Annotated in this window: 51 protein-coding genes, 2 tRNA genes and 1 pseudogene (1 of these 54 running past the window's edge); 43 read left to right on the forward strand and 11 right to left on the reverse strand. The window is 45.2% G+C overall.

The features are described from left to right. Nucleotides 1-45: 45 nt before the first annotated feature. From L3V32_RS00005 to L3V32_RS00025, 5 genes are all read left to right on the forward strand, one after another. Nucleotides 46-122 (forward strand) — tRNA-Asp (locus tag L3V32_RS00005). A gap of 35 nt (nt 123-157) precedes the next feature. Continuing rightward, nucleotides 158-234 (forward strand) — tRNA-Trp (locus tag L3V32_RS00010). A 335-nt stretch (nt 235-569) separates the two neighbouring features. After that, entirely contained in the window at nt 570-902 is a 333-nt protein-coding gene (locus L3V32_RS00015; protein ID WP_005391613.1) for a DUF1904 domain-containing protein, read from the forward strand. A 12-nt stretch (nt 903-914) separates the two neighbouring features. Beyond that, entirely contained in the window at nt 915-1,751 is an 837-nt protein-coding gene (mepA, locus tag L3V32_RS00020) for a penicillin-insensitive murein endopeptidase (protein WP_237283612.1), read from the forward strand. Between the two features lie 322 nt (nt 1,752-2,073). Next, on the forward strand, nt 2,074-2,382 hold the full coding sequence (locus tag L3V32_RS00025; RefSeq protein WP_005391608.1) for a hypothetical protein: 309 nt from the start codon (nt 2,074-2,076) through the stop codon (nt 2,380-2,382). Between the two features lie 42 nt (nt 2,383-2,424). Here L3V32_RS00025 and L3V32_RS00030 read toward each other — a convergent pair whose 3' ends face one another. The 3 genes from L3V32_RS00030 to rdgC all read right to left on the reverse strand — a co-directional run bounded on the left by L3V32_RS00030 (nt 2,425) and on the right by rdgC (nt 5,162). Beyond that, the gene (locus tag L3V32_RS00030; RefSeq protein WP_065646335.1) at nt 2,425-2,679 is read right to left on the reverse strand and encodes a YfhL family 4Fe-4S dicluster ferredoxin; all 255 of its coding nucleotides are present in this window, start codon (nt 2,677-2,679) and stop codon (nt 2,425-2,427) included. A 2-nt stretch (nt 2,680-2,681) separates the two neighbouring features. Continuing rightward, nucleotides 2,682-4,082, reverse strand: a complete 1,401-nt coding sequence (gene yegQ / locus L3V32_RS00035; protein ID WP_237283613.1) for a tRNA 5-hydroxyuridine modification protein YegQ — start codon at nt 4,080-4,082, stop codon at nt 2,682-2,684. Nucleotides 4,083-4,247: 165 nt separating this feature from the next. Next, nucleotides 4,248-5,162: a recombination-associated protein RdgC gene (gene rdgC, locus L3V32_RS00040; RefSeq protein WP_237283614.1), complete on the reverse strand. Its 915-nt coding sequence runs from the start codon at nt 5,160-5,162 to the stop codon at nt 4,248-4,250. A 224-nt stretch (nt 5,163-5,386) separates the two neighbouring features. Between rdgC and phoB the strand changes: the two genes are divergently transcribed. From phoB to L3V32_RS00055, 3 genes are read left to right on the forward strand one after another with little or no spacing between them, the layout of a single operon-like run. Continuing rightward, the gene (phoB, locus tag L3V32_RS00045) at nt 5,387-6,076 is read left to right on the forward strand and encodes a phosphate regulon transcriptional regulator PhoB (protein ID WP_005381752.1); all 690 of its coding nucleotides are present in this window, start codon (nt 5,387-5,389) and stop codon (nt 6,074-6,076) included. Nucleotides 6,077-6,116: 40 nt separating this feature from the next. Beyond that, nucleotides 6,117-7,415 carry a phosphate regulon sensor histidine kinase PhoR gene (gene phoR / locus L3V32_RS00050; RefSeq protein ID WP_006741902.1) on the forward strand — a complete coding sequence of 433 codons (1,299 nt, stop codon included), beginning with the start codon at nt 6,117-6,119 and terminating at the stop codon, nt 7,413-7,415. Then, nucleotides 7,415-8,374, forward strand: a complete 960-nt coding sequence (locus L3V32_RS00055) for a PstS family phosphate ABC transporter substrate-binding protein (protein ID WP_176320218.1) — start codon at nt 7,415-7,417, stop codon at nt 8,372-8,374. Before phoR ends, L3V32_RS00055 begins: the two co-directional genes overlap by 1 nt. Nucleotides 8,375-8,408: 34 nt before the next feature. Here the strand turns inward: L3V32_RS00055 and ppx are convergent, their stop codons facing one another. After that, the gene (gene ppx / locus L3V32_RS00060) at nt 8,409-9,914 is read right to left on the reverse strand and encodes an exopolyphosphatase (RefSeq protein WP_134647822.1); all 1,506 of its coding nucleotides are present in this window, start codon (nt 9,912-9,914) and stop codon (nt 8,409-8,411) included. Further along, on the reverse strand, nt 9,898-11,988 hold the full coding sequence (ppk1, locus tag L3V32_RS00065; RefSeq protein WP_237283615.1) for a polyphosphate kinase 1: 2,091 nt from the start codon (nt 11,986-11,988) through the stop codon (nt 9,898-9,900). The genes ppx and ppk1 overlap by 17 nt, the downstream gene beginning before the upstream one ends. A gap of 207 nt (nt 11,989-12,195) precedes the next feature. Between ppk1 and L3V32_RS00070 the strand changes: the two genes are divergently transcribed. From L3V32_RS00070 to phoU, 4 genes and pseudogenes are all read left to right on the forward strand, one after another. After that, nucleotides 12,196-14,400: an ABC transporter permease subunit gene (locus tag L3V32_RS00070; protein WP_237283616.1), complete on the forward strand. Its 2,205-nt coding sequence runs from the start codon at nt 12,196-12,198 to the stop codon at nt 14,398-14,400. Nucleotides 14,401-15,135: 735 nt separating this feature from the next. Next, nucleotides 15,136-16,104: pseudogene (pstA, locus tag L3V32_RS26305) on the forward strand (phosphate ABC transporter permease PstA); the annotation flags it as partial. Nucleotides 16,105-16,106: 2 nt separating this feature from the next. After that, nucleotides 16,107-16,925 (forward strand): phosphate ABC transporter ATP-binding protein PstB, encoded by an 819-nt coding sequence (gene pstB / locus L3V32_RS00080; RefSeq protein WP_005381745.1) that lies wholly within the window; start codon nt 16,107-16,109, stop codon nt 16,923-16,925. A 30-nt stretch (nt 16,926-16,955) separates the two neighbouring features. Then, nucleotides 16,956-17,654, forward strand: coding sequence for a phosphate signaling complex protein PhoU (gene phoU, locus L3V32_RS00085; protein WP_005381744.1), 699 nt, complete (start codon nt 16,956-16,958; stop codon nt 17,652-17,654). Nucleotides 17,655-17,716: 62 nt separating this feature from the next. Here the strand turns inward: phoU and ppk2 are convergent, their stop codons facing one another. The 3 genes from ppk2 to L3V32_RS00100 form a co-directional block, all read right to left on the reverse strand. Further along, nucleotides 17,717-18,493 carry a polyphosphate kinase 2 gene (gene ppk2, locus L3V32_RS00090; protein WP_047010197.1) on the reverse strand — a complete coding sequence of 259 codons (777 nt, stop codon included), beginning with the start codon at nt 18,491-18,493 and terminating at the stop codon, nt 17,717-17,719. Nucleotides 18,494-18,563: 70 nt separating this feature from the next. Beyond that, nucleotides 18,564-19,307, reverse strand: a complete 744-nt coding sequence (locus L3V32_RS00095; protein ID WP_109170053.1) for a copper homeostasis protein CutC — start codon at nt 19,305-19,307, stop codon at nt 18,564-18,566. A 283-nt stretch (nt 19,308-19,590) separates the two neighbouring features. Next, nucleotides 19,591-20,202: a peroxiredoxin C gene (locus tag L3V32_RS00100; RefSeq protein WP_005381738.1), complete on the reverse strand. Its 612-nt coding sequence runs from the start codon at nt 20,200-20,202 to the stop codon at nt 19,591-19,593. Between the two features lie 199 nt (nt 20,203-20,401). Between L3V32_RS00100 and L3V32_RS00105 the strand changes: the two genes are divergently transcribed. From L3V32_RS00105 to aceA, 3 genes are all read left to right on the forward strand, one after another. Beyond that, nucleotides 20,402-21,307: a hydrogen peroxide-inducible genes activator gene (locus L3V32_RS00105; RefSeq protein ID WP_005383681.1), complete on the forward strand. Its 906-nt coding sequence runs from the start codon at nt 20,402-20,404 to the stop codon at nt 21,305-21,307. Between the two features lie 606 nt (nt 21,308-21,913). After that, complete coding sequence (aceB, locus tag L3V32_RS00110) at nt 21,914-23,542, forward strand: malate synthase A (RefSeq protein WP_237283618.1); 1,629 nt, start codon at nt 21,914-21,916, stop codon at nt 23,540-23,542. Between the two features lie 120 nt (nt 23,543-23,662). Next, the gene (aceA, locus tag L3V32_RS00115; RefSeq protein ID WP_053808703.1) at nt 23,663-24,976 is read left to right on the forward strand and encodes an isocitrate lyase; all 1,314 of its coding nucleotides are present in this window, start codon (nt 23,663-23,665) and stop codon (nt 24,974-24,976) included. Between the two features lie 124 nt (nt 24,977-25,100). On the opposite strand, the gene L3V32_RS00120 is transcribed toward aceA, so the two are convergent. Next, nucleotides 25,101-25,550 carry a CBS domain-containing protein gene (locus L3V32_RS00120; protein WP_005391583.1) on the reverse strand — a complete coding sequence of 150 codons (450 nt, stop codon included), beginning with the start codon at nt 25,548-25,550 and terminating at the stop codon, nt 25,101-25,103. A 323-nt stretch (nt 25,551-25,873) separates the two neighbouring features. Between L3V32_RS00120 and L3V32_RS00125 the strand changes: the two genes are divergently transcribed. From L3V32_RS00125 to secF, 6 genes are all read left to right on the forward strand, one after another. Beyond that, nucleotides 25,874-27,040, forward strand: a complete 1,167-nt coding sequence (locus L3V32_RS00125) for a trypsin-like serine protease (RefSeq protein WP_139059873.1) — start codon at nt 25,874-25,876, stop codon at nt 27,038-27,040. A gap of 270 nt (nt 27,041-27,310) precedes the next feature. Continuing rightward, entirely contained in the window at nt 27,311-28,363 is a 1,053-nt protein-coding gene (gene queA, locus L3V32_RS00130) for a tRNA preQ1(34) S-adenosylmethionine ribosyltransferase-isomerase QueA (RefSeq protein ID WP_237283619.1), read from the forward strand. A gap of 150 nt (nt 28,364-28,513) precedes the next feature. Beyond that, nucleotides 28,514-29,662: a tRNA guanosine(34) transglycosylase Tgt gene (gene tgt / locus L3V32_RS00135; RefSeq protein ID WP_005391577.1), complete on the forward strand. Its 1,149-nt coding sequence runs from the start codon at nt 28,514-28,516 to the stop codon at nt 29,660-29,662. Between the two features lie 166 nt (nt 29,663-29,828). Next, nucleotides 29,829-30,158, forward strand: coding sequence for a preprotein translocase subunit YajC (gene yajC, locus L3V32_RS00140; protein WP_005381725.1), 330 nt, complete (start codon nt 29,829-29,831; stop codon nt 30,156-30,158). Nucleotides 30,159-30,179: 21 nt separating this feature from the next. Further along, a complete protein-coding gene (gene secD, locus L3V32_RS00145; RefSeq protein ID WP_006741889.1) occupies nt 30,180-32,036 on the forward strand; it encodes a protein translocase subunit SecD in 1,857 nt (618 codons plus the stop codon). Nucleotides 32,037-32,050: 14 nt separating this feature from the next. After that, complete coding sequence (secF, locus tag L3V32_RS00150) at nt 32,051-32,998, forward strand: protein translocase subunit SecF (protein ID WP_005391572.1); 948 nt, start codon at nt 32,051-32,053, stop codon at nt 32,996-32,998. Between the two features lie 196 nt (nt 32,999-33,194). Here secF and suhB read toward each other — a convergent pair whose 3' ends face one another. After that, nucleotides 33,195-33,998, reverse strand: coding sequence for an inositol-1-monophosphatase (gene suhB / locus L3V32_RS00155; RefSeq protein ID WP_237283620.1), 804 nt, complete (start codon nt 33,996-33,998; stop codon nt 33,195-33,197). Nucleotides 33,999-34,229: 231 nt separating this feature from the next. Here suhB and trmJ point away from each other — a divergent pair, with 231 nt between their 5' ends. The 20 genes from trmJ to L3V32_RS00255 all read left to right on the forward strand — a co-directional run bounded on the left by trmJ (nt 34,230) and on the right by L3V32_RS00255 (nt 53,015). Further along, on the forward strand, nt 34,230-34,949 hold the full coding sequence (gene trmJ, locus L3V32_RS00160; protein ID WP_237283621.1) for a tRNA (cytosine(32)/uridine(32)-2'-O)-methyltransferase TrmJ: 720 nt from the start codon (nt 34,230-34,232) through the stop codon (nt 34,947-34,949). Between the two features lie 125 nt (nt 34,950-35,074). Beyond that, a complete protein-coding gene (iscR, locus tag L3V32_RS00165; protein WP_005381720.1) occupies nt 35,075-35,581 on the forward strand; it encodes a Fe-S cluster assembly transcriptional regulator IscR in 507 nt (168 codons plus the stop codon). Nucleotides 35,582-35,609: 28 nt separating this feature from the next. After that, nucleotides 35,610-36,824 (forward strand): IscS subfamily cysteine desulfurase, encoded by a 1,215-nt coding sequence (locus L3V32_RS00170; protein WP_005391556.1) that lies wholly within the window; start codon nt 35,610-35,612, stop codon nt 36,822-36,824. A gap of 38 nt (nt 36,825-36,862) precedes the next feature. Continuing rightward, nucleotides 36,863-37,246 (forward strand): Fe-S cluster assembly scaffold IscU, encoded by a 384-nt coding sequence (gene iscU / locus L3V32_RS00175; protein ID WP_005381718.1) that lies wholly within the window; start codon nt 36,863-36,865, stop codon nt 37,244-37,246. Nucleotides 37,247-37,316: 70 nt separating this feature from the next. Then, nucleotides 37,317-37,640: an iron-sulfur cluster assembly protein IscA gene (gene iscA / locus L3V32_RS00180; RefSeq protein WP_005391554.1), complete on the forward strand. Its 324-nt coding sequence runs from the start codon at nt 37,317-37,319 to the stop codon at nt 37,638-37,640. Nucleotides 37,641-37,695: 55 nt separating this feature from the next. Next, entirely contained in the window at nt 37,696-38,211 is a 516-nt protein-coding gene (hscB, locus tag L3V32_RS00185) for a co-chaperone HscB (protein ID WP_012842113.1), read from the forward strand. Nucleotides 38,212-38,232: 21 nt separating this feature from the next. Next, nucleotides 38,233-40,086: a Fe-S protein assembly chaperone HscA gene (gene hscA / locus L3V32_RS00190; protein WP_237283622.1), complete on the forward strand. Its 1,854-nt coding sequence runs from the start codon at nt 38,233-38,235 to the stop codon at nt 40,084-40,086. 13 nt (nt 40,087-40,099) lie between these two features. Then, the gene (fdx, locus tag L3V32_RS00195; protein ID WP_005391548.1) at nt 40,100-40,438 is read left to right on the forward strand and encodes an ISC system 2Fe-2S type ferredoxin; all 339 of its coding nucleotides are present in this window, start codon (nt 40,100-40,102) and stop codon (nt 40,436-40,438) included. 44 nt (nt 40,439-40,482) lie between these two features. After that, nucleotides 40,483-40,677 carry a Fe-S cluster assembly protein IscX gene (gene iscX / locus L3V32_RS00200; RefSeq protein ID WP_005391546.1) on the forward strand — a complete coding sequence of 65 codons (195 nt, stop codon included), beginning with the start codon at nt 40,483-40,485 and terminating at the stop codon, nt 40,675-40,677. A gap of 161 nt (nt 40,678-40,838) precedes the next feature. Then, on the forward strand, nt 40,839-42,137 hold the full coding sequence (gene pepB, locus L3V32_RS00205; protein ID WP_005391544.1) for an aminopeptidase PepB: 1,299 nt from the start codon (nt 40,839-40,841) through the stop codon (nt 42,135-42,137). Between the two features lie 94 nt (nt 42,138-42,231). Then, nucleotides 42,232-42,657 (forward strand): nucleoside-diphosphate kinase, encoded by a 426-nt coding sequence (ndk, locus tag L3V32_RS00210; RefSeq protein ID WP_005391542.1) that lies wholly within the window; start codon nt 42,232-42,234, stop codon nt 42,655-42,657. 377 nt (nt 42,658-43,034) lie between these two features. Next, nucleotides 43,035-44,162 carry a bifunctional tRNA (adenosine(37)-C2)-methyltransferase TrmG/ribosomal RNA large subunit methyltransferase RlmN gene (locus L3V32_RS00215; RefSeq protein ID WP_005391540.1) on the forward strand — a complete coding sequence of 376 codons (1,128 nt, stop codon included), beginning with the start codon at nt 43,035-43,037 and terminating at the stop codon, nt 44,160-44,162. Nucleotides 44,163-44,597: 435 nt separating this feature from the next. Continuing rightward, the gene (gene rodZ / locus L3V32_RS00220; RefSeq protein ID WP_145474397.1) at nt 44,598-45,548 is read left to right on the forward strand and encodes a cytoskeleton protein RodZ; all 951 of its coding nucleotides are present in this window, start codon (nt 44,598-44,600) and stop codon (nt 45,546-45,548) included. 6 nt (nt 45,549-45,554) lie between these two features. Next, nucleotides 45,555-46,673: a flavodoxin-dependent (E)-4-hydroxy-3-methylbut-2-enyl-diphosphate synthase gene (gene ispG / locus L3V32_RS00225; RefSeq protein WP_005391537.1), complete on the forward strand. Its 1,119-nt coding sequence runs from the start codon at nt 45,555-45,557 to the stop codon at nt 46,671-46,673. Between the two features lie 26 nt (nt 46,674-46,699). Beyond that, nucleotides 46,700-47,968: a histidine--tRNA ligase gene (gene hisS, locus L3V32_RS00230; RefSeq protein WP_046874336.1), complete on the forward strand. Its 1,269-nt coding sequence runs from the start codon at nt 46,700-46,702 to the stop codon at nt 47,966-47,968. Nucleotides 47,969-48,094: 126 nt separating this feature from the next. After that, entirely contained in the window at nt 48,095-48,709 is a 615-nt protein-coding gene (locus L3V32_RS00235) for a YfgM family protein (RefSeq protein WP_005391529.1), read from the forward strand. 12 nt (nt 48,710-48,721) lie between these two features. Further along, entirely contained in the window at nt 48,722-49,882 is a 1,161-nt protein-coding gene (bamB, locus tag L3V32_RS00240) for an outer membrane protein assembly factor BamB (RefSeq protein WP_006741881.1), read from the forward strand. A gap of 167 nt (nt 49,883-50,049) precedes the next feature. Next, nucleotides 50,050-51,546 (forward strand): ribosome biogenesis GTPase Der, encoded by a 1,497-nt coding sequence (gene der, locus L3V32_RS00245; protein WP_005391527.1) that lies wholly within the window; start codon nt 50,050-50,052, stop codon nt 51,544-51,546. A gap of 59 nt (nt 51,547-51,605) precedes the next feature. Continuing rightward, on the forward strand, nt 51,606-52,481 hold the full coding sequence (locus L3V32_RS00250; RefSeq protein WP_134647842.1) for an alanyl-tRNA editing protein: 876 nt from the start codon (nt 51,606-51,608) through the stop codon (nt 52,479-52,481). Between the two features lie 309 nt (nt 52,482-52,790). After that, the gene (locus tag L3V32_RS00255) at nt 52,791-53,015 is read left to right on the forward strand and encodes a zinc ribbon domain-containing protein (RefSeq protein WP_047010185.1); all 225 of its coding nucleotides are present in this window, start codon (nt 52,791-52,793) and stop codon (nt 53,013-53,015) included. Nucleotides 53,016-53,028: 13 nt separating this feature from the next. Here the strand turns inward: L3V32_RS00255 and xseA are convergent, their stop codons facing one another. Continuing rightward, nucleotides 53,029-54,360, reverse strand: coding sequence for an exodeoxyribonuclease VII large subunit (xseA, locus tag L3V32_RS00260; RefSeq protein ID WP_237283623.1), 1,332 nt, complete (start codon nt 54,358-54,360; stop codon nt 53,029-53,031). A gap of 231 nt (nt 54,361-54,591) precedes the next feature. Here xseA and guaB point away from each other — a divergent pair, with 231 nt between their 5' ends. Both guaB and guaA read left to right on the forward strand, forming a co-directional pair. After that, nucleotides 54,592-56,058, forward strand: a complete 1,467-nt coding sequence (gene guaB / locus L3V32_RS00265) for an IMP dehydrogenase (protein ID WP_005391524.1) — start codon at nt 54,592-54,594, stop codon at nt 56,056-56,058. Nucleotides 56,059-56,157: 99 nt separating this feature from the next. Then, nucleotides 56,158-57,671: the 5' portion of a glutamine-hydrolyzing GMP synthase gene (gene guaA / locus L3V32_RS00270; RefSeq protein WP_237283624.1), read on the forward strand. 40 nt of this gene lie beyond the right edge of the window; the window shows 1,514 of its 1,554 coding nt (coding positions 1-1,514); its start codon is at nt 56,158-56,160; its stop codon lies off the right edge, out of view.

Consider the following 57,671-nt stretch of genomic DNA (forward strand, 5'->3'; position numbering starts at 1 on the left):
TTAAATTTTGGACACTTGCTGATTACAAGCGAGTGATACCACTGCGGAGTGGTAGTTCAGTTGGTTAGAATACCGGCCTGTCACGCCGGGGGTCGCGGGTTCGAGTCCCGTCCACTCCGCCACTTATTTGAGAGTCGTCTCATTAAACACGAACTGCAGGGGTGTAGCTCCAATTGGCAGAGCAGCGGATTCCAAATCCGCGTGTTGGGAGTTCGAATCTCTCCACCCCTGCCATATATCAAGGCTCTGACTTAGGTCGGAGCCTTTTTCGTTTCTAACGAATAGTTGTCGATATCTGATACATATTGATCTTAAGAACATATTACATCGGTGACTTAAGCCATTCTATTTCCCTTGCAATAGATTGCGTCACTAAGCTTCGGTGTATCGTTTTCCCCCTTCTTACCTCTGTTCATACTCCCATTATTCTTCGTTAGTGAGCTAGTTGATTTACTACTTGATCTATATGACGTGTATAGAAAAAGTTAGTGGTTACATTGGCTTGGATGATTACTGACTTGGTTCCTGTTATTATCATGAGTTAATGCTAATAATTAGGAAGTAAGTTTATGCCACATTTTCGATTCCGTGCTGTAGAGCCGCAAGCTGTTCAGGCACTATCAAAGCCTCTGACGGATGAACTTCAGCCTCTGATGGACTGTCCGCGTGAGGATTTTACTTTTGAGTACATCTACACTACGTTTTTCAATGAGGGCGAGGTGAGTGCTGCATATCCTTTTGTCGAAGTGCTTTGGTTTGACCGTGGGCAGGAAGTACAAGATAAAGTTGCTAAGCTTATTACACAGCAAGTTCGTGGTATTGCTGGTGCAGATATTGATGTTGCAGTTATCTTTTCAGCTTTATCCCCTAAAGCTTATTACGATAATGGCGAACACTACTAAAGGCTAAAAGCTATGAAGCTGAGTTTCATTGTATCTTTGGGTTTATGTTTCTCAGCTTCTGTATACTCTACTCCTTGGGAGTCTGTTGCTAACCCTACCCTAAACTCTTCTTCCTCTATTGGTAGTTATGCCAACGGTTGTTTGGATGGCGCATTACCTTTGCCTCTTGATGGCGTTGGTTATCAAGTTTTACGTAGTAAAACGAAACGCTACTATGGGCACCCTAAAACGATAGAATTTATTGAAAACCTAGCGCTTCAAGCTCATCAAAATCTCAACACAACGCTGCTTATAGGTGATCTGTCTTTACCACGAGGAGGAAGGTTTTCTTCTGGCCATTCTAGTCACCAAACTGGGTTAGATATTGATATCTGGTTAAGACTCGCTGACCAACCGCTTTCTTATAACGAATTACAACTCCCTAAGCCAATGAGTGTGGTGGACTTAAAAGGCTATTCCATACTTAACCATCGCTGGGAAGATAGGCACTTTAGGCTGATTCGATATGCTGCACAGAGTGAGGATGTTGCACGAATTTTTGTACATCCTGTCATTAAGGAGCAGCTTTGCTCGCAAGAAGAAGGCAAAGAACGTTCTTGGTTACGTAAAGTTCGCCCTTGGTGGGGGCATCATTACCACTTCCACGTCAGGTTATCTTGTCCTGAGTCGAGTGGCTATTGTGTTGAACAAGCTCTGCCTCCCGCTGGTGATGGTTGTGGGGTAGAGCTTGCTAGTTGGGGACCGAAAGTTAAGCCTATCGATAAGCCTCCGTCTGCGAAAGTTATTGCTAAGCCCAAGCGAAAAAAAGCGATTCCACCGCAATGCCAATCACTTATCTCTACTAACTAGAGTGACTCTACAGGTTTATATTCCCTTACGTATCTCTTTTATGAAACTGGAGAAACATTATACTTTTGTCTACAGTGAATAATACCAATACAAAAACTAACCTAATTAGTTTTGGTGACATAATATAGAAATCTAAATTAAACAAAGAGTTGTAGTATAGATAAGTCGTAACTTCTCTGTTTAGAAAGATCTTTCGTCACGATACTTTGGTTTCTTAGCAATATGTCTGTCAGTTGGCTAGCGAAGCAATAACAAGGCAGACAAGTGTGTGAGGCGGGAATGGATACTTCTCCTGCTAGAAGAGTAAATCAAGGATAAAACCATGACTATGATTTGTGCAAAAGAATTTGCAGAGTGGTTAAGACACAGATTTAGCAGTGAAACGAAAGGGGTCTTATTGACTCGGGTTGATGTAAACCACCTGACAGGACGTCAGCGTCTTGATCCCGGATTTGTTAATGATGTGCATTACGAGCTGATGCAATATGGAATGGCTTTCGTTACGGACACGAGCCGAGAAAACTTTTATCTTGTGCCGGTTTCCCAAGCTGAAAATTGGCGAGATCGGTTAGAGTCTCATTTTGAAAAAGAGTTGTTTTGTAATATCTATCCTATTGAAAAGTCGGGTTAAAAAAAGGTTCAACTTTGTCTCCAAAGTTGAACCTACTTGTTCTTATGCTAACCCTTGAATAATCACGAATTTCTCCAGTAACTGCTCTTCTGTTTCTATATGCTCTGGGTCTGTGATGATGCATTTTGTAATCGGACACACTGACTGACAGGTCGGCTTTTCGTAATGTCCCTTACACTCTGTACATAGAGCTGGGTCAATCTCGAAAATGCTTTCTCCCATGCTGATTGCCCCGTTGGGGCATTCGGGATCGCACATGTCGCAGTTGATGCATTTGTCAGTAATGAGCAAGGCCATGATTACTTACCAGTCGGGTTACGGGTGTCCTGCCCTGAGTTTAAGTTACGCATCAATAGACCGTATTCTAAATCTAGATCTGCTGGTACTGGAATGAAGACGAAGTGACCATTCCCTTTGGCATCCTCAATAGACTCTGACTTACGGTTTTCCATCGCTTCTAGCGTGAAAACAACATTACCTTTTGGCGTCATTAGCTCAAGACTATCACCGACAAGGAATTTATTTTTCACTTCTACTTCAGCCATATCGCCACGACGTTTACCTGTGAACTCACCGACAAACTGTTGAGCATCAGAGACTGAGTAGCCGTAATCGTAATTCTGGTAGGTGTCGTGAGTATGACGACGTAGGAAGCCTTCGGTATAGCCACGGTGAGCTAGGCTCTCTAGTGTGCCCATTAGGCTTTCATCAAATGGTCGGCCTGCTACAGCGTCATCAATCGCTTTACGGTAAACCTGTGCAGTACGAGCACAGTAATAGAATGATTTAGTACGACCTTCGATTTTCAGCGAGTGCACACCCATCTTAGTTAAGCGCTCAACATGCTGTACCGCACGTAGGTCTTTTGAGTTCATGATGTAAGTGCCGTGCTCATCTTCGTACGCTGCCATTTTTTCTTCTGGACGGTGCGCTTCAGAAAGTAGAACGACTTCATCCGTTGGTTTACCACGACCAATTGTGGTTTCAGGGCGTTCGTCTTGTACTTCGACAGGCTGTGCTTCAGATGGGTCAAATTTCTCTACGATATCACCAGCGTCGTTTTCTTTGCCTTCTTCCACTTTGTATTCCCAACGGCACGCGTTAGTGCAAGTGCCTTGGTTAGGATCACGTTTGTTGATGTAACCAGAAAGTAGGCAACGACCAGAATAAGCCATGCATAATGCACCGTGAACGAATACTTCAAGTTCAGTTTCAGGACAATGCTCACGAATTTCTTCGATTTCTTCTAAAGATAGTTCGCGAGAAACGATCACACGTTCCACGCCATTCGCTGCCCAGAACTTAACAGTCGCCCAGTTTACAGCGTTTGCTTGTACAGAAAGGTGAATTGGCATTTCTGGGAAAGCTTCACGAACCATCATGATTAGGCCTGGATCTGACATGATCAATGCATCAGGACCCATATCTACGATTGGCTTAAGATCGCGGATGAACGTTTTTAGCTTCGAGTTGTGTGGTTGAATGTTACATACCACATAAAGCTTTTTGCCCAGAGCATGCGCTTCATCGATACCGATTTTTAGGTTTTCGTGGTTAAACTCATTGTTACGTACGCGAAGGCTGTAGCGAGGTTGGCCAGCGTAAACTGCATCTGCGCCGTAGGCGAATGCGTAACGCATGTTTTTCAGGCTTCCCGCAGGAGACAGTAGCTCAGGTACGAATGCTTTCTCAGTTGTCATTGCTCAATTCTCTTTTATCTGATCACAAGTCAGGCCAATTCCACCTAATGGAAATGGGGCACAAATTTTACGTCAAAATGTGAACTGTGACTAGGATAATTGTGCTTCAGACAGAAAAACACCCTCAAAAAAAGTGAGGGCGTTATGGTTAACCTTTATACAATATTAAGCGTTGGGATTTGGTAAGCCGCCTAGCGCATCGTATAGGTTGGGTAGGAAAGCACTGAACTCCCCACACATCAGAGAGAAGTCTGCATCAAATCGAGCTGCTTGATCTTCACGTGGAATATCGTCATTTTGATCTTTCAATTCATCAGAGAATTTTAGACGCTTAATACCCGCATCTTCTGTCATGATGAATTCAATACGATCTTGCCAATTAAGTGCAAGCTTCGTTACGACTTTATCTGCTGCGATGTGGTTGCGGATTTCATCTGTGGTCAGCTCTTGCTTCTTACAACGAATCACGCCACCTTCTTCAAGCACGGATTTTAGCTCAGCTTCGTCCATCATGGTGATACCTTGAGGTGTGTCGCCCGTTTTCACCCACTCGGTTAGCGTTGTTTCAATCGCTACTTCTGGAATGGCAGGAACAACAGGTAAACTACCCATGGTTTTACGAAGTAGTGCTAATACGTCTTCCGCTTTTTTGTAGCTGCTTGCGTCAACAAGGATGAACCCTTCTTTTGGCATGATGAGCACGTGAGTGTGGCTGCTGCGGCTAAATGCGCGAGGCAGTAAATCCATTACGATGTCATCTTTCAGGTTGTCTTTCTCTTTCTTCTTCAGAGGACGACCTTCTTGCGCTTCCATTGCTTCTACTTTTGCATTCAATGACTCTTTGATCACTGAGGCAGGTAGCATTTTCTCTTCTTTCTTGGCGCAAATCAGAATGCGGTTTTCTGACACGTGAGTCATCATGTCGCCATGTCTACCCATTGCACTGACCCAGCCAAATTTCTGTTTATCTTGACTGCCACATGGGATGAATCGGAATTCAGACAGTTGAGTTTCTAGTTGTTCGGCGTTGAAAGTAACCTCGCGGTTAACGCGGTATACCAGACAGTTTTTAAACCACATAAATCTTCTCTAGGCTTGATGACAAGGGACTAATCATAGGGAATTTTTGTGCTGATGTCTTAATAGAAATGAAAAATATCCGAATGAACCTCAAAAGAAAGTTATATGAAAATTTGTTTTCAAAGGTCACAAAAGTGTCATAATTGGTAGTGATAATGCTTATGCATAGAGGGGCGCTTTGTCTCTTAAATTCATTAGCTCAACGAACATAAGGTTACTCAATTATGTCTAGAAGGATTCTGGTTGTTGAAGACGAAGCTCCTATTCGCGAAATGCTGTGCTTCGTACTTGAGCAGAAAGGTTACCAAGCGGTAGAAGCGGAAGATTACGATACTGCAGTAACCAAACTGGCTGAACCCTTCCCTGATTTAGTTTTACTGGATTGGATGTTACCAGGCGGCAGCGGCATTAACTTCATCAAGCATATGAAGCGAGAGGAATTAACGCGCAACATTCCAGTTGTGATGCTTACCGCTCGTGGTGAAGAAGAAGATAAAGTGCGCGGTTTAGAAGTCGGTGCGGATGACTACATTACTAAGCCATTCTCTCCTAAAGAGTTGGTTGCCCGCTTAAAAGCGGTGATTCGTCGCGTAACCCCGACCGCATTGGAAGACGTAATTGATGTGCAGGGATTGAAGCTTGATCCTGTATCACACCGTGTCACGGCTAATGATGCACCATTAGATATGGGCCCAACAGAGTTTAAAATGTTGCATTTTTTCATGACGCATCAAGAGCGTGTGTACAGCCGTGAGCAGCTATTAAACAATGTTTGGGGTACTAACGTGTATGTTGAAGATCGTACGGTCGATGTTCATATTCGCCGCCTGCGTAAAGCATTGGAAGCCGCAGGTCATGATAAGCTGATCCAAACTGTTCGTGGTGCTGGATACCGCTTCTCGACAAAGGCATAAATTAACACGCAGCTTATCGGTACCATTTCTGGAGTTATGAGTGGTTGAAAGATTAACGTGGAAAAAGCTGGCCTGGGAGCTGGCTTTTTTTTACACCCCATGGGTGATAGTAGGTTGGATATTCGGTTATATGCCGTGGTTGCTTTTGGCAGCTACGGCATTGCAGCTTGTGTGGCATTTGCATAACCAAGTACGTTTATCTTCTTGGTTATGGGATGAAAAGCGCCTGACGCCACCGTCTGGTAGCGGTAACTGGGAATCTTTGTTCAATGGCTTGTATCGCTTACAGCAGCGCCAACGCCGTAAACGCAAAGAGCTTACTAATCTCATTCGCCGATTCAGAAATGGTGCGGAATCGTTACCCGATGCCGTCGTGGTGTTCCGTGCTGAAGGCAATATCGTTTGGTGTAACAAACTGGCTCAACACTTATTGGGTTTCCATTGGCCGGAAGACTCTGGTCAACCTATCTCCAACCTCATTCGCACACCTGATTTTATCAAGTACCTCAACAAGAAAGACTTCTCTGAGCCATTAGAAATGCGTTCACCACTCAATGTCGAACGCATGCTAGAACTACGTATCGTACCGTATACCGAAGGTGAACATTTGATGGTGGTGCGTGATGTTAGCCAGTTAAAACAACTTGAGGGAATGCGCCGCAACTTCTTTGCTAACGTTTCTCATGAATTGCGTACACCAATGACGGTTCTACAAGGTTATTTGGAGATGACAGAAGATCCTGACATGGTTGTGGGCCCAATGTGGAGCAAAGCGCATGGTGTTATGACGGAGCAGCTCAACCGCATGAACAGTTTGGTGAACCAACTACTGACGCTATCTAAAATTGAAGCGGCACCTATGCATGAGCTTGAAGATGTCGTGAATGTACCTGCGATGCTAGAAGTACTAGAAAAAGAGGCGGTCAGCCTTAGTGGGGACAACCAACATAAATTGAAATTTGATGTTGATGCTAGCCTACGCGTACTGGGCGATGATGACCAGTTACGTAGTGCTATCTCTAACCTCGTTTATAATGCTGTCAAATACACACCGCCTGGCGCGAACATTAATGTTCGTTGGTTCCAGACATCTCAAGGCGCATGCTTAGAGGTGGAGGATAGTGGTGATGGTATAGAGCCTCAGCACCTCCATCGACTTACTGAGCGTTTTTATCGTGTCGATAAAGCAAGATCACGCGATACCGGAGGGAGTGGGTTAGGGTTGGCTATTGTGAAACATGCGCTGAGCCACCATGATGCTCATTTGGAAATTCACAGTGAAGTGGGCGTGGGCAGTAAGTTTTCTTTTGTATTGCCTGAACGTTTGGTGGTGAAATAATGGCATTAAGAGTCGCAAAAGTGTTCAGTCTACTGGCTCTCGCTTGTTCCGGTATGGCTGTCGCTCAAGATAAACCATTGCCGAATTATCATAAAACGACTGGGATTGTCGGGAATTTGCTCTCTGTCGGCTCCGATACACTTGCGGGCATGACAACACTTTGGGTTGAAGAGTTTAAATCCATTTACCCGAATATTAATGCGCAAGTCCAAGCGTCTGGATCTTCTACTGCCCCCCCAGCATTGACCGAACAAACAGCTCAGTTTGGTCCCATGAGCCGCCCTATGCGTTTAAGAGAGGTTGAAGCGTTTGAACGTGAACATGGCTACAAGCCAACGGCGCTCAGGGTGGCCATCGATGCAATCGGTATTTTTGTTCATCAAGACAATCCAATTCAAGGACTTAACTTTAGTCAATTAGATGCTTTGTTTTCTGCCACGCTACGCTGTGGTGAAAGTCAATTCGTCACAAACTGGCAGCAACTCGGTCTTGAATCACAGTGGGCAAAGCGAAACGTGCAGTTGTTTGGTCGTAACTCCGTTTCTGGAACTTATGGTTACTTCAAAAGCAATGCCTTGTGTGGCGGCGACTTTAAAACCCGAGTTAACGAGCAGCCAGGCTCCGCGTCAGTTGTGCAAGCTGTAGCGTCAACCATCAGTGGAATCGGTTATTCCGGTGTTGGTTATCGAGTAGCAGGCGTACGCTTAGTTCCGGTGGCAAAAACGGGGAATGACTACGTGACGCCAACGCGAGAACATATTGTTAGTGGTAAGTACCCACTATCACGTTACTTATATGTGTATGTGAATAAGCACCCGGATTACCCATTAACACCAATAGAGGCCGAGTTTATTCGCTTTATTTTCTCCGCTCAGGGGCAAGCGTTGGTTGAGAAAGATGGTTATGTGCCCATTACAGCAGATTTTGCAGAAGAAGAATTAAAAAAAGTCGGCCTGTAAGCCGACTTTTTGTTTAGGTATGAACAGCACGAGATCAGAAAGTGAGTGTCCACTTCGCGCTGCTCCATCGTTCTTGTTCTTCCTGTAAATCAGCATGAAGCAATTTGTTGCTTTCTAGCCATGCTTCATCTGTGCACGCGAGAGTCCATTCATCATTTTTGATGGATAAAGTGATGTCAGGCAATGGATCTTCGTTACGCTGTCCATTTAATACGATAGAAAGTCGTAATATTTTGATGAGGCTTATCACGTCACTTTGTTTGTAGAGGTTGAAATCTGGCAGTTCTTGCAGTTTAAGTGCTTTGCGTTGGAAGCGGGCTAATGTTGCGAGCACTAATTGCTGTTCACGGTTGAAGCCTTGTAGAGTGGAATGCAACAGAATATAGAAAGAGTGACGATGGAAGCTACGTAAGTTGATACTTAATCCGACTTCATGAAGCAATGCTGCCCATTCTAGTAAGTCAAATAACTCACTCTTTTTCTTAATGCCTAGTTCAGAGCGCACCTGACATAACATCTCACGTGCATGGCCTTTAACACGAGCAGCATGCTCTAAGTCAACCCGGTGTTTGTTGGCTAAATTTTCAGTTGTGCGCATACGTATATCGGAGCGCGCAAAACGCTCTTCCATTTCGTACAACAGACCTTCGCGCAGAGCACCATCGGAGAAAAACATCTGCTCAATGCGGAGTGCTTTGAAAATTGCGGACAAAATCGCCACGCCTGCCGCGAATACGGGCTTACGTTCTTCTGTTAAACCTGTCAGTTCAATCTCTTCAATTGAATCAAAATTACACAGAGTTTCAATAAGCGTGTCCAGTCTCTTCGCGGTGATCAGGCCATCTTCAAAACCTAATCCTACTAGCACTTCTTGAATCGCTTTGATGGTTCCTGATGAGCCGAGAGCGATATCCCAGCCTTTTTTACGGTATGCTGAAGCGATGGACTCGAGTTTTTGCTCGGCGGCTAACATCGCTTTATTAAAGTTTTTCCCAGACAGTTTGCCGTTTTTAAAATATTGCTCTGTAAAGCTGACGCATCCCATCTGTTTACTGTTGAGAAGCTCAGGTTCAAACTCTTGTCCAATGATCATTTCGGTACTGCCGCCGCCAATATCAACGACCAACTTGGAGTTTGACTCTACTTGAGTGTGAGCGACACCTAAGTAAATCAAGCGGGCTTCTTCTTCCCCTGGGATGATTTCTATTGGGAAGGGCATCACTTCTTTCGCACGCTCAATGAATAGATGAGCATTTTTAGCGCGTCTTAGTGTGTGTGTCGCGGCGATACGCACATTCGACTCATCAAGCCCTTGCAGTCTCTCAGCGAACATGGCTAAGCACTCTAACGCACGTTCCATCGCGGAATGACTTAAGTTCAATTCACTGTCGAGTCCTGATGCTAAGCGAACACGCTGTTTATGACGGCTAACCAGTTGTAAGTCACTGCCTACAACCTTGGCCACCACCATGTGGAAACTGTTTGAGCCGAGGTCTATCGCGGCAATGTAGCGAGTATCTTGTTCAAGTATTTGAGGCATCTGAATTTTGTTTTCTAGTTTGCTTTTCTATATTTTTAAGATAGTCATAGATAGCGATTTGAGAACGAACTTTTTTGCGATTACCTCGTGGTACATAAGCGTTGCTCATTTCCTTATCTATAAAACGAGCCTTTACTGTATCGGTAAAATGGATATTCGTTATATCAATAATTCTCTGTTTCAAACGTGGATCACGGACTGGCGCCGCCACCTCAATGCGGTGATCGATATTTCTTGTCATCCAGTCAGCAGAAGAGATATAGACTTGCGGATCGCCATCGTTATGGGTAATCACCACGCGTGGGTGTTCCAAAAAGCGGTCAACAATACTGATGATGCGAATATTGTCGCTGATCCCCTCAATGCCCGGTACTAATGAGCACATGCCGCGAATGATCATATTTATTTTCACTCCCGCCGTACTTGCTCCATATAGCTTATTGACGATGCCCTTATCGACTAGGTTATTGACCTTGATCGTAAGAGCGGCTTTCTTTCCTTGCTTGGCATTCGCAATTTCATTATCAATTAAGCGGTAGATTTGGGTTCGAGAATTACGTGGAGATACCATGAGGTGGTTGAACTTCACTGGGCGGTATGGATTCTCAATATAACCGAAGACATTACGAACTTCGTTAGTGATTTCTTGATCTGCGGTAAGGAGAGAGAAGTCGGTATAAATTCGTGCCGTCTTCTCATGGAAGTTGCCTGTGCCGATGTGCGCGTAGCGAATAATTTCTTCACCTTCACGGCGACTGATCATCAGTAGCTTTGAGTGAATCTTAAGGCCAGGCGCTCCGAAGATGACGTGCACACCAGCTTCGGTCAACACTTTTGACCATTCGATATTGGCTTCTTCATCAAAGCGAGCCTGCAGCTCCACGACCACTGTGACATTTTTGCCGTTGTGCACCGCATCAATTAATGAGTTCATCAAGCGAGAATCTTTCGCGACACGGTAAATGTTAATCTTGATACTAAGCACTTTCGGATCGAAGGAGGCTTGGCGTACCAACTCACTAATGTGGTCAAAAGTGTGGTAGGGGTAATAGAGTAGAATATCTTTCGCTTTAATCGCATCAAAGCTGTTAGCGTAACCTTCGAAATCGGCGCATTTCATTGGCGGAAGCGGTTTATTTTCAAGGTACTCTCGCCCAACATTTGGAAACGCAATGAAGTCTTTAAAATTGTGATAGCGGCCGCCGGGAATAAGGTTATCGTAATTAGAGATATTGAGCTTGTTACAAAGAAACTCTAGCATTTGGGGCGGCATATCACGTTCGTAGACGAAGCGAACGGGCTTTGCTGTCAGTCGCTGATTGACACCCTCTGACATTTGTTCAAGCAAGCTGTACTCGATTTCATTGCGTAAATCGTATTCGGCGTCACGCGTCATTTTCATCGCATAGCCGCTAAGCTCATCATAATCAAAAAAGCCTTTGAACAGCTCGTCCAAACAATGGCGGATAATATTATCAAGTAAGATGATGGTTTTTCGACGCTTTCCTTTCTGTTCTGGTACCATCACAAAGCGGGGAAGGTGATCGGTCGGAATTTCGATCAGAGCGTATTGGTAATGTTCTTCTTTACGTAGCTCTACGGCGATGTAAGCGTACTCGTCTTTGAGAAATTGCAGAACATCGATCTCATCTTTCATTAGCAGAGGAGTGATATGCGGCATGACCTCTCTACGGAAGTATTTCGCGATCCACTTTTGTTGCGATTCATCCAGTTGTTGCTCGTTGACCAAGAAAATGCGACGTCGCGCCATTTCTCGAATCAATTCGCTGTAAAGCTCATCAAATTGTTCGTTAAGCTTGAGTGCTTTCGACTGCATTTTGGTTAACAGTCGTTTAGGGCTATCACTGCCACCGCGCTCTTGGCTGATTAGGATTCTGCGCTTCACGTCCGCAAAGCGTACTTTGTAAAATTCATCTAAATTGTTGGAAAAGATCCCAAGAAAGCGAATACGTTCGATCAAAGGGACGGTTTTATCGGCAGCTTCTTGTAATACTCGTTCGTTGAAAGACAACCAACTAAGTTCTTTTTCTATATATAGTTTTTCTGCGCTCATAACCTTACCTAGCCAAAATTGAAGTAATACGTACTCATCTTGGAAAAATGGATGAGTGAGAACATTATGAGATTTTCATTACAGATTTATTTCATACCACGCATTGCATAAGAGTTGTATTCTTTTCAGGTGTTTAATGTGATCTGTAATATAATTGTCATCTTAACGACATATTCTAGTACTAAGTCAAAAAAGGTAGAGATTTAAATGGCACAAGCCGAGTTTTCATTGCAGGAAAAAGATAAGAAACGACTGATAAAAGATCGTTTAGTTCGACTTGCAGTGACATCCGGTGGTGTCGGCGTTCTCGCGGCGCTTATTTTGATCTTTGTCTACCTCGCCATGGTGATCATTCCGCTTTTTTCTGATGCGGAGATCAAAACCAACCAAGCCATTCGAGCCACCCATATTGAAACACCACTGGCGATTTCGGTGGATGATTACGCTCAGCTCGCGTTCGTTCTAACCCAAAGTGGTGAGATTCAATATTTGTCGATGGACGATCCTACGAAACCTGCGGTGTATAAACAGCAAATCGTCCAGGAACCCGTCGCTTTCTCTCAATCTGCTCCTGGACTAGGTTGGTATGGGTTTGTTGATGGGCAGGGTAAAGCGCACCTTTTCAAGCCTGAATTTAATGCCACGTTGAGAGAAAATACACGTCCTCCGGAAGTGATTGAGCTAGACACCAGCATGGATCTGACGCTGAGTACGCCTCAAGATCCTGTGACTCAGTTTGTGTTTGCAGCTTCAACGCCCTTACCAACAATTGTTTGGCAGACACAAAGCGGTGAAGTGAAGGCTCGTTGGCAAGTGGCTTCGTCTTTGGGTACGCCTCCGACAACGATCGATTTTACGTTCTCTTCAGGCTTTGATGCACCTCAGCAAATGTTATTGACACCTGATGGTGAAACGCTTTATTTGCGCGATGGCTCTGAGTTGATCGTGTTAAAGAAAACCGCACGTAAATTTGCTGTGCGAGAGGTGGTCGATCTCACTCAAGGTGATAAGAAGCACTCCGTTCGTACAATGGACCTACTGGCTGGTGCTTACTCGCTTTTGGTGACACACAACGATGGTCGGGTGTCGCAATGGTTTGACACGCTGCAAGAAGAGAGACGCACGTTAACGCATATTCGTGATTTTAAATTGGCATCAGAGCTTAAGTATTTGTTGCCGGATTCTTATCGCAAAGGATTTTATAGCTTTTACACCAACGGCACGTTGCAAAGCCATTATACAACCAGTGAAAAACTGGTGTTGTTTAAGCGTGCGTACAATCAAGCGCCCGCAATCGCAGCAATGTCTAACAATGAACGCTACTTAATCACTTGGCAAAATAATGCGTTAAATGTTGCGGAAGTGGACAATGCCTATCCGGAAATTTCATTGTCCTCATTATGGCAAGAAGTGTGGTACGAAGGGTATCCTGAGCCTGAATATGTGTGGCAATCGACTTCGGCGAGCGATAACTTTGAGGCTAAGTTCAGCCTAGTACCTATTGCGTTTGGGACGATAAAAGCGGCGATGTTTGCGATGCTGTTTTCAGTACCGCTCGCAGTGCTAGGTGCTATTTATACGGCGTACTTTATGTCACCACGCATGCGTCGTGTCGTAAAACCGTCGATTGAGCTAATGGAAGCACTGCCGACGGTGATCATTGGTTTCCTCGCGGGGTTGTGGTTCGCACCTATTGTCGAAGACCACCTGATTACGATCGTCGTCATGCTGTTTGTTTTGCCCTTGAGCACCATGATTATGGGCGGGCTATGGGCATTAATACCGCAACCTTTGCGTAATCGTCTGCCTAATGGTTGGCATGCTTTAGTGCTCATGCCTGTCATATTGGTACTGATTGGGCTTGGCGTGTGGATTTCGCCTACGATTGAGCAGACGTTCTTTGGTGGCGATATGCGCTTATTCTTAACCGAGCATGGTATTGGTTACGATCAACGCAATGCATTGGTGGTGGGGTTAGCGATGGGGTTTGCTGTTATCCCGACGATTTTTACCATCGCCGAAGATGCCATTTTCTCTGTACCGAAACATTTATCGGATGGTTCTTTGGCATTAGGGGCCACGCCTTGGCAAACTTTAATCTATGTTGTCTTGCTTACCGCAAGCCCAGGTATTTTTTCTGCCATTATGATGGGCCTGGGACGCGCTGTTGGTGAAACCATGATTGTGTTAATGGCAACGGGCAATACGCCATTAATGGATTGGAATATTTTGGAAGGATTGCGCAGCCTGTCGGCGACCATCGCCGTTGAGTTGCCAGAGTCGGAAGTTGGAAGTTCGCATTATCGCCTGCTGTTCCTAGCTGCATTGATTTTGTTTGTGTTTACGTTTGCAGTAAACGCGCTTGCGGAGTGGGTTCGTCAGAGACTGAGAGACAAGTACCGTGCGTTGTAATAGTGGTTTGAATAAAGAGCGAGTAATGACGTGTTAAATTGGATTCGTTCTGGCGCACCGTGGATATGGCTAACAGGCGGTGCAGTCAGCATCAGTTTGTTGTCGGTATTAGGGTTGTTACTCCTTATCGGCTGGAAAGGCCTGACTTACTTTTGGCCAGCGCCCTTGTATCAGTGGAATGTTGCAGCGCTGACTCCTGTGCAAGGCGAAGTGCTACATGAAAATACTATTCTGATTGGTCAAGTGTATGAACGCAGTTTTGTACCGAAGAGTTATCTGCCTGAAAGCGCGGCGCAGCAATTAGAAGACGATGAAGACTTTGCTACGCGACTCAGTATCAAAATCGCCAACCGAGAGTTGTATCCTGCTGATTTTATCTCCGTATTGCAAATGCAGTTGGATGACCCCACGACGCCAAAAGAGTGGGCGGTGATAGAGCGCAGTAGCGGTGGTTATTTCTTTGGTAAGCTGGTGGCGTTTCAAGATGGCGATAATATATACACCAACGATATTCAATCAATCTTGAACAAAAAACTTGATGATGCAGAAACTCTGCGCCATGAGATTGATTCTTTGGTGGTCGATCAGCTTAAAGAGCTTGGTTGGAAGCTAGAGCAGTTGCGATTAGAAAAGCGCAAGCATGAATTGAATGACACGCTGACAGAAAGCTTCTTAAAGGAAAATCAGACGAAAAAAGAGCAGATAGAAAAAGCGCTTGCGACGTTAGATTTGCAGCTTGATGGCTTACGATTACAGCTTTCTGGCTATGCCCTGATTGTCGAGGATATGACGGGCTCACAAGTATCGATTCCGCTCGAAGACATTTTGGACTACTGGTACCCAAACCAAATGTCACTGCCTGATAAAGTCATGCACTGGGGGAAGCAGGTTTGGAAGTTTTTATCTGAAGATCCAAGAGAGTCTAACTCCGAGGGAGGCGTGTTCCCTGCGATATTTGGTACGGTTTTCTTAGTAATTATCATGTCGATCATTGTGATGCCACTTGGGGTGATCGCTGCTATCTATCTGCATGAATACGCTAAGAATAACGCTCTAACCAGGGTTATTCGTATTGCGGTTATAAACCTAGCGGGTGTTCCATCGATTGTTTATGGCGTATTTGGTTTAGGCTTCTTTGTTTATACGATTGGTGCCTCTATCGATAACGTATTCTATGCGGAGAAGCTACCGGCACCAACCTTTGGTACGCCGGGTTTGTTGTGGTCTGCACTAACTCTTGCCGTGCTGACGCTTCCAGTTGTGATTGTGACGACAGAAGAAGGTTTAACTCGTATTCCGAGTTCAGTACGACATGGCTCTCTGGCGCTTGGTGCAACTCAGTTCGAAACACTATGGCGTGTGGTTTTGCCTATGGCGACGCCAGCTATTATCACAGGGCTGATCCTTGCGATTGCGCGTGCAGCTGGCGAAGTAGCGCCACTGATGCTGGTGGGGGTCGTGAAATTGGCATCCAGTTTACCGGTTGACGGGCAATTCCCTTATGTGCATTTGGATAGAAAGTTCATGCATTTAGGTTTTCACATTTACGATGTTGGCTTTCAAACCTCCAACATCGAAGCGGCGCGACCATTAGTTTATGCCACCTCTTTCTTACTCGTGACAGTGATTGTCGGGCTAAACTTAACAGCAATCAGTATTCGCAATAATTTACGAGAAAAATACAGAACGTTAGGACAAGATTAAGTATGTTTAATTTTGATAGTACATTAGGTTATGAGCCACCATTGGACGTTCATAATTTAACGGATGAACAAACAGCAATCTCAATCGAGAACCTTAATCTGTTCTATGGTCAAACTCAGGCGCTGCATGATATTTCGATGCGAATTCCCAAAGGGCGAGTCACCGCTTTTATCGGTCCTTCAGGGTGTGGAAAGTCGACGTTATTACGTTGCATCAATCGCATGAACGACTTAGTGGAAGGGTGTCGAGTCACAGGTAAAGTGCGTCTACATGGCAAGAATGTTTATCATCCCAATGTCGATGTTGCGACACTTCGACGCCGAGTGGGGATGGTGTTTCAAAGACCCAATCCATTTCCTAAGTCTATTTATGAAAATGTAGTTTATGGCTTACGCTTACAAGGTGTAAAAAACAGCCGCAGTTTAGATGACGCAGTGGAGCGATCCTTGCGCTCGGCGGCGTTGTGGGATGAGGTAAAAGACCGCTTGCATGAGAACGCATTTGGCTTATCTGGTGGTCAGCAACAGCGCTTGGTCATTGCGCGCGCGGTGGCGATTGAGCCGGAAGTCCTGTTATTGGATGAGCCAACATCAGCGTTGGATCCAATCTCAACTTTAACTATTGAAGAGCTTATCAATGAGCTGAAGACTCAATATACTGTCGTTATCGTTACCCATAACATGCAGCAAGCGGCGCGAGTGAGTGATCACACCGCATTCATTCATATGGGTAAGTTAATTGAATACTCTGACGCGGACTCGATCTTCACCTCGCCAATGAAGAAACAGACCGAAGATTACATTACGGGTCGATACGGTTAAGTCGCGACTCTATACGGAATAAGGAACATCATGCACTTTGGACGTCATATTTCAGGACAATTTAACGTAGAGCTAGAATCGATTCGTACTCATGTATTAACCATGGGTGGCTTGGTAGAACAGCAGCTTTCGTATGCTATTCAAGCCTTGCATAAAGAAGACATCGAACTGGCGCGTAAGGTTGTGCGTGACGATCATAAAGTGAATGCGATGGAAGTCTCGATCGATGACGCCTGTACACGCATTATTGCTAAGCGTCAGCCAACGGCAAAAGACTTGCGCTTAATCATGGCTATCATCAAAACGATCACTGATTTAGAACGTATCGGTGACGTGGCGACACGCATTGCTTACGTTGCCATTGAAAGTCCATCATCAAAAGAACGACAATTCCAAGTGTCGTTAGAGCCTCTCTGCCGTCAGGCAATTAATATGCTGCATCAGGTTTTGGATGCGTTTGCCCGCATGGATGTAGAAGCGGCAGCAGAGGTGCACAAACAAGATGACAAGCTAGACGCTGAATATGAAGCGGTAATTCGTCAGTTGATGACCTATATGATGGAAGACCCAAAAAATATACCCAATATTCTGCAAGTGATGTGGTCTGCACGCGCGATTGAACGCGTTGGGGACCGTTGCCAGAACATCTGTGAATACATTATTTACTTCGTGAAAGGGAAAGATGTACGCCATCTAGGTGATCAAAGCATTGATGACGTACTGAAGTAACTGATTTCAATAAATAGACCAGCTTTTAGGCTGGTCTATTTATTAGGGAGAGGGAAAGCACGTCAATATTTATCAGGAACGAAGGTCTGATCATCAATGGGCGCTCTGACGTAACCTTCTTTATTGAGTTCAGGTAATTCGATGGGTGAGTACTCAAGTGCTTTGTAATCAATCTGGCTAAGTAAATGACTGATGCAGTTCAAGCGCGCTTTCTTTTTCGAGTCAGAGGGCACGACCCACCAAGGACAGCTCTTCGTATCTGTGTAAGCGAACATTTTATCTTTTGCCTCAGAATACTCGACCCAGCGATGACGTGACTCCAAATCCATTGGGCTGAATTTCCAACGTTTAATCGGCGTATTAATTCGACCTAGAAAACGTTTTTCCTGCTCTTCGTCTGAAACCGAAAACCAATACTTAATCAGAATAATCCCAGAGCGTTGCAACATTCTCTCGAATTCAGGGCAAGAGCGTAAAAACTCCTCGTATTCGTCTGGAGTACAGAACCCCATGACTTTTTCGACACCCGCTCGGTTATACCAACTTCGGTCAAATAAAACGATTTCACCAGCAGATGGCAAATGAGCGACGTAACGTTGGAAGTACCATTGCGTTTTTTCTTTTTCTGTCGGTGCAGGCAGAGCCACTACGCGACAAACACGCGGGTTTAGCTTTTCTGTAATTCGCTTTATCACCCCGCCTTTGCCCGCAGCATCACGGCCTTCAAACAGAACCACCACTTTTAACCCTTTGTGTTTGACCCACTCTTGAAGTTTTACGAGCTCAACTTGAAGGTTTTTGAGCTCCTTTTCGTATTCCTTTTTCTTCAATTTAGACATACATCTTTCCTCACTCCTTGATAAACAATATGTTAGCACTCAAAAGCTATGCGTGTGAGGTTGCGGTGGTCTATTTGAGAGTTGCTACGACGTCGGTAATGGCTTGTGTACTTGTGATGGGGATTAAGAAATCATCGACATCAGTTGCGCCCATTTTGCTTTGTTCAGCAATAAAGGTCATTTTACTCGGTCGAGTCGTTTTCCCTGACAAATGGATTTCAGGAACCTGAGTGTCTTCTACTAATGCACGTACGTTACTCGCATTAACGCCAGCACCCGCCATGATTGCAATGCGTCCTTGGGCTTGTTCAACAAGAGATTTAAGTACTTTCTGGCCTGCTGGCGCAGAAGGTGCGAGCCCTGAAGTGAGAATGCGTTCGCAGCCCAAACTGATGACCTCTTCCAATGCTGATTGAGCGTTTCTACATTGATCAAAAGCACGATGGAACGTTATGCCCAGCCCTAATTCCTGTGCGAATTCGCACAGTGCTGTTGCAAAGGGCATGTGAATATCCCCCTCTTGAGTGAGTACACCTAAAACCACACCATCCAAGCCCGATTGGTGAGCCGCTTCAATATCCCACCGCATCATTTCGATCTCTTCTTCATTGTAGAAGAAGTCACCTTGGCGTGGGCGGATCATGGCATAAACTGGAACACTAGAAAGCTTAGCCGCTTGCTGCATAAAGCCATAACTGGGTGTTAGTCCGCCTAAAGCCAAAGAGGAGCAAAGCTCAATCCGAGTGGCGCCGCCAGCAATGGCGTAGTGCAGAGATTCAATATTATCGATACAGACTTCTAGGTGAGTAACCACGTTCATTTATCCTGCTAACGTTACAAATAAGTGTTGTGGCTAAGATATTAACAGGGCCAGTAAGCAGAATCTGTATGGAGGGCATGAGAAATAGAGGTAAAGTTTACGCTGCAGCGTTACCTCATTTTGGCGGTTTATCTGAAGGTAAAAGAAAGCCCAGAGCATTTGCTCTGGGCTTTGATAGGACTTTACTTAGACTGATTGGCGTTTGCGGTTTTCCGCATTAGCTTTTTGCTTTATATACATCCAACCATCACACCCGTTGAGCTAGGGTGAAGGTCTATTATTTTTTGCCTAGGTCAGCTGCGTGCTCAGATAGGAACGCTGCAACACCTTTTGGAGATGCGTCCATACCTGCTTTACCTTCTTCCCATTGTGCAGGACATACTTCGCCGTGCTTCTGGTGGAAGTTAAGAGCGTCAACCATGCGTAGCATTTCGTCGATGTTACGGCCTAGTGGTAGGTCGTTAACTACTTGGTGACGTACAACGCCTTCTTCGTCGATTAGGAAAGAACCACGGAAAGCAACGCCTGCTTCTGGGTGCTCAACGTCGTAAGCTTTACAGATTTCGTGCTTAACGTCAGCAACTAGTGGGTACTTAACTTGACCGATACCGCCATCTTCGATAGCAGTGTTACGCCATGCGTTGTGAGAGAACTGAGAATCGATAGAAACACCGATTACTTCAACACCTTTAGCTTGGAAATCAGCTAGACGGTTGTCGAATGCGATTAGCTCAGATGGGCAAACGAAAGTGAAATCTAGTGGGTAGAAGAATACTACTGCTTTCTTACCTTTAGTGAACTCTGCAAAGTTGAAGTTTTCAACGATTTCACCGTTACCTAGAACAGCTGCTGCAGTAAAATCAGGGGCTTGACGACCTACTAGTACCATTTTTTTGCTCCTAAAAAGTATGGTTAGTTCCAAACCGAATTCAGTTGTGTCGGTTTGGTCCGTGTTTGTACGAGACAAACTATAGTACAGATTGTAGTATTGAAAAAAGCGAAATAAATAGATTGAGTTAATCGAAAAAAACGATAATAGCAAAACTCTTAACTCGATCACTGGAACAGCGGTAGATACAAATACAATTATGAATAAATGGCCCAGTTTGAAGCAGTTGCACTACTTAGTCACACTGCATGAAACAAGACATTTTAGTGACGCTGCAGAGCGTTGTTTTGTCAGTCAGTCGACTTTAAGTAAAGGTATTCAAAACTTAGAGGAATTGATTGGTTGTCCATTATATGAAAAGAAAGACAAGAAAAGTCCACTGGTTTTTACCCAAACAGGAGAAATGGTAGTAAAGCAGGGGCGAGAACTGTTAGCAAAAGGGCAAGATTTGGTCGAGCTTGGACGTATGTGCCAAGGCGACGATATGCAAGGCCAGCTAAAAGTGGGATGCATACCAACAATTGCTCCGTTTTTACTGTGTGATTTGGTGCAAGAGGTTAACTACCGTTTCCCACAACTGAATCTTTTATTAAGAGAAGACACGACAACAAACTTACTTCAAGCGCTTAGACACGGTGAGCTGGATGTACTCATTTTAGCGTTGCCAGTCGAAATTGACGGTATGGAAAGCCGAGTGGTGGGTAAGGATCCGTTTCGAATGGTTATTAGTGCGAATCAAGCCCAATCGGTGCCTGTGCCGATTCGTTACGCAGATTTACCTGACGAATCCGTCTTTTTATTAGAGAAAGAGCATTGCTTAACGGAACACGCGGTATCTGCGTGTAAATTAACAGATAAAGAAAAAATTAATCCGTTTACAGCAACCAGCCTTCATACTTTGGTGCAAATGGTTGCGAATGGTTTGGGAACGACGTTCATTCCTCAAATGGCTATCGACCACGGCCTGCTGCATAACCAGAATTTAGTCGTGATCGATCCCCCAGGAAAGCAAGCCTATCGCGAAATTGGCTTAGTTTGGCGTCCGAGTTCATCAAGAACGAAAACATTTAATCAGCTTGCAGAAGTCGTTTCCGAACTGCTTTAGCTATTAGTATTAGCCTCTACATCTCCATTATTTATCTAAAAGCGCACTGAAAACAGTGCGCTTTCTAGTATTTTATTCTGTTGGTGAACTTTGACTTGTAAAATTTTACAGCTCTTCTTTGATGAAGCTTTCATAAAATAGTGAAATTTCACAATGTTAATTTTACACAAAACCTAGTATGTCTTGTTTGACCCTTGTTTGAGTTCACCTTGCCAGCCCTTGTGAATACAAGGCGTTTGTTTACCAGTCTATATTCATACACTCGTTTGAAATGATAAATCGATCTTAAAATTAATGTAATTTAATTACGTAATAACTTACAAAAGTAGGTGTTCGATAGGCGGTTTTTACCCTGCCGAATAAAACTTCGAATTTTCTGTTTTGTTTATCTTGGGGGTTTCGTTAAACCCTTTGTTGAGATAGCTTATTTAAAGGCCGATAAGACTTATGTCTAGATTGAAAATACACATAACATTACGCAATCTATCGACATGGCTAGACGAGTTGAACACAAAGTTAAAGGATGTAATTTGTTGTTCATAACTTACAAATGTAGCTTTACGCTGACTGCCCAAGATGGATAAAGCACGTTAAGGATGAATGATTATGCTTGCTCAGACAGAACAAAAAACACAAGAACTAAAGCAAACCCAAGGCATGCTTGAGGTGAATGGAGTCGTTGCTCCAGAACATCAAGCAATTTTCCCTGTTGAAGCCCAAACCTTTTTATCTCTACTGTGTGAAAAATTTGCTGGACGTGTTGAGCAGTTGATGGAAGCACGAGAAGAGAAGCAAGCGCGTATCGATGCAGGTGAGCTGCCAGACTTTTTACCAGAGACACAAGACATCCGTGAAGGAAGTTGGAAGATCTTAGGAATCCCACAAGATCTGCAAGATCGCCGTGTGGAGATTACCGGACCAACTGATCGCAAGATGGTGATTAACGCACTGAATGCGAATGTAAAAGTGTTCATGGCAGACTTCGAAGATTCAATGTCTCCAGCATGGAGTAAAGTGCTGGATGGGCAAGTGAATTTACGCGATGCCGTGAATGGCACCATCAGTTACACCAACCCTGGCAATGGCAAGCATTATCAGCTGGAAGATGACCCAGCGGTGTTGATCTGCCGTGTTCGCGGCCTTCATTTAAAAGAAAAACACGTTACGTGGCACGGTCAGATCATTCCAGGTGCGCTATTCGATTTCGCTCTGTACTTCTATAACAACTACAAAGCCTTACTTCAAAAAGGCAGCGGCCCTTATTTCTACATTCCAAAACTGCAATCGCATCACGAAGCGAAGTGGTGGAGCGAAGTGTTCCATTTCACGGAAGACTATTTCGGTCTTGATACAGGCACCATCAAAGCGACTGTGCTGATTGAAACTTTACCAGCCGTATTCGAAATGGATGAGATTCTGTTCTCACTTAAAGAGCACATCGTAGGGCTGAATTGTGGTCGTTGGGATTACATTTTCAGTTACATCAAAACACTGAAGAAACACCCAGATCGTGTTCTGCCAGATCGCCAAGTCGTCACCATGGACAAACCATTTTTGAACGCCTATTCGCGTTTGCTGGTTCGTACTTGTCACAAGCGTGGTGCTTTCGCGATGGGAGGAATGGCCGCATTTATCCCAGCTAAAGACCCGAAAGAGAATCAAAAAGTATTAGACAAGATCCAGACTGACAAATCGTTAGAAGCTAACAACGGTCATGACGGTACTTGGGTGGCTCATCCAGGTTTGGCTGACACTGCTATGGAAGTCTTTAGTGCTGTGCTGGGTGAACGCACCAACCAGTTGGATGTGAGCCGTGCAGGGGATGCGCCTATTACAGCAGCTGAACTGCTTGAGCCTTGTGAAGGCGAGCGCACTGAAGGCGGAATGCGCCACAATATTCGCGTTGCGCTGCAATACATCGAAGCTTGGATCTCTGGCAACGGTTGTGTGCCGATTTACGGACTGATGGAAGACGCAGCAACGGCAGAAATCTCCCGAGCTTCGATCTGGCAATGGATTCAACACGGCAAGTCGCTAGACAACGGGTTAAAGGTCACTAAAGAGCTGTTCGAGCTCTATCTAAAAGAAGAGATTGAAGTAGTGAAACAAGAAATTGGCGAGCAGCGCTACCAAGCGGGTCGATTTGAAGAAGCGGCAGACTTGATGGCAAGGCTCACTACGAGCGATGAGCTGACCAACTTTTTAACAGTTCCTGGTTATGACTACCTAGATTAATAAAGAATAACTGTAACACCAATAACGTGAAGGATTTTCAAGGCAGATAGGGAAGTACTGCCTGAGAACGGAAACTCAACGCACACGCATAAAGTGCAAATTATAAAGAGGGATAGACCAATGACTAACTTAACTCGCCGCCAACAAATTGAAGCTCTGGAAAAAGACTGGGCAACTAACCCGCGCTGGAAAAATGTAAAGCGTACATACACTGCTGAGGAAGTGGTGGAACTGCGTGGCTCTATGGTACCAGCCAACACAATTGCACAACGTGGTGCAGACAAACTTTGGTCACTGGTCAACGGTAGCGCGAAAAAAGGTTACGTAAACTGTCTTGGTGCGTTAACTGGCGGCCAAGCTGTTCAACAAGCTAAAGCTGGTATTGAAGCGATTTACCTATCTGGTTGGCAGGTTGCAGCGGACAACAACACCGCTTCAACGATGTACCCTGACCAGTCTCTATACCCAGTCGATTCTGTACCGTCAGTAGTAAAACGCATCAATAACTCGTTCCGTCGTGCAGACCAAATCCAATGGTCAGCAGGTAAATCGCCTGAAGATGAAGGTGGTATTGATTACTTCCTACCTATCGTAGCGGATGCTGAAGCGGGCTTTGGTGGTGTGCTTAACGCTTACGAGCTCATGAAGTCGATGATCGAAGCAGGCGCAGCGGGCGTTCACTTTGAAGACCAGCTAGCATCGGTGAAAAAGTGTGGCCACATGGGCGGCAAGGTATTAGTTCCAACGCAAGAAGCGGTACAAAAACTGGTTGCTGCTCGTTTAGCTGCTGATGTAGCGGGTACAACAACCTTGGTTATTGCTCGTACTGATGCGAATGCGGCAGATCTCATTACTTCAGATTGTGACCCATACGATAAAGACTTTATTGAAGGTGAGCGTACTCAAGAAGGTTTCTATCGTGTACGTGCAGGTATCGACCAAGCTATCTCTCGTGGTCTAGCTTACGCGCCATATGCGGATCTAATCTGGTGTGAGACAGCAACGCCATGTCTAGAGGAAGCACGCAAGTTTGCAGAAGCGATTCATGCAGAGTACCCAGACCAATTGTTGGCATACAACTGTTCGCCTTCATTCAACTGGGAGAAGAACCTAGACGCAGAAACCATTGCTAAGTTCCAACAAGAGCTGGCTAACATGGGCTACAAGTACCAGTTCATCACGCTAGCAGGTATTCACAACATGTGGTTCAACATGTTCGAACTGGCACACGCTTACGCTCAAGGTGAAGGTATGCGTCATTATGTTGAGAAAGTTCAGCGTCCTGAATTCCAGGCGGCAGAAAAAGGCTATACATTTGTTGCACACCAACAAGAAGTAGGTACAGGTTACTTCGATAGAATGACCAATACCATCCAAGGTGGTAACTCTTCAGTGACCGCATTGACAGGTTCGACCGAAGAAGACCAATTCTAATTGGCAGAGAAACACTTCCTTAATCAGCGTCAGTAATGGCATTTTGAGCGGCAACCCTGCCGCTCTTTTTTCGTTTAAAACGTTTAAGAAACGAAATTTACACCCAAGATAACGCGTTTGCGTATTATTCTTCTGGCTCGATTTCTTCGGGTTCCACTTCTTCTTGCAGTTCCAATAAGTTAATCGCAATGGTCACAAAGTCACTGTCAGTAATGATGCCTACCAATCGACCCTTGGTGACAACAGGTAAACAGCCAACTTTGTGCTTTTGCATGTAGATAGCGCTCTCTTTAAGCCCCGCGATGGGTTCGGCCGTCATGATGTTGGTGTGCATCATTTCGTAGAGCGGTGTATCTAGAGTAAAAGATTGTTCAGCCTCATCTGGGTGCAAGCTCGATTCTTGAGCAGCAAGAATGTCGCGTTGAGTCACCAAGCCTTGTAAGTGGTTATTGGCATCAACAACCGGAATATGTCGAATATCAAGCGCATCCATCATGCTTTTTGCATCACGCAAGGTGTGCGTGCGCAGTAAGGTATGAGGATTACGAGTCATCATGTCTTCAACCTTGATCATAGAGACCTCCAGCGGCATTGTCCTTCTCTTAAATATAGAGAATATTTTTCTGTATATCTGGGAGCTAACTCGTTTTTCATCAATTAAATAGCACAATACACTTGCGCTTCTTTTTGTCTGCGTAATCTGTGTCTTATCGACGTTTTTATTAATTTGAATAAGTCGGTTTGTGTGCGAGTCAGTTGGCATTTTGGGTTGATATTGAATGGACCGCCAAGGTAATCCAATGAATTGAATCGCACATTTTTATTCGCTGGATTTTCCAAGATTCGTCTCTCGAAGAAGATACGTTCAGGCTTACCAAATTGAAGACAGCAACCTAAATGAAAAGAACAACGTGTAACAAACTCATTGCGCTGGCAGTGGCGGCATTCAGTGTGCAATCAGCACAGGCGATTGTGTTAGGAGATGAACTAACCGACTCTGTTGATCGTGTTACTTTACGAGCAAGTAATATGGCAGAGTTCCCACTGTGTGGCGGCACCATGCTGACGGAGCAGTGGGTGTTGACTGCGGCACACTGCGTGGTAATGGGGCAGGGAACGAATGAAGCCAGCTACTATGTGACCCCGCCGGGCGAGTTGTCGGTGAATGCGAATGTGCATGAACTTAATTCAGCAGGGCTTGATAACTTCTATCCGGTGTCTCACGTTGTGGTTCACCCTGATTACACGCGGATTTCAAAAGCTGAGACCGACAGTAGTGGTAACGTGAAACCTATCCAAACCGGTTTAGACTCAGACATCGCGTTGCTGTATCTCACGCGCCCAGTGGCAAACGCGAGCTTTGCTGATTTAGCAAACAAAGCCGACATGGAGAGTATCGAAGCGCGTTTGGCAGTGGATTGGAACGATAATTACCTGACCAATCAACGTGTCGAAAATGTGCAAGTGTTTGGGTGGGGGACCACTCAGCCGGATGCTTCTGAACCTTCCAATACGCTCAAAACCACCATTAGTACATTTTTACCCATCGACAAATGTTATGAGCGTTTAGAAATTGGCAGCAGTTTTCCGGGGATCATCGACTCAAGAGAAAACCAAACCAAAATTTGTACGCTACCAACGAAAAACCGAGTATTAGAGCCGGATAGCCACACCCAATATGGCAACTCTGCATGTAAAGGTGACAGTGGGGGGCCGCTGGTCGATGTGGCGACGGGAAAACAGATTGGTATTGTTAGTGGTGGACCTCTCATTCTTCCGACTTGTGGCTCTTTGACGATTCCAAGTTTCTACACCAAGGTGAGCCAATATTACGACTGGGTACAGTCTTACATTACTGCCGATGCGCCACCAAGTAGCTACATCATTGCACCGAACTTTATTAAAGAGGCTAATAACGAAGTCGGCGGAGATAAAGAGTGTCACGACGGTATCGCAACTAATAACTGTGATTTCAAAGGGTCAGATGATGATGGTGGCAGTTTGGGTCTGTGGCTATTGGGTCTATTCGTACCCTTGGCGTGGTGGCGAAGGCGTGAGGTTTGATAGGGCTATTTGAATACCAAACGAGTAAGCAGCGTTATGCGCTGCTTTGCTTTTTAATGTTCCATTTCTTTCGACTTAAACTGAAAAATAATGCCAAGTGATCGCGGTTTTTCACGTTTTATTACACTCTTCATCATGGCTTTTACAGTGATATTCTGGGGATTTGCTTGCTATTGCAGCATGTAAACATATACTAGTCTGCTGCGAAAAACTCGTCGCAATTTTATCGTCGTCCTAGACGTGATTTGACCAATATATAAGACAAGTAACATGCAAGTATCAGATTTCCATTTCGACCTTCCAGATGAACTTATCGCTCGTTACCCTCAGCCAGAGCGTACCGCTAGCCGACTATTACAAATGGACGGCAATACCGGAGAGCTAATTGATGGCACATTTACTGATGTATTGGGCCAAGTTCAACCCGGTGATCTCGTGGTGTTTAATAATACTCGTGTTATACCTGCTCGTCTTTTTGGTCGTAAAGAGTCGGGTGGTAAGCTAGAGGTGCTGGTGGAGCGCATGCTTGACGAGAAAAGCATCCTCGCGCACGTTCGCTGCTCTAAATCTCCAAAACCAGGTACAACCATCATTGTTGGCGAGAATGATGAATACTCAGCAGAAATGGTGGCGCGTCATGACGCTCTATTTGAACTGAAATTTAACGCTGATAAGACGGTATTAGAAATTTTGGAAGAAATCGGCCACATGCCGCTTCCTCCTTACATTGACCGCCCAGATGAAGATGCAGATAAAGAGCGTTACCAAACCGTATATAACCAGAAGCCAGGCGCAGTAGCGGCGCCGACAGCGGGTCTTCATTTTGATGATGTTCTACTAGAGAAAATTAAAGCGAAAGGCGCAGAGTTTGCTTACGTCACTTTGCACGTTGGTGCTGGTACATTCCAGCCAGTAAAAGTAGAAAACATCAACGATCACCATATGCACGCTGAGTACGTAGAAGTACCGCAAGAAGTCGTCGAAGCAATTAAAGCGACGAAAGCGCGCGGTGGACGAATTATTGCTGTTGGTACTACATCGGTACGCTCACTTGAAAGCGCAGCGCAAGACGCATTGAAAAAAGGGACTGAGTTGGTCCCATTCTTTGGTGATACAGAAATCTTTATTTTCCCTGGCTACGAATATCAGCTTGTGGATTGCTTGATTACCAATTTCCACTTGCCAGAATCAACACTGATCATGTTGGTGAGTGCATTTGCAGGTTATGAGAACACCATGAATGCTTACAAGCATGCGGTAGAAAACAAATATCGCTTTTTCTCATATGGTGATTCAATGTTCATCAAGAAGAAAGCGATTTAGTAAAAAATAAGATTTACGAGTGCTAGCAGTAAGCTAGGAAATAGAGCAGAACCTCTGCTTTATCTCTCGCAAGGAAAAGCGACCGCTCCTTAAAGTAGGGTAGAGCCCTAAACACTCAGTCAGACTGTTTCTCTGACACCCGGAGGCATCGTGAAATTAAAATTTGATCTTAAGAAGAAAAACGGCAATGCGCGTCGTGGTCAACTGACTTTCGAACGTGGCACTGTTCAAACCCCAGCGTTTATGCCAGTTGGTACTTACGGTACGGTTAAAGGCATGACGCCAGAAGAAGTGAAAGGTACGGGCGCAGAAATCCTACTAGGTAACACCTTCCACCTTTGGCTGCGTCCAGGTCAAGAAGTCATGAAAATGCACGGCGACTTGCATGATTTTATGAACTGGCACGGTCCTATTCTTACTGATTCAGGCGGCTTCCAAGTATTCAGCCTTGGCAAGATGCGTACTATTACCGAAGAGGGTGTGCACTTCCGTAACCCAGTTAATGGTGACAAGATTTTCATGGACGCAGAAAAGTCGATGGAAATTCAAAAAGACCTAGGTTCTGACATCGTCATGATTTTTGACGAGTGTACGCCATACCCAGCGACACACGATGAAGCGAAGAAATCGATGGAAATGTCACTACGTTGGGCACAGCGCTCACGTGATCACTTCGAGAAGCTAGAAAACCCGAACAACCTGTTTGGTATTGTTCAAGGTGGTGTTTACGAAGATCTACGTGATGTGTCGGTAAAAGGTCTAACGGAAATCGGTTTTGACGGTTACGCGGTTGGTGGCTTGGCAGTAGGCGAGCCTAAAGAAGACATGCACCGTATTCTTGAGCACACTTGTCCGCAGCTTCCAGAAGACAAGCCTCGCTACCTAATGGGCGTGGGTAAACCAGAAGACTTGGTTGAAGGTGTTCGCCGCGGTATCGACATGTTTGACTGTGTAATGCCAACGCGTAACGCGCGTAATGGTCACCTGTTTGTGACTGGTGGTGTGATCAAGATCCGTAATGCTAAACATAAAACGGATACAACCCCGCTGGATCCGCACTGTGACTGTTACACTTGTCAAAACTACAGTAAATCGTACCTTCATCACTTAGAGCGTTGTAATGAAATTCTAGGTGCTCGTCTGAATACGATCCACAACCTACGCTACTACCAGCGTCTGATGGAAAGTATTCGTAAAGCGATTGATGAAGATCGTTTCGATGAGTTTGTTACTGAGTTCTATGAGCGTCGTGGCCGTGAAGTGCCACCACTAGCAAAAGAACAGTCATTGACGGACTAAAAAGAATTAAAGCCTTTGGCATGTCGCCAGAGGCTTTTGCTAATAAAGTAGGCTAACGCACGTTATTTTTGAGAGAGTGATCGCTATTAGTTACTCTCAGACTTGAATCTAAAATGCGAAAGCCCAACTTGTTGGATTATCAATAAAATATAATGAGGATGTTTTAATGTTTATTTCTCAGGCTCACGCAGCAGCAGAAGGCGCGCCAGCAGGCGGTGGTTTTGAAATGCTAATCATGCTTGGCATGTTCGCAGTGATCTTTTACTTCATGATTTACCGCCCACAAGCGAAACGTGTAAAAGAGCACAAGAACCTAATGGCTTCTATGGGCAAAGGCGACGAAGTTCTAACTAGCGGTGGCCTAGTGGGTAAAATCACTAAGATTGCTGAAGACAATGACTACATTTCAATCGAGCTTAACGCGAACAATGAAGTGGTAATCAAGAAAGACTTCATCACTGCAGTGTTGCCAAAAGGTACGCTTAAGTCTCTATAAAACAGCTAAAGGATCCTCGCTGTGCTAAACCGTTATCCATTATGGAAGTACTTGATGGTATTTTTTGCCATCATCACCGCTGCGTTATACGCACTTCCAAATATCTACGGTGAAGATCCGGCTATTCAAGTTACAGGGGCGCGTGGCGCCTCTGTAGATATGTCAACGCTGGATGCTGTCACTACTGCTCTTGATAAAGAGCAACTCTCTCATAAATCCATTGCTCTCGAGAATGGATCAATTCTTGTTCGTTTTAACGACACTGACACGCAAATCAGTGCTCGTGATGTCATCAGCGAAGCGCTTGGCAAAGACACAATTGTTGCACTTAACCTTGCTCCTTCTACACCCGATTGGCTAGAAGCGATTGGCGCGTCACCATTAAAGCTGGGTCTTGACCTTCGTGGTGGTGTCCACTTCTTAATGGAAGTAGACATGGACGCTGCGATGGAAAAGCTCGTTGGTCAGCAAGAAGAAGCTTTCCGTAGCGAACTTCGTGAGGCAAAAATTCGTTATCGTGCTATCCGCCCTTCTGGCAAAGAAGCGGTAGAAGTTCTGCTACGTAACGAAGAGCAATTAGCAGAAGCGAAAGCAATGCTAGAAAAGAATCACCCGGACATGCTCTTTGTCGAATCTGATTCAAATGGCCGTTACGCTCTTACAGCGACCTTTACCGAGCAACGTTTACAAGAGATCCGTAACTACGCTGTTGAGCAAAACATTACGATTTTACGTAACCGTGTAAACGAGCTAGGTGTTGCAGAGCCTCTTGTTCAACGTCAAGGTGCAAGCCGAATTGTTGTTGAGCTTCCTGGTGTTCAAGATACTGCTCGTGCAAAAGAGATTCTAGGTGCGACTGCGACGCTAGAATTCCGTGAAGTTGACGATAAAGCTGACCTATCAGCGGCTGCAAATGGTCGTGCGCCAGCAGGCAGTGAAATCAAAATGGACCGAGACGGTCGTCCGGTTGTGCTTAAGAAGCGTGTTATTCTTGGTGGTCAAAGCATTACGGATGCAAGCTCAAGTGTCGATGAATACGGTCGTCCACAAGTTAACATCTCGCTAGACAGCGAAGGTGGTAACAAGATGTCAGCGTTCTCTAAGAAGAACATCGGTAAGCTAATGGCTACCGTGTTTGCTGAGTACAAAGACAGTGGTCGTCGTACGCCTGAAGGCAAAGTCATCCTGGATAAGCATGAAGAAGTCATCAACCAAGCGACGATTCAATCGGCTCTTGGACGTAACTTCCGTATCACGGGTATAGACTCCGCAGCTGAAGCGCACAACCTTGCACTTCTATTACGTGCTGGTGCACTGATCGCACCTATCTCTATCGTTGAAGAGCGTACTATTGGTCCATCAATGGGCCAGCAAAACATCGATATGGGTATCCAAGCGTGTATCTGGGGTATGGTTGCCGTAATGCTGTTTACGCTGCTTTACTACCGTGGCTTTGGCTTGATTGCCAACATCGCTCTAATGGCTAACTTAGTGTTGATCATTGGTGTGATGTCGATGATTCCAGGCGCTACCATGACGCTTCCGGGGATTGCCGGTATCGTGTTAACGGTCGGTATGGCGGTTGATGCGAACGTACTGATCTTCGAGCGTATCCGTGAAGAGCTTCGCGATGGGCGTAGTCCACAACAAGCTATTCACCAAGGTTACGCGAATGCATTCAGTACGATTGCCGATGCGAACATCACGACATTGATTACTGCAATTATTCTATTTGCAGTCGGTACTGGTGCAGTGAAAGGTTTCGCGGTTACTCTATCTATCGGTATCTTAACTTCAATGTTCACCGCCATTATTGGTACACGTTGTATCGTGAACCTTATTTACGGTGGCAAACGCGTTGATAAATTGTCGATCTAAGGCTGGGAATTAATATGTTTCAAATTCTAAAAGCAGAGAAGACGATCGGCTTTATGCGTTGGTCGAAAGTAGCATTCGTTTTTTCAATCTTTATGATTGCTGCTTCTATCTTCACTTTGTCAACTAAGTGGCTAAATTGGGGCCTAGACTTCACTGGCGGTACGCTAATTGAAGTTGGCTTTGAAAAACCTGCGAACCTTGAAAAAATCCGAACCGCTTTAGATGCGAAAGGTTTTGGTGATGCGACAGTACAAAACTTCGGTAGTGCTCGTGAAGTAATGGTTCGTCTTCGTCCACGTGACGACGTTTCTGGTGAAACGCTGGGCAACCAAATCATTGGTGCTATCAAAGATGGTACTGGCGAAAGCGTAGAAATGCGTCGTATTGAATTCGTAGGTCCTAACGTTGGTGATGAGCTAACAGAAGCTGGCGGTCTAGCGATCCTCGTGTCGCTGATCTGTATCTTGCTTTATGTCTCGATGCGATTTGAATGGCGTCTAGCGGCTGGTGCGGTTATGGCATTGGCTCACGATATCATTATCACGTTAGGTGTTTTCTCATTCCTACAAATAGAAGTTGACCTAACCATCGTCGCGGCATTATTAACGGTAGTCGGTTACTCGCTCAACGATACCATCGTTGTGTTTGACCGTATCCGTGAAAACTTCCGTAAGATGCGTAAAGGTGAGCCAGCCGATATCATGGACGCTTCAATCACCCAAACGTTGAGCCGTACGTTGATTACCTCGGGTACAACATTGTTCGTGGTAATTGCACTGTTCATGCAGGGTGGTGCGATGATTCACGGCTTCGCAACCGCACTTCTACTTGGTATCACTGTAGGTACTTACTCTTCTATCTACGTAGCATCAGCACTAGCGCTAAAACTGGGCATCCAGAAAGAGCACTTGATGCCACCTCAAGTAGAAAAAGAAGGCGCAGAGTTCGACGAAATGCCATAAGGCAGGTTGAGAGTCGAAAACAAAAACCGCTGAGCAATCAGCGGTTTTTTTTGTATCTGAATCGAGTTTTGTGCTTGCAGAACCTCACGGTATGAAGAGCCTTACATTGCAGCTAAGTAGATACAAAAAAGCCCCGCTCATTGAGCGGGGCTTTTTAAAGTCATCAGCGTGACGGGCTAAATATGACTTTCAAATCTTACTTAAGGATCGCGCTGTTACCGTTTTCGCGGATGTGCTTAAGGATAGATTTTACGCCACGAGCGCTTGAAGCAACAATGTTACCAGACTTGATGTACTCAGTGCCGCCAGCAAAGTCAGTTAGGATTGCGCCAGCTTCACGAGCAATAAGCTCACCTGCTGCCATATCCCAAGGTTTTAGACCTAGCTCGAAGTAACCATCAACACGGCCAGCAGCCACGTAACATAGGTCAAGAGCAGCAGAGCCGCTACGACGGAAATCAGCACATTCAGTGAATAGCGCACCAACGATCTTGATGTAAGACTCAGCGTGTTGTTTCTGTTTGAATGGGAAACCAGTAGCTAGAACAGTACCTTGAAGGTCTTTTAGTTGAGCAACACGGATACGCGCACTGTTTAGTTGAGCGCCTGCACCACGTTGTGCAGTGAATAGCTCGTTTTGCATTGGATCGTAAACACAAGCAACTTCAGTTTTGCCCTTAATACGAACAGCGATAGAAACCGCGAAAGTTGGGTAACCTTTTACAAAGTTAGTGGTGCCATCCAGTGGGTCGATGATCCATTGTACGTCTTTATCTTTACCTTCGATAAGACCTTGTTCTTCAGCAACGATACAGTGCTCAGGGTAAGACTGCTTGATAGTATCGATGATGATGTATTCTGCTTCTTTATCTACATTAGTGACAAAGTCATTAGTGCCTTTAAGAGTAGATTCTACTTTATCAGTGTTTTCTAATGATTTAGCAATATGATTGCCTGCCTTTCGCGCAGCGCGAATAGCAATGTTTAGCATTGGATGCATACGAATTTCCCAACGGATGTTAAAGAACAAATGAAAGCGGCGGCGAGTATACCAGAGATCAGTAAAAAGGGAAGTGGTTATTTTTTGTTCTAAAGTCAGTGGTTTTATTGTATTTAGCTTGAGGCGAACGAGAACAATGACCAAGAATGAGAAGAGAGGCCTGCTTCGCCCTAGGGTGTGTTAAAAAACTATGGTAACATTCTGCGGTTTTAATTTAGGTAGCAAACACAGATGTTGGATCAAGTAAAAATTGTACTCGTAGGTACCTCTCATTCAGGCAATATTGGCTCAGCAGCTCGAGCTATGAAAGTGATGGGTTTAAGCCAACTAGTATTAGTCGATCCACAATGTGAAGTGGATGAACAAACTCTTGCTTTGGCTGCGGGTGCTGGTGATATTGCTCAAAATGCAAAGGTTGTCAGTACACTAGAAGAAGCGGTTGAAGATTGCAGCCTTGTGGTGGGCTCCAGTGCTCGCTCTCGTACATTAGAATGGCCAATGCTTGAGCCACGTGAATGTGGTGAGAAATTTGCGGTTGAGGGTAGAAAACACCCTGTCGCGCTCGTGTTTGGTCGTGAAAGAACTGGTCTAACAAACGAAGAGCTGCAAAGGTGTCACTACCATGTTTGCATTCCTGCTAACCCTGAATATAGCTCGCTTAACCTAGCGATGGCCGTACAAACTCTGAGTTACGAAGTACGAGTTGCGCATTTGAACTTAGAGCAAAGCCAGTTTGCCCCAAATGAGCCGGAAGAGTACCCACGTCATAGAGAGCTCGAAATGTTCTTCGAGCATCTTGAAAAGGTGATGGTTGAGACCCAGTTTATCAATAAAGAGCAACCAGGACAGGTGATGAATAAATTGCGTCGCTTGTTCTCTCGTGCTCGGCCAGAAACCCAGGAGCTCAATATTCTACGCGGCATTTTAACCTCGATAGAAAAGAAGTTCTGAATAAAGGATAACCACTTTAGGTGTAAGGATGAATACCTGAGTAAAATGGTCAAATAAATACTTGACCAAATTACTCAGGTATGGAAAAATCTTAACCATTACAAACCATGTGGATACGGTGTGGTATGAAACTTACATCTAAAGGAAGATATGCGGTGACAGCCATGCTGGATGTGGCACTGCATTCGCAACAAAACCCTGTACCTCTTGCTGACATCTCAGAGCGTCAGGGGATCTCGCTCTCTTACTTAGAGCAGCTATTTTCAAAATTGCGTAAAGCAGGTCTCGTTGCCAGCGTTCGTGGTCCTGGTGGTGGTTACCGACTTGGTGCCGACGCACACAGTATCGCTATTGGTACCGTGATTGCAGCCGTTGATGAGTCAGTCGATGCAACCAAATGCCAGGGCAAAGGAGATTGCCAAGGTGGAACACGTTGCCTTACTCACACGCTATGGCGCGACTTAAGCTCTCGCATTAGTGACTTCTTGAATAACATCACTCTTGGTGAGTTGATGACAGACAATGAAGTCCTCGAAATTTCTGATCGTCAGGACATTGATCTGGCGGTAACCCATGGGCTATCAAACAAAAATACAACCGCCGCGCCCATCGGTGTAAACGTCCGCTCTTAGCGGTCAGCTTTTTACATTGGAGTAGAGAATGAAACTGCCGATTTATCTTGATTATTCCGCTACATGTCCAGTTGATCCACGTGTTGCTGAAAAAATGGTTCAGTACATGACAATGGATGGCACATTTGGCAACCCAGCGTCGCGTTCGCACCGTTACGGCTGGCAGGCAGAAGAAGCGGTCGATACTGCTCGTGAGCAAATTGCTGACCTTCTAAATGCAGATCCTCGCGAAATCGTATTTACATCTGGTGCGACAGAATCAGACAACCTTGCGATTAAAGGTGCAGCGCACTTTTACTCGAAGAAAGGCAAGCACGTAATCACTTGTAAAACAGAGCACAAAGCCGTTCTTGACCCATGTCGTCAACTTGAGCGTGAAGGCTTTGAAGTGACTTACCTTGAGCCAGAATCAAATGGCTTGATCGATCTAGAGAAGCTTAAAGCGGCAATGCGTGATGACACAGTGCTTGTGTCTATTATGCACGTAAACAACGAGATTGGTGTGGTTCAAGACATTACAGCGATCGGCGAATTGTGTCGTGAGCGTAAAATTGTTTTCCACGTGGATGCAGCGCAATCTGCAGGTAAATTACCAATCGACGTTCAAGAGATGAAAGTTGACCTAATTTCGCTTTCTGCTCACAAAGTTTATGGCCCTAAAGGCATCGGTGCACTTTACGTTCGTCGTAAGCCTCGTATTCGTCTTGAAGCGCAAATGCACGGTGGCGGCCATGAGCGTGGTTTCCGCTCTGGTACACTTCCTACTCACCAAATCGTTGGTATGGGTGAAGCATTCCGCATTGCAAAAGAAGACATGCAAAAAGATTACGATCACGCTTTAGCGCTTCGTAACCGTCTTTTTGATGGCGTGAAAGACTTAGAAGCAGTGACGGTAAACGGTGACCTTGAGCAACGTGTACCACACAACCTAAACATCAGCTTCGCATTCGTAGAAGGTGAATCACTACTAATGTCGCTTAAAGATCTAGCGGTATCTTCTGGTAGTGCTTGTACGTCTGCAAGCCTTGAGCCTTCTTACGTTCTTCGTGCCCTTGGCATGGATGATGAATTGGCTCACAGCTCGGTTCGTTTCTCGTTTGGTCGTTTCACGACTGAAGAAGAAATTGATTACGCAATTGAACAAATCCGCGTTGCAGTGACTAAGCTACGCGACATGTCTCCTCTATGGGATATGTACAAAGAAGGGATTGATTTGAGCACTGTTGAATGGGCTCACCATTAATCTCAGGGATTGAAATAGAGGATTCGAGGTAATTTATCATGGCATACAGCGAAAAAGTAATTGATCACTACGAGAACCCACGTAACGTTGGTTCATTCGATAAAGAAGACCCATCAGTAGGTAGCGGCATGGTTGGCGCTCCAGCTTGTGGTGACGTAATGAAGCTTCAAATCAAAGTGACACCTGAAGGTATCATCGAAGATGCGAAGTTCAAAACATACGGTTGTGGTAGTGCAATCGCATCAAGCTCACTAGTAACTGAGTGGGTAAAAGGCAAGTCAGTTGATGAAGCAGCAGCAATTAAAAACTCTGAAATTGCTGAAGAGCTAGAGCTTCCACCAGTGAAAGTTCACTGTTCAATTCTTGCTGAAGATGCAATCAAAGCAGCGGTTGCAGACTACAAGAAAAAACACCAAGAATAATTATTCCGTAATATAATGGGAGCTTTGACGCTCCCATTCCAATCGAAATTTAGACAGACTAAGGTGCAGTATGGCCATCACAATGACAGAATCAGCGGCAAGTCGCGTAAGAGCATTCCTAGATAACCGAGGCAAAGGTATCGGTTTACGTCTTGGAGTGAAGACGACTGGTTGTTCAGGCATGGCATATGTACTTGAGTTTGTTGATGAGCTTAACGAAGAAGATGAAGTTTTTGAACTCTCTGGAGTGAAAATTATCATCGACAAAAAAAGCTTAGTGTACCTAGACGGTACCGAATTGGATTACGTGAAAGAAGGGTTGAATGAAGGTTTTGAATTCAACAACCCTAACGCGAAAAGTGAATGTGGTTGTGGTGAAAGCTTCAACGTCTAATTGATTGTCCTTCTGGGCAAGCGAGTCCGGAAGGCTTTACTAGGACCCGAACTTAATGAATCACTTTGAATTATTTGGGCTACCAAGTCAGTTTAAGCTGGATGGTAGCCTTCTTTCTTCTCAGTTCCGAGAACTACAAAAACGCTTCCACCCGGATAACTTTGCAACGGGATCTGAACGTGACCGTTTGATGGCGGTGCAAAAGGCAGCGCAAATCAACGATGCCTATCAAGTTCTGAAAAATCCTATCTCCCGTGCCGAGTACATCCTCGCAGAGCAGGGAGTTGAGATCCGAGGTGAACAGCAGACAATGCAAGATCCAATGTTCTTAATGGAGCAAATGGAGCTGCGCGAAGAACTGGAAGAAATTGCTGACAGCACCGATCCTGAATCGGCGCTTTTTGACTTCGATTCTAAGGTCAGCAAAATGTACAAACAGCATCTGGCAAGCGTCGAGCAAGAGCTTGATGATGGTCTTTGGGCTGAAGCCGCAGACCGAGTTCGTAAGCTAAAATTCATTGCCAAACTAAAGAACGAAATTGAACTAGTCGAAGACAAACTCCTCGGCTAGTTAGCGTGACAAGGACCTATCATGGCACTACTTCAAATCGCAGAACCGGGCCAAAGCTCGGCACCTCATGAGCATAAGTTAGCAGCGGGTATCGACTTAGGTACTACCAACTCTTTGGTTGCTTCTGTACGTAGCGGCGATGCAACTCCACTTGCGGACGAGCAGGGCCGTACTATTTTACCTTCAGTCGTTAATTACACTGAGGAAACGTTAACGGTTGGCCACGAAGCCAAAGCCAAAGCAGAGCTTGAACCAGAGAACACTATTATCTCTGTAAAACGTTTGATCGGTCGTTCATTAAAGGACATTCAGTCCCGTTACTCTTCACTTCCTTATCGTTTTAGAGAGAGTGAAAATGGTCTTCCGATCCTGCAAACGCCTCAAGGTGACAAAAACCCGATTGAAGTATCTGCGGACATTCTAAAAGCGCTAGGTAAGCGAGCAGAAGAAACGTTAGGTGGTGAGTTAGCGGGTGTTGTGATCACTGTTCCTGCTTACTTTGATGATGCTCAGCGTGCAGGTACGAAAGACGCCGCGAAATTAGCTGGTCTTCATGTTCTCCGTCTGCTTAACGAACCAACCGCCGCGGCAATTGCTTATGGCCTAGACTCAGGCCAAGAAGGTGTGATTGCGGTTTACGATCTAGGTGGCGGTACTTTTGATATCTCTATCCTACGTTTATCGAAAGGCGTATTTGAAGTATTAGCAACAGGTGGCGATTCTGCCTTAGGCGGTGATGACTTTGACCATCTGTTAGCGGATTACCTAATGGAGCAAGCGGGTCTCGAAGCCCCACTTTCTGCTGAAAAAAACCGTACGCTACTGAACATTGCTACTGCGACTAAGATTGCTTTCTCTGAGCAAGACAGCGTTGATGTTGACGTGTTTGGCTGGAAGGGCACCGTTACTCGTGAGCAGTTCGAAGATCTGATTCGCCCATTAGTGAAGAAAACACTAATGTCTTGTCGTCGTGCATTAAAAGATGCTGATGTTAACGCAGACGAAGTACTCGAAGTTGTCATGGTTGGTGGTTCAACACGCACATTGCTGGTTCGTGAAATGGTAGGCGAGTTTTTTGGCCGCACACCGCTAACAAGCATTAATCCTGATGAAGTTGTCGCAATCGGCGCGGGTATCCAAGCCGACATTCTAGCGGGTAACAAGCCTGATTCAGAAATGTTACTTCTTGACGTGATCCCACTGTCGCTTGGTATTGAAACCATGGGTGGTTTGGTTGAGAAGATCATCCCTCGCAATACCACGATTCCTGTTGCGCGTGCGCAAGAATTTACCACATTCAAAGATGGCCAAACGGCCATGAGTGTTCATGTGGTACAAGGTGAGCGTGAAATGGTTGATGATTGTCGTTCACTGGCTCGTTTCTCATTGAAAGGCATTCCACCGATGGCGGCGGGTGCGGCACATATTCGCGTGACTTACCAAGTTGACGCTGACGGCCTTCTTTCTGTTACGGCAATGGAAAAGAGCACCGCTGTTCAGTCAGAGATTCAAGTAAAACCTTCTTACGGGTTAAGCGATAATGAAGTGGCGGATATGCTGCGTGATTCAATGACTCACGCTAAAGAAGACATGCAAGCTCGTGCGCTAGCTGAACAGCGTGTTGAGGCCGACCGTGTGATAGAAGGCTTGATTGCAGCCATGCAAGCTGATGGTGACGAACTACTATCAGAACAAGAGAAACAAGACCTGATAAAAGCCATCGAAGCCTTGATTGAGCTGCGTAATGGTGATGATGCAGATGCGATTGAGCAAGGCATTAAAGATACCGATAAAGCGAGCCAAGGTTTCGCATCGCGCCGTATGGATAAATCGATTCGAGCTGCGCTGTCAGGTCAATCAGTAGACGATATATAAGAGATAAGTAGTTATGCCTAAGATTATTGTATTACCACACGACGATTTGTGCCCAGAAGGCGCAGTGTTGGAAGCAAACACTGGTGAAACCGTTCTGGACGTAGCGCTAAAAAATGGTATCGGTATTGAACATGCGTGTGAAAAATCATGTGCTTGTACCACCTGCCACGTGATCATCCGTGAAGGTTTTGATTCGCTAGAAGAAAGTGAAGAGCTGGAAGACGACATGCTGGATAAAGCGTGGGGTCTAGAGCCTGAATCACGTCTAGGGTGTCAGGCGAAAATTGCTGATGAAGACTTAGTGGTAGAAATTCCTAAGTACACGCTAAACCACGCTTCAGAAGATCACTAAAACTATCTTCCCAATATAGGGAAGAAGCAAAAGGAAGATGAGCAATGAAATGGACAGATTCTCGCGATATCGCGATTGAACTTTGTGACAAGTTTCCAGATGTTGATCCGCAAACGGTGCGTTTTACCGATCTTCATCAATGGATCATGGAGTTAGATGAGTTTGAAGATGACCCAAACCATTGTAACGAAAAGATTCTGGAAGCCGTTATCATGTGCTGGATGGATGAAGCAGACTAAGTCTGTAAAACACAGCCTAGTTAACAATTCTTACTAAAAAAAGCGGACCTTTAGGTCCGTTTTTTTATCCAATTGACATTTTTGCCCTACATAATGCTAACATCCGTGAGTTATTAAAAAGAAGCAGCGTAGGCAACGCTGCTATAAGACAAGGAGAAACCATGTCTACACAGATGTCTGTATTTTTAAGTCAAGAGTCGGCAGCACCACATTGGGGTGAAAAAGCACTGCTTTCATTCGCTGAAAACGGCGCAACCATTCATTTAGGTGAAGGTCACGATCTTGGTGCAATTCAACGTGCAGCTCGTCAGCTAGATGGCCAAGGAATTCGTTCTATTTTTCTTTCCGGTGATAACTGGGATTTAGAGAGCGTTTGGGCTTTCCACCAAGGTTACCGTAACCCCAAAAAACATGGCTCAGTTGAGTGGTCTGCATTGTCTGAAGAAGATCAAGCAGAGCTTCAAGCGCGTATTACCGCGACTGATTTTACCCGCGATATCATCAATAAAACCGCAGAAGAAGTTGCCCCTCGTCAGCTAGCGACAATGGCCGCTGAATTCATCAAATCTGTTGCGCCTAAAGGCACAGTGACAGCTCGTATCGTCAAAGACAAAGACTTGTTGGCAGAAGGTTGGGAAGGTATTTACGCCGTAGGCCGTGGTTCGGAGCGTACTTCTGCGATGCTCCAGCTAGACTACAACCCGACAGGTGACGAGAACGCACCAATATTCGCGTGTCTTGTCGGTAAAGGTATCACCTTTGATTCGGGTGGTTACAGCTTGAAGCCTTCTAACTTCATGAGCGCAATGAAAGCAGACATGGGTGGCTCAGGCACCATCACCGGTGGTCTTGCACTGGCGATTCTTCGTGGTTTGAACAAGCGTGTAAAACTGATCCTTTGTTGTGCAGAGAACATGGTTTCTGGTCGCGCACTCAAGCTTGGCGACATCATCACCTATAAAAACGGTAAAACCGTTGAAATCATGAACACCGATGCAGAAGGTCGTTTAGTGCTTGCTGATGGTCTTATCTACGCCAGTGAGCAAAAGCCTGAGTTAATCATTGATTGTGCAACACTAACAGGTGCGGCGAAGAATGCGTTGGGTAATGATTATCACGCATTAATGAGTTTCGATGACGAGTTATCGCATCAAGCGCTCACTGCGGCAAACCAAGAAAAAGAAGGTTTATGGCCGCTACCACTTGCTGACTTCCACCGTGGAATGCTGCCGTCAAACTTTGCTGACTTATCGAATATCAGTTCTGGTGACTACTCTCCTGGTGCAAGCACAGCAGCAGCATTCTTGTCTTACTTCGTAGAAGACTACAAAAAAGGCTGGTTGCACTTCGACTGTGCGGGTACATACCGTAAAGCCGCGTCTGATAAATGGGCTGCGGGAGCTACGGGTATGGGCGTTCGTACACTTGCTCGTTTCCTCAATGAGCAAGCTGGTAAATAAGATTGATTGCGGCACTCCTTGTTTGAGTGCTGCTCTTACCCAGTAAGTCACTTTAAAAACACAACTATTATTACAAGTACAGAAAGGAAATTTTATGGCTCTAGAAAGAACATTTTCAATCATTAAGCCGGATGCGGTAGAGCGAAACCTAATTGGTGAAATCTATAACCGTATTGAAAAGGCTGGCCTACGTATTGTCGCTGCTAAAATGGTTCACCTGACTGAAGATCAGGCAAGCGGTTTTTATGCAGAGCATGAAGGCAAAGAGTTTTTCCCTCCACTAAAAGAGTTCATGACATCTGGTCCTATTATGGTTCAGGTACTGGAAGGTGAAAATGCGATTGCACGTTACCGTGAACTGATGGGTAAAACTAACCCAGAGGAAGCAGCATGCGGCACTTTGCGTGCTGATTACGCACTTAGCATGCGTCACAATTCAGTTCATGGTTCCGATAGCCCTGAATCTGCAGCGCGTGAAATTGAGTTTTTCTTCCCGGAGTCAGAGGTTTTCTCTCGCTAATTAGGCGTGATACTTCACTTGTTAGTGATACTCTGATACAGAAAAGCCTCGGAACTTTCCGAGGCTTTTTCATTTTATATACCTAAGTTGAGTGGCAATGTTGACTGCATAAGTGATCTCTTACACGCTAACTAGTCTGACTATATAATGGGCTTTAAAGCCCAGTAACGTGAGTTATTTTTAGTCTTTTCCCTTTACGATCTCTACGCTTTTACTTTTGATAGTGTAATAGCCACTTATAGCGCAAGGGGTGCTTAAAATTTAATCATTTTGATTTTAATGCCTTAGCAAACTCAGGGTTTTACACCCCTTGTTGTAGCTGCATAAAGGCTGTACAATTCGCGCCCTTATTCTTGTTTCAGTCATTGAGAGGCAACATGACCACTGAAAAAATCAATCTACTCGACTTTGATCGCAAAGGCATGCGTCAGTTTTTCGCAGAAGAACTCGGCGAGAAAGCGTTTCGTGCCGATCAGGTTATGAAGTGGATCTACCATTTCGGTGTAGATGACTTCGAAAAAATGACAAACATTAACAAGAAGCTGCGCGAAAAGCTTTTACACAAGTGCGAAATCAAGGCACCAACAGTCGCAGAAGCTCAGCACTCTTCTGATGGTACGATCAAGTGGGCGATGAACGTTGGTGATCAGGATGTAGAGACGGTTTACATTCCAGAAGATGATCGTGCAACGCTTTGTGTGTCTTCTCAAGTAGGTTGTGCGTTGGAATGTAAGTTCTGCTCAACAGCACAGCAGGGCTTTAACCGTAACTTGAAAGTTTCAGAGATCATCGGTCAGGTGTGGCGTGCTGCACGTGAAATTGGTCTTGAGAAAGAAACAGGTCGCCGCCCAATTACTAACGTCGTGATGATGGGGATGGGTGAACCGCTTCTAAACATGAAGAACTTGATCCCGGCATTAGAGCTAATGCTGGACGACCTTGGCTTTGGTTTGTCAAAACGTCGTGTGACAGTATCTACATCAGGTGTGGTTTCTGGTCTTGATCAGATGACAGGCAAAATCGATGTCGCGTTGGCAATTTCCCTTCATGCGCCAAACGATAAGTTGCGTAGTGAAATCATGCCAATTAACGATCGTTGGGATATTCAAGATTTCCTAGCATCAGTTCGTCGTTACATCGCTTCATCGAATGCAAACCGCGGTAAGGTAACGGTTGAGTACGTACTTCTTGATCATGTGAATGATGACATGGACCATGCTCGTGAACTGGCTGAGCTGATGAAAGACACACCATGTAAGATTAACTTGATTCCGTTTAACCCGTACCCAGGTTCCCCTTACAAGAAACCAAGTAACTCACGTATCGATCGCTTCCAAAAAACATTGATGCAATATGAGCATACAGTAACGGTTCGTAAGACTCGTGGCGATGACATTGATGCAGCGTGTGGTCAGTTAGTCGGTGATGTGATTGACCGAACTAAACGTACTGCAATGTTAAAAGCGTCGCGCGGTGCTGATACCATTGAAGTAAAAGCGGTATAAACGACCGGAATTCAAAAATAGCCAGAGCCATTTGCTCTGGCTATTTTGTTTAGCGATAAGAGCATTTCTGCCAAGATTTATGACGACAACTCTCCAACTCGAGGTTATTTGGGTATAATTTCGAATTCCTTTGTCAAAGTTTGGACAAAAGCTTGAGCTATCTGTTAGTTTGAGTGTAAAGAGTTTTTGTCTTCGTTACACATTCGCTTATCATGATATGTGACATTAACGATGACACCGATAATTCTCAGCATTTTCTCACATACGCTTTGCTGATTTTTGCAAAACGGGTATTCACACTCAAATCGCTGAGAGTTTCTTAAAATTATTATTTTGGTTAACGCGTTTAGGCTAGCTATCTTTTAAAGAGGCTTAAGAACAATAACGAAAATACATAACCACGTTAGCCACTAAAACAGATTAAATACCACCATTATGACAGAACACGAAAATACGAATGAAGTGCCACTTTCTATTGAAGCTGGCACATTACTGAAAAACAAACGCGAATCTCTTGGGATGAGTCAAAAGCAAGTTGCTGATCGCCTGAGGCTTCGCGTTTCTGTTATTGAAGATATTGAAAATAACCGATTTGAGTCTCAACAAGTTGCGACATTTACGCGTGGTTACTTGCGTTCTTACGCGAAGTTCGTGGGCCTTGATGAGAAGATGGTTTTGACTGCGTTAGAGCAGACAGCAGATGTACAGCCACAAGAGCAAGAAATTGAAATGCAGAGTTTCTCTCGCAAAACAAAAGATGAGAAGCACAATAGCCGTATCATGCTCCTGACTTGGGTTATCGGGTTGGTCATTATTGGTATTTCTGCAGCTTGGTGGTGGCAAAACCAGCAAGAGAATAGCCTAACGAAGGAAGTTACGGATTCAAGTGTTGAAGCGCCGAAGCCCACAGCGCAAGAATTAGCTGATATCGATTTAATGACGGCTGAGGAGTTAATCGCAAGTACTCCTGAAGACGTTGTTTCAACAAGTAATGATGTTGTTGAAACGAGTGAAGTATCAGTCGAGCAGGGTAGCGCCCCTCTGCTTGCTGAAACTGAAAATACAACAAGCGTAGATTCTGAAGAACCTGTTGCCGTGATTGAAACTGCGGAAGAGGAACAGCCTGCGCCAGTCGTACCTGAAGGCATGACACTTCTTACTATGAAGTTTAAAGCGGACTGTTGGATTCAAGTAAAAGACACCAATGGTAAAACGCTGGTAAGTGGTACTCATAAACCAGGACAAGATGTAGAACTTACCGGAAAAGCGCCGTTTAAAGTGATATTAGGCGCACCGGAAGGGGTTACAATGACATTTGCAAGTGAACCTGTCGACCTTTCTGGGTATACTTCAGGCAAAGTAGCTAGATTCACTCTACCGTTATAAAAAATTATGCAACACGAATCTCCAATTATTCGTCGTAAATCGACGCGTATTTATGTGGGTGATGTGCCAATTGGTGATGGTGCGCCAATTGCCGTACAGTCAATGACTAACACTCGCACGACTGACGTAGAAGCGACAGTCGCTCAAATCCGAGCACTAGAAAAAGTCGGTGCAGATATCGTTCGAGTTTCTGTACCTACCATGGACGCAGCAGAAGCTTTCAAACTAATTAAACAGCAAGTTTCTGTACCATTAGTGGCTGATATTCATTTCGACTATCGTATCGCGCTGAAAGTGGCGGAGTACGGTGTTGACTGTTTACGCATCAACCCAGGTAACATTGGCAATGAAGAGCGCATTCGCGCTGTTGTTGACTGTGCTCGCGATAAAAACATCCCAATCCGTATTGGTGTCAACGGTGGATCTTTGGAAAAAGATTTACAGATGAAATACGGTGAACCAACGCCAGAAGCTTTGGTTGAATCGGCGATGCGTCACGTAGATCATCTCGATCGTCTTAACTTTGACCAATTTAAAGTTAGCGTGAAAGCTTCAGACGTATTCCTTGCGGTGGATTCATACCGTCTGCTAGCGAAGAAAATCGATCAGCCTCTTCACTTGGGGATTACAGAAGCGGGCGGTGCTCGCGCTGGCGCTGTTAAGTCATCTGTTGGCTTAGGTATGCTGTTGTCTGAAGGGATCGGCGATACGCTGCGTATCTCTTTGGCTGCCGATCCAGTTGAAGAAATCAAAGTCGGTTTCGATATCCTTAAATCTCTGCGCATTCGCTCTCGAGGCATCAACTTTATTGCTTGCCCAAGTTGCTCGCGCCAAGAATTTGATGTAATTGGCACGGTGAACGCACTTGAGCAGCGTTTAGAAGACATCATCACGCCAATGGATGTGTCTATCATCGGTTGTGTGGTAAACGGCCCTGGTGAAGCAGAAGTATCTCACTTAGGTCTAGCAGGTAGTAACAAGAAGAGCGCATTCTACGAAGATGGTAAACGCCAGAAAGAACGCTTTGATAACGATGACCTTGTGAATCAGCTAGAAGCTAAGATCCGTGCGAAAGCCGCCATGATGAATGGCGAAAACCGCATCGAAGTTAAAGTACAAGATTAATCTCAACGAGAATTACGGTAAGTATTGTGGCAAAAACAATTCAAGCAATTCGAGGCATGAACGATTGCCTCCCAACTCAGTCGCCACTGTGGCAAAAACTAGAAAACACAGTGAAAAATGTAATTAGCGCATACGGTTATAACGAAGTGCGCATGCCAATCGTTGAAGAAACAAACCTATTCAGCCGCGCTGTTGGTGAAGAAACAGACGTCGTTTCAAAAGAAATGTACACCTTTGATGACCGTAACGGCGACAGCCTAACACTTCGCCCTGAAGGTACGGCGGGTTGTGTACGTTCATGTATTCAAAATAGCCTTATCAACCGTGATGAACAGCGTCTGTGGTACATGGGGCCTATGTTCCGCCATGAACGTCCGCAGAAAGGTCGTTACCGTCAATTCCACCAGTGTGGTGTCGAAGTGTTTGGTCTAAATGGTCCAGATGTTGATGCAGAGCTTATCATGATGACGGCTCGACTATGGCGTGAGCTAGGTATCAATGAACATGTTCGTCTTGAGCTGAACTCTATCGGTTCTCAAGAAGACCGCGCAGACTACCGTACTGCACTGGTTGCATTCCTTGAGCAACATATTGATGTGCTAGACGAAGATTGTAAGCGTCGCATGCACACGAACCCACTGCGTGTTCTGGATACGAAGAACCCTGACGTTCAAGCTATTTTAGGTGATGCACCTCGCCTTTCAGATTACTTAGGTGAAGAATCTAAAGCACACTTCGCAGGTCTATGTGAACTTTTAGACGCCGCAGGTATCGAATACACAGTTAACGAACGTCTAGTTCGTGGTCTGGATTACTACAACCGTACGGTATTTGAATGGATCACTGAGAGCCTAGGTGCTCAAGGCACCGTTTGTGGCGGTGGTCGTTACGATGGTCTTGTAGAGCAATTAGGTGGTAAACCAACACCAGCAGTTGGCTTTGCAATGGGCCTAGAGCGTCTTGTTCTGATGCTAGAAACACTAGAACTAACAGACGTTCGTCGCAGTGTGGATGTTTACGTAGTAACAGCAGGCGAAGGCACCATGATGGCAGGAATGAAGCTAGCAGAGCAGCTTCGTGAGTCTATCCCTGGCGTTCGTGTGATGAATCACTTCGGTGGCGGTAACTTCAAGAAACAGTTTAAACGCGCAGACAAAGTTGGTGCTGTAGTAGCATTGGTTCTGGGCGAAAACGAAGTTGCGGATAACACCGTAGTACTGAAAGACTTGGCTGGTGGTGAGCAAGAGACTTACAACCAAGCCGAAGTTGCAGAAAAGATCGCAGCACTGATTTAAGTCTTTTAGTAATCTAACAAAATTACATCCTAGTTCGTAAGCTAAGGCTCCCAAATGTGGAGCCTTTAAACGAAATAGGAACAATGGCAGCTAAGCTGCCATTTACATGTTTTAAGAGGACAGGAAGTGGAACTTTACGATACTGAAGAACAACAAGTTGAAGCCATTAAAGACTGGTGGAAGGAAAACGGCAAAGCCGTCATCATCGGTGCGGTTGTTGGCTTAGGTGGTCTATTTGGCTGGCGTTACTACCAGGATTCTGTGATTCAGGCGAGTGAAGCAGCTTCTCAAAGCTACACGACAGCAATGAATGCTTTGCAAGATAAAGGTACTGATGCTCAAGCTGACGTGAAAGCTTTCATTGAGTCAAATGAAGTAAAAGAATATTCAGTATTGGCTGCGCTTCAACTTGCTAAAGCGCAAGTTGAAGCTCAAGATCTTTCTGCTGCATTAGAGCAATTGAAGTGGGCGCAAAGCAACACTCAAGATGCTGCGCTGTTACCATTGATTAGTTACCGCATTGCGCGCATTGAAACGGAAATGGGTAACTTCGACGCTGCAACGGCAGAGCTAAGTAACGTCACTGATGCAGCATGGACAGGTCGTATTGCTGAACTTCGTGGCGATATTGCGATTCGCCAAGGTGACAAAGATGCCGCATACGCTGCGTATACTGAAGCTCAGCAAGCGGCAGACGCAAGCCCGACACTACAAATGAAATTGGACGATCTGGCGAAATAAGGACCGCATTGGATGAAAAGAGTCTTTAACAAAGCCTTGTTAGGGGTGTTAACAATGGGAGTGCTTGCCGGTTGTGCTGGTGAGAAAGATACCATTGTAATGGCGCCACTACCTCAGGTAGACAGTGAATTTACAACCAGTAGTGAGTGGAGCACATCGGTTGGCGATGGTGTTGGTCATTACTTTTCAAAGCTATCCCCTGTATTTGCGAATGATACATTGTTCGTGGCAAGTCGCGATGGCTTAGTAAAAGCGCTGGATCCTGAAAACGGTAAACAACGTTGGCAAACGGACCTAGAAGAAGATGTCATTGCTCGTCTCTCTGGTGGTATCACAGCAGCATACGGAAACCTTTATATTGGCTCTGAGAATGGTGAAGTCATCTCTCTTGACCAAGAAACAGGTGAAGTTGTTTGGCGTGTGAAAGTTGGTGGTGAGGTACTGGCGAAGCCAGTTGCAGATTCAGGCCTTATTATCATCAATACTAGCCGAGGCATGTTGATTGCCCTTAATGAGAGTACAGGTGAGCAACGCTGGGCATTGAGTACAGAAGTGCCGAACCTAACTTTACGTGGCGACAGTACTCCGACTGCAATTGGCGGCGGTGTATTTTGGGGAACGGCAAATGGCCGACTCGCAGCTGCTATCGTTGAGCGTGGTCAGCTGATTTGGCAACAGCCTGTTGGTACGCCAAAAGGCGCGACAGAAATTGATCGTTTGGTTGACGTTGATTCATCGCCAATTGTGCTAGGCGGTACTCTTTTCACCATTGGATACAATGGCCAACTTATAGCCATTGATTTGCGTTCAGCGAACCCGATTTGGAAGCGTAATTACTCATCTGCAACAGACATTTCTACAGATGGTAGCCGCATCTTTGTGATAACGGAAAAAGATCATGTTGTTGCCGTTGATTCACGAAGTGGGACTGAGTTGTGGGAAAACAGCTTGCTTGAGCACCGACAACTTACAGCGCCAGTTATTGTCGGCAATTATCTCGTTGTCGGTGACACGCTTGGTTACCTTCACTGGATGGATCGCTCAACGGGCGAATTTGTTGCACAGCAGTTTATCGATGATAGCGGCTTGGCCGTTGGCCCGACGTTATTGTCGGATGGTTATGTGATTACAACTCGCAACGGCGATGTAAAGAAACTAACCATTAACGAATAATATCGTGATATAATTCACATTCGGCTCCTGGCTGGTGACAGCTAGGAGCCGTTTTGTTGTTTGAATTTATTAACCCTGACGTGGTTATAGGTAAAAAGCTGGTTTGATTTGGCATCGAGCAAGTCGTTACCTATAACTACAGAAGAAAGATTATTGTAGAGGTTGTTATGGTACCTGTTGTAGCTCTAGTAGGGCGTCCGAACGTAGGTAAATCTACACTATTTAACCGATTGACTCGCACTCGTGACGCGTTGGTTGCGGACTTTCCAGGCCTAACGCGAGACCGTAAGTATGGCCAGGCGAGACTTGGTGAAGAGCACGAATTCATTGTGATTGATACCGGCGGTATTGATGGCACAGAAGAAGGCGTGGAAACAAAGATGGCAGAACAGTCATTAGCCGCGATTGATGAGGCTGATGTTGTATTGTTCCTTGTTGACGGTCGTGCTGGTCTGACTCCTTCAGATGCAGCAATTGCTGCGCATCTGCGTAAAATTGAAAAGCCAGCGATGCTGGTGGTAAACAAAATAGATGGTATTGATGCCGATGCGGCGTGTGCTGATTTTTGGCAGCTCGGCGTGGATGATATGTACCAGATTGCGGCCGCTCATGGCCGTGGTGTGACCGCTTTGCTTGAGCGTGCTTTATCTCCATTCTTTGATGATCTATTAACAAGTGAATCTGAAGAAGGTGAGATTGAAGACCTGACTGGATTCGAAGACGAAGAGCCTCTTGTTGAAGATTACACTGAAGAAGACGCAGAAGCTGAATTCAAGCGCCTTCAAGAGCAGCCGATTAAGTTGGCGATCATCGGTCGTCCTAACGTAGGTAAATCGACACTGACTAACCGTATTCTGGGTGAAGAACGTGTGGTTGTATACGATATGCCTGGTACGACGCGTGATTCTATCTACATCCCGATGGAGCGTGATGGACGCGAATACGTACTAATTGATACCGCAGGTGTTCGTCGCCGTGGTCGTATCAATGAAACGGTTGAAAAGTTCTCTGTTGTTAAGACGCTGAAAGCGGTAGAAGATGCAAACGTCGTTCTACTGGTGATTGATGCACGTGAAAATATTTCAGACCAAGACCTAAGCTTGCTTGGTTTTGCACTGAATGCTGGCCGCTCAATTGTCATCGCCGTTAACAAGTGGGATGGCCTAGACAGTGACGTGAAAGAAAGCGTGAAGAAAGAACTGGACCGCCGTCTAGGATTCGTCGATTTCGCGCGTATCCACTTTATCTCTGCGCTGCACGGTACTGGCGTTGGTCACTTGTTTGAATCTATCCAAGAAGCATATAACTCGGCGACAACGCGTGTGGGTACGTCAGTACTGACGCGTATCATGAAGATGGCAGTGGATGATCACCAGCCGCCAATGGTTCGTGGTCGTCGTATCAAACTCAAATACGCACACGCAGGTGGTTACAACCCACCGATCGTTGTTATCCACGGTAACATGGTTCGTGAATTGCCAGATTCGTATAAACGTTATCTAATGAACTACTTCCGTAAGTCTCTGGAAATTATGGGAACACCGATTCGCATTAACTTCCACAACAGTGATAACCCATACGAGAACCGTACGAATAAGCTTACGCTATCACAAGAGCGTAAACGTAAGCGTATGATGTCGATGGTGAAAAACCGCAATAAATAATGAAATTCGAATACCCAAGTTTCTACTTGGGTATTTTTTTATCAAAAGTAATCGTAAAAATGACTATCACAGCAACAAAGACTCGTTTTTGTCATCAAACATGGCAATTAGAAGCACAAATACAGCTCGTTCAATCTACGGAAGAAGTGACTTACGTTATTACAGATGTCACGCCGTTCCATCCCGTTAGTCACATATGGCCGGATCACCCTGCAGACAAAGGAACGTTGAAGGTGAATGGGGCTGAGCATGAAGTGATAGATTGCCAAGTGGGCGCAGTAGAGCAGAAAAGTGGTGCTCTGTATGTGGGTAGTGACATCCCTGTAAAGCGTGATGCTGAAGGTTGGGTGTTTGTCGTCGTGCATGTTTTATCACGTACGGAATCACTTGCAATTAATGACTTGGTGACATTAGCGGTAGATAAAGACTATCAAAATGCTTTGAGCCGAGGCCACACTGCAGGACACTTAGCGTATTTGGCGTTGAATAAAGTGCTAGCGGAAGACTATTGGCGAAAAGACGCAGACCGCAAAGACCCACATGGTTATTATGACTTTAATAGCTATGCACAAGTTACGAGTTATGTTACTCCAGACAAGTGCCTCGATACGTACCGTTTAGGCAAAACACTCCGTAAAAGAGGATTAAACAGTGCAGATATGCTGAATGACCTCCAGGCGATTGCAGAAAAAGTGAATGGCCAACTGGTTGAGTGGCTTCAAAGAGATGCGATGATCACCATGGAATGCCACGGCGATAGATTAACTGATTCTCGCTATTGGAAGTGCGATTTAGGGGAAGGTCAATTAGCGGTAATCCCTTGTGGTGGAACGCATGCGAGCCATTTAAATGAGTTTGCTTTTATCCAAGTTAAACTCGTTGAGCTCGACGCTCAAACTATCGAAATGCACACCAATGTAAACACTGCTTTCTGAATAAGATCTTTTTATTAAATTCTAATTTTTAGTTTAATTAAATTCAAATTAGGTTTTTTATTCTGCCTTAAATTGGAATGCAGAATATGTAACTTATGCTTTCGGTGTGTGGTTATATAAATATTCTTTTAAGGGGTGATCGCTGATCAAGGAGTAAATATCAGACGATCAGTATAAGATCCTACTTATCAAGTATGGTTAGCGCCTCGTGAAACTTGTTGGGGCGGTGATGAAGATCAACATACTTGTTCGTTATTTTGAGTAGCATGCGTTACTCGAAATTGCTTAGTTTAGAGAGAGGAACGGGATATGCAGCAGAACATTTGCCCGACTTGCAATGTCGAACTGGAATGGACAGGACAATACCATTGTGCACAGTGTGAATCGGATTTTAAAAAAGTAGGTTTTTGCCCTGATTGTGAGGCGGAGCTGGAGAAGCTGCAAGCATGCGGTGCTGCGAGTTACTTTTGTAATGTGTGTAATGAACTCAAATCAAAATCACGTGTCCGATTTGAGTTCCAGAAAGTCACTTAACCAGAGTTTGTATTCAGTTAACGGTAGAACGAACGTCGCCTTCGGCTAATCGAGTAATCAATACATCTCCCGATTTTACATCTGAAGATTGAGTAATCACTTTACCTTGCTCAGTTTGAGTAATTGAGTAACCTCGTTTCAATGTCGCTAGCGGGCTGACGGTGTCTAACTTCTCTGCAGCAATCGCGAGTTGATGGCGCATAGTCAGTAACTTGCGATCCATTGCATCCATGAGCTTTTGCTCAACACGTTCTAGCTTCGACTTCTGCTCGGCAAGGCGTGTTACAGGAGAATTTAATTGCAGCCGATAATGTTGACGCTCGATTCGCTGTTGACGCAAGGCAATAAAACGACTCATCGCTCGCTGTAAGCGCATGTCCAACTCATCTAACTGTTGCGTCTGACTTTGCAAGCGATAGCTTGGGTGCTGTCTCTCTAGACGGTGCACTAATTGCGCAGATTGCTGCTTTTGTTGTGCTAGGTAGTAACGCATCGCGCTCGCTAACTTATGCTGGCGGGTAACTAAAGCTTGATCTTTGTGGTTGTTATCACGGCTTACTAGCTCAGCGGCTGCTGATGGAGTAGGCGCGCGTACGTCGGCGACAAAATCAGCTATTGTCACGTCGACTTCATGTCCAACGGCGCTAATAATAGGAATTTGGCTTGCTGCAATCGTGCGAGCTAATATCTCGTTGTTAAAGCACCACAAGTCTTCTAATGAACCACCACCTCGGCCCACAATTAGCACATCACATTCATCACGGCTGTTAGCGCGACCAATGGCTTGTGCTATTTGAATGGCTGCGTCCTCACCTTGTACTACTGTCGGATAAATCACAACGGGTAGGGAAGGATCACGACGTTTCAATACGTCTAAGATATCGTAAAGCGCGGCACCAGTTTTCGATGTGATGATGCCAACACGTTTAGGGTGCTCAGGCAAAGGTTGCTTATTGGTTTGAGCGAACAACCCTTCTGCGGCAAGCTTCATTTTCAGCTCTTCAAACTCTTGCTGAAGACGGCCATCACCTTCCGGCTGCATGCTTTCGATGATCAATTGGTAGTCACCGCGAGGCTCATAAAGAGAAAGACGAGCTTTTACTAGGACTTGATTACCGTTAGCGGGCTTGAAAGTAACGCGGCGATTGTTACCACGAAACATGGCACATTTAACTTGAGCGCGAGAGTCTTTAAGAGTGAGGTACCAGTGACCAGAGACTGGAGCTGAAAAGTTGGATATCTCTCCGACGAGCCAAACGATCCCCATTTCGTTTTCAAGGAGTAAACGAACTTCTGCGTTGAGACGAGAAACAGTAAAGATGTTTTGATTGGTCTTGGAGAGCACAGCTAATCTCTTAGACGTGAGTATGGAAATTAGCGGCAATATAATACATAGCAAGGGGGTAATTGCAAGAAAAAAATTAAAAAATTTGTGGTCAAGCGATTGCGTTAACCGTATAATCCCTCCGCAATATCTAATCCAAATGTAGCTTGTTGCTAACACAGGTTACCCTCATTATGCGAAACGATGAGATTGGATTGTTCTTTTTACTCCTCTAATTGTGAGATATTGCAAATGCTAAGAATTGCCAAAGAAGCGCTGACATTCGATGACGTACTACTTGTGCCAGCACACTCCACCGTTCTCCCAAACACAGCTGATCTTCGCACTCAGCTAACTAAGAACATCACCCTAAACATCCCAATGATTTCAGCGTCTATGGACACTGTTACTGAAGCTCGTCTAGCGATCGCGCTAGCGCAAGAGGGTGGCATTGGCTTTATCCACAAGAACATGTCTATTGAGCAGCAGGCAGCCGAAGTTCGTAAAGTTAAGAAGTTCGAAGCTGGTATGGTGACTGACGCGGTTACAGTAAACCCTGACGCGACCATCGCTGATGTTGTTGCACTAACTGAAAAGCATGGTTTTGCAGGTTTCCCTGTTGTCACTGAGAGCAATGAGCTTGTTGGTATTATCACTGGTCGTGACGTTCGTTTTGTGACGGACCTTTCTAAGAAAGTATCTTCAGTAATGACGCCAAAAGAGAAGTTGGCAGCAGTTAAAGAAGGTGCAACACGAGAAGAAGTGCAAGAGAAAATGCACGAAGCTCGCGTAGAGAAAGTATTGGTTGTGAATGATGAGTTCCAACTAACCGGTATGATTACTGCGAAAGACTTCCACAAAGCAGAACGTAAACCAAACGCATGTAAAGATGAGCGTGGTCGCCTACGTGTTGGCGCAGCAGTTGGTGCTGGTGCTGGTAACGAAGAGCGAGTTGCTGCACTAGTTGAAGCTGGCGTTGACGTTCTACTTATCGACTCTTCACACGGTCATTCTGAAGGTGTTCTAAGCCGCATTCGTGAAACACGTGCAGCTTACCCAGATCTAGACATCATCGGTGGTAACGTAGCAACAGGTGCTGGTGCTAAAGCACTAATCGAAGCTGGCGTAAGCGCAGTGAAAGTTGGTATCGGCCCTGGTTCTATCTGTACAACTCGTATTGTAACGGGTGTGGGGGTTCCACAAATCACTGCAATCGCAGATGCGGCAGAAGTGGCTAATGATTATGGTATTCCAGTTATCGCTGACGGTGGTATCCGTTTCTCTGGTGATATCTGTAAAGCAATCGTAGCGGGCGCATCATGTGTGATGGTTGGTTCTATGTTTGCAGGTACTGAAGAAGCGCCGGGTGAAGTGATTCTATACAACGGACGTTCTTACAAGTCTTACCGTGGCATGGGTTCTCTTGGTGCAATGTCTCAAGGTTCTTCTGACCGTTACTTCCAGTCTGACAACGCAGCGGACAAGCTAGTACCAGAAGGCATTGAAGGCCGTATCGCATACAAAGGCCGTCTAAAAGAGATCGTACACCAACAAATGGGTGGTCTACGTTCAAGCATGGGTCTAACTGGTTCTGCAACTATCGAAGATATGCGTACGAAAGCTGAATTTGTACGTATCTCTGGTGCTGGTATGCAAGAGTCTCATGTACACGATGTTCAAATTACTAAGGAAGCACCGAACTACCGTCTAGGGAACTAATTACCTAACGGAAACGTTTGCTTTTTCCTTGAAGCATTAAGAAGAGGCGAGTACACTCGCCTCGGTTTTAATCACTTAGCCTTAAAAAGACTGCTCAAAATGACTAAAAATATCCATGACCAACGTATTCTGATCTTGGACTTCGGTTCTCAGTACACTCAATTAGTAGCACGCCGCGTACGTGAAATCGGCGTTTACTGTGAACTATGGAGCTGGGATGTAGAAGAAGCGGATATTCGCGAATTCAACCCAGATGGCATTATCCTATCTGGCGGTCCAGAAAGCGTAACGGAAGAGAACTCTCCACGCGCGCCTCAATATGTGTTTGATTCTGGTGTTCCTTTACTTGGTGTATGTTACGGCATGCAAACTATGGCGGAACAACTAGGTGGCAAAGTAGCAGGCTCTAACGAACGTGAGTTTGGCTACGCTCAGGTTAAAGTTTCTGGTGAATGTGCCTTATTTAAAGATCTTGAAGCAACTCAAGACGTTTGGATGAGCCACGGCGACAAAGTAGTAGAGATCCCAGCCGATTTCGTAAAAGTTGGTGAGACAGACACTTGTCCTTATGCTGCGATGGCGAACGAAGAGAAGAAATACTACGGCGTTCAGTTCCACCCAGAAGTGACACACACAAAAGGTGGCCTACAAATGCTTGAGAACTTTGTTCTTGGCGTATGTGGCTGTGAGCGTCTATGGACATCGGAATCTATCATCGAAGACGCGGTTGCTCGCATTAAAGAGCAAGTGGGTGACGACGAAGTTATCCTAGGTCTATCTGGTGGTGTGGATTCATCTGTTGTTGCGATGCTGGTGCACCGCGCAATTGGCGACAAGTTAACGTGTGTATTTGTCGATAACGGTCTACTTCGTTTAAACGAAGGCCAACAAGTGATGGATATGTTTGGCGATAAGTTCGGTCTAAACATCATCAAAGTTGATGCAGAAGATCGTTTCCTTGAAGCACTGAAAGGCAAGTCTGATCCTGAAGAGAAGCGTAAGACAATCGGCCACGTATTCGTAGATGTATTCGATGAAGAGTCGAAAAAGCTGAAAAATGCAAAATGGCTAGCGCAAGGCACCATCTACCCAGACGTAATCGAGTCTGCGGCATCTAAGACTGGTAAAGCGCACGTGATCAAATCACACCATAACGTGGGCGGTCTTCCAGATGACATGGAAATGGGTCTTGTTGAGCCACTACGTGAGCTGTTCAAAGATGAAGTACGTAAGATTGGTCTAGAGCTAGGCCTGCCTTATAACATGCTTTACCGCCACCCATTCCCAGGTCCAGGTCTAGGTGTTCGTGTTCTTGGTGAAATCAAGAAAGAATACTGTGACTTGCTACGTCGTGCTGATGCTATCTTCATTGAAGAGCTTCACGCTGCAGACCTATATGACAAAGTATCTCAAGCGTTCACGGTATTCCTACCAGTTCGCTCTGTAGGTGTAATGGGCGATGGCCGTAAATACGACTGGGTTGTATCGCTACGTGCGGTAGAAACTATCGACTTTATGACAGCGCATTGGGCACACCTGCCGTACGATTTCCTAGGTAAGGTTTCTAACCGTATTATCAACGAAATTGATGGCATTTCTCGTGTTGTTTACGA

Origin of the sequence: Vibrio sp. J2-4, from assembly GCF_021728155.1 — a bacterium.
Taxonomy (GTDB): Bacteria; Pseudomonadota; Gammaproteobacteria; order Enterobacterales; family Vibrionaceae; genus Vibrio; species Vibrio diabolicus.

Bases quoted from the DNA above. Each gene is read 5' to 3' on its own strand.
- ndk (WP_005391542.1), top strand. From the start codon at position 42,232: ATGGCTCTAGAAAGAACATTTTCAATCATTAAGCCGGATGCGGTAGAG.
- queA (WP_237283619.1), top strand. From the start codon at position 27,311: ATGCAAGTATCAGATTTCCATTTCGACCTTCCAGATGAACTTATCGCT.
- guaB (WP_005391524.1), top strand. From the start codon at position 54,592: ATGCTAAGAATTGCCAAAGAAGCGCTGACATTCGATGACGTACTACTT.
- L3V32_RS00215 (WP_005391540.1), top strand. From the start codon at position 43,035: ATGACCACTGAAAAAATCAATCTACTCGACTTTGATCGCAAAGGCATG.
- L3V32_RS00100 (WP_005381738.1), bottom strand. From the start codon at position 20,202: ATGGTACTAGTAGGTCGTCAAGCCCCTGATTTTACTGCAGCAGCTGTT.
- der (WP_005391527.1), top strand. From the start codon at position 50,050: ATGGTACCTGTTGTAGCTCTAGTAGGGCGTCCGAACGTAGGTAAATCT.
- ppk1 (WP_237283615.1), bottom strand. From the start codon at position 11,988: ATGAGCGCAGAAAAACTATATATAGAAAAAGAACTTAGTTGGTTGTCT.
- aceB (WP_237283618.1), top strand. From the start codon at position 21,914: ATGCTTGCTCAGACAGAACAAAAAACACAAGAACTAAAGCAAACCCAA.
- yegQ (WP_237283613.1), bottom strand. From the start codon at position 4,082: ATGACAACTGAGAAAGCATTCGTACCTGAGCTACTGTCTCCTGCGGGA.
- L3V32_RS00250 (WP_134647842.1), top strand. From the start codon at position 51,606: ATGACTATCACAGCAACAAAGACTCGTTTTTGTCATCAAACATGGCAA.
- phoB (WP_005381752.1), top strand. From the start codon at position 5,387: ATGTCTAGAAGGATTCTGGTTGTTGAAGACGAAGCTCCTATTCGCGAA.
- iscA (WP_005391554.1), top strand. From the start codon at position 37,317: ATGGCCATCACAATGACAGAATCAGCGGCAAGTCGCGTAAGAGCATTC.
- phoU (WP_005381744.1), top strand. From the start codon at position 16,956: ATGCACTTTGGACGTCATATTTCAGGACAATTTAACGTAGAGCTAGAA.
- iscR (WP_005381720.1), top strand. From the start codon at position 35,075: ATGAAACTTACATCTAAAGGAAGATATGCGGTGACAGCCATGCTGGAT.
- L3V32_RS00030 (WP_065646335.1), bottom strand. From the start codon at position 2,679: ATGGCCTTGCTCATTACTGACAAATGCATCAACTGCGACATGTGCGAT.
- ispG (WP_005391537.1), top strand. From the start codon at position 45,555: ATGCAACACGAATCTCCAATTATTCGTCGTAAATCGACGCGTATTTAT.
- bamB (WP_006741881.1), top strand. From the start codon at position 48,722: ATGAAAAGAGTCTTTAACAAAGCCTTGTTAGGGGTGTTAACAATGGGA.
- L3V32_RS00025 (WP_005391608.1), top strand. From the start codon at position 2,074: ATGACTATGATTTGTGCAAAAGAATTTGCAGAGTGGTTAAGACACAGA.
- mepA (WP_237283612.1), top strand. From the start codon at position 915: ATGAAGCTGAGTTTCATTGTATCTTTGGGTTTATGTTTCTCAGCTTCT.
- rdgC (WP_237283614.1), bottom strand. From the start codon at position 5,162: ATGTGGTTTAAAAACTGTCTGGTATACCGCGTTAACCGCGAGGTTACT.
- pstB (WP_005381745.1), top strand. From the start codon at position 16,107: ATGTTTAATTTTGATAGTACATTAGGTTATGAGCCACCATTGGACGTT.
- suhB (WP_237283620.1), bottom strand. From the start codon at position 33,998: ATGCATCCAATGCTAAACATTGCTATTCGCGCTGCGCGAAAGGCAGGC.
- iscX (WP_005391546.1), top strand. From the start codon at position 40,483: ATGAAATGGACAGATTCTCGCGATATCGCGATTGAACTTTGTGACAAG.
- secF (WP_005391572.1), top strand. From the start codon at position 32,051: ATGTTTCAAATTCTAAAAGCAGAGAAGACGATCGGCTTTATGCGTTGG.
- L3V32_RS00070 (WP_237283616.1), top strand. From the start codon at position 12,196: ATGGCACAAGCCGAGTTTTCATTGCAGGAAAAAGATAAGAAACGACTG.
- L3V32_RS00125 (WP_139059873.1), top strand. From the start codon at position 25,874: ATGAAAAGAACAACGTGTAACAAACTCATTGCGCTGGCAGTGGCGGCA.
- hscB (WP_012842113.1), top strand. From the start codon at position 37,696: ATGAATCACTTTGAATTATTTGGGCTACCAAGTCAGTTTAAGCTGGAT.
- pepB (WP_005391544.1), top strand. From the start codon at position 40,839: ATGTCTACACAGATGTCTGTATTTTTAAGTCAAGAGTCGGCAGCACCA.
- yajC (WP_005381725.1), top strand. From the start codon at position 29,829: ATGTTTATTTCTCAGGCTCACGCAGCAGCAGAAGGCGCGCCAGCAGGC.
- hscA (WP_237283622.1), top strand. From the start codon at position 38,233: ATGGCACTACTTCAAATCGCAGAACCGGGCCAAAGCTCGGCACCTCAT.
- L3V32_RS00255 (WP_047010185.1), top strand. From the start codon at position 52,791: ATGCAGCAGAACATTTGCCCGACTTGCAATGTCGAACTGGAATGGACA.
- L3V32_RS00015 (WP_005391613.1), top strand. From the start codon at position 570: ATGCCACATTTTCGATTCCGTGCTGTAGAGCCGCAAGCTGTTCAGGCA.
- trmJ (WP_237283621.1), top strand. From the start codon at position 34,230: ATGTTGGATCAAGTAAAAATTGTACTCGTAGGTACCTCTCATTCAGGC.
- ppx (WP_134647822.1), bottom strand. From the start codon at position 9,914: ATGCCTCAAATACTTGAACAAGATACTCGCTACATTGCCGCGATAGAC.
- fdx (WP_005391548.1), top strand. From the start codon at position 40,100: ATGCCTAAGATTATTGTATTACCACACGACGATTTGTGCCCAGAAGGC.
- aceA (WP_053808703.1), top strand. From the start codon at position 23,663: ATGACTAACTTAACTCGCCGCCAACAAATTGAAGCTCTGGAAAAAGAC.
- L3V32_RS00120 (WP_005391583.1), bottom strand. From the start codon at position 25,550: ATGATCAAGGTTGAAGACATGATGACTCGTAATCCTCATACCTTACTG.
- L3V32_RS00055 (WP_176320218.1), top strand. From the start codon at position 7,415: ATGGCATTAAGAGTCGCAAAAGTGTTCAGTCTACTGGCTCTCGCTTGT.
- rodZ (WP_145474397.1), top strand. From the start codon at position 44,598: ATGACAGAACACGAAAATACGAATGAAGTGCCACTTTCTATTGAAGCT.
- ppk2 (WP_047010197.1), bottom strand. From the start codon at position 18,493: ATGTCTAAATTGAAGAAAAAGGAATACGAAAAGGAGCTCAAAAACCTT.
- L3V32_RS00105 (WP_005383681.1), top strand. From the start codon at position 20,402: ATGAATAAATGGCCCAGTTTGAAGCAGTTGCACTACTTAGTCACACTG.
- iscU (WP_005381718.1), top strand. From the start codon at position 36,863: ATGGCATACAGCGAAAAAGTAATTGATCACTACGAGAACCCACGTAAC.
- L3V32_RS00170 (WP_005391556.1), top strand. From the start codon at position 35,610: ATGAAACTGCCGATTTATCTTGATTATTCCGCTACATGTCCAGTTGAT.